The organism is Geobacter argillaceus (assembly GCF_007830735.1).
In the GTDB taxonomy this organism is placed as follows: Bacteria; Desulfobacterota; Desulfuromonadia; order Geobacterales; family DSM-12255; genus Geomobilibacter; species Geomobilibacter argillaceus.
On the sequence record NZ_VLLN01000025.1, the window covers coordinates 1 to 56,382 of the forward strand.

Annotated in this window: 50 protein-coding genes; 32 read left to right on the forward strand and 18 right to left on the reverse strand. The window is 57.9% G+C overall.

Annotated elements, in window-relative coordinates; translation table 11 throughout:
• Positions 1 to 300: transposase (locus JN12_RS16285; RefSeq protein WP_211360566.1), on the forward strand; the 300-nt coding region annotated here is incomplete at its 5' end.
• 177 nt (positions 301 to 477) lie between these two features.
• Here the strand turns inward: JN12_RS16285 and JN12_RS16290 are convergent.
• From JN12_RS16290 to JN12_RS16305, 4 genes are read right to left on the reverse strand one after another with little or no spacing between them, the layout of a single operon-like run.
• Positions 478 to 1,836 (reverse strand): sigma-54-dependent transcriptional regulator, encoded by a 1,359-nt coding sequence (locus tag JN12_RS16290; RefSeq protein WP_145024689.1) that lies wholly within the window; start codon positions 1,834 to 1,836, stop codon positions 478 to 480.
• Entirely contained in the window at positions 1,833 to 3,062 is a 1,230-nt protein-coding gene (locus JN12_RS16295) for a two-component system sensor histidine kinase NtrB (protein WP_145024691.1), read from the reverse strand. Before JN12_RS16295 ends, JN12_RS16290 begins: the two co-directional genes overlap by 4 nt.
• Positions 3,063 to 3,069: 7 nt before the next feature.
• Positions 3,070 to 3,468, reverse strand: a complete 399-nt coding sequence (locus JN12_RS16300; protein ID WP_145024693.1) for a DUF302 domain-containing protein — start codon at positions 3,466 to 3,468, stop codon at positions 3,070 to 3,072.
• A gap of 30 nt (positions 3,469 to 3,498) precedes the next feature.
• Entirely contained in the window at positions 3,499 to 5,244 is a 1,746-nt protein-coding gene (locus JN12_RS16305; protein WP_145024695.1) for a cytochrome c3 family protein, read from the reverse strand.
• Between the two features lie 485 nt (positions 5,245 to 5,729).
• Between JN12_RS16305 and JN12_RS16310 the strand changes: the two genes are divergently transcribed.
• From JN12_RS16310 to JN12_RS16320, 3 genes are all read left to right on the forward strand, one after another.
• Positions 5,730 to 6,059: a hypothetical protein gene (locus JN12_RS16310; protein WP_145024697.1), complete on the forward strand. Its 330-nt coding sequence runs from the start codon at positions 5,730 to 5,732 to the stop codon at positions 6,057 to 6,059.
• A gap of 99 nt (positions 6,060 to 6,158) precedes the next feature.
• Complete coding sequence (gene pal / locus JN12_RS16315; protein ID WP_145024699.1) at positions 6,159 to 6,743, forward strand: peptidoglycan-associated lipoprotein Pal; 585 nt, start codon at positions 6,159 to 6,161, stop codon at positions 6,741 to 6,743.
• 120 nt (positions 6,744 to 6,863) lie between these two features.
• Positions 6,864 to 7,226, forward strand: a complete 363-nt coding sequence (locus JN12_RS16320) for a sulfite exporter TauE/SafE family protein (protein WP_145024700.1) — start codon at positions 6,864 to 6,866, stop codon at positions 7,224 to 7,226.
• Positions 7,227 to 7,256: 30 nt separating this feature from the next.
• On the opposite strand, the gene JN12_RS16325 is transcribed toward JN12_RS16320, so the two are convergent.
• Positions 7,257 to 8,207, reverse strand: a complete 951-nt coding sequence (locus JN12_RS16325; RefSeq protein ID WP_145024702.1) for an aldo/keto reductase — start codon at positions 8,205 to 8,207, stop codon at positions 7,257 to 7,259.
• A gap of 400 nt (positions 8,208 to 8,607) precedes the next feature.
• On the opposite strand from JN12_RS16325, the gene JN12_RS16330 reads away from it, so the two are divergent.
• The gene (locus JN12_RS16330) at positions 8,608 to 9,600 is read left to right on the forward strand and encodes an archaeosortase/exosortase family protein (protein WP_145024703.1); all 993 of its coding nucleotides are present in this window, start codon (positions 8,608 to 8,610) and stop codon (positions 9,598 to 9,600) included.
• A gap of 44 nt (positions 9,601 to 9,644) precedes the next feature.
• On the opposite strand, the gene JN12_RS16335 is transcribed toward JN12_RS16330, so the two are convergent.
• Positions 9,645 to 11,312 (reverse strand): ShlB/FhaC/HecB family hemolysin secretion/activation protein, encoded by a 1,668-nt coding sequence (locus JN12_RS16335; protein ID WP_145024705.1) that lies wholly within the window; start codon positions 11,310 to 11,312, stop codon positions 9,645 to 9,647.
• A gap of 1 nt (position 11,313) precedes the next feature.
• A complete protein-coding gene (locus tag JN12_RS16340) occupies positions 11,314 to 12,621 on the reverse strand; it encodes a thioredoxin family protein (RefSeq protein WP_145024707.1) in 1,308 nt (435 codons plus the stop codon).
• Between the two features lie 345 nt (positions 12,622 to 12,966).
• Between JN12_RS16340 and JN12_RS16345 the strand changes: the two genes are divergently transcribed.
• The 6 genes from JN12_RS16345 (at position 12,967) to JN12_RS16370 (ending at position 27,138) form a co-directional block, all read left to right on the forward strand.
• Positions 12,967 to 13,173, forward strand: a complete 207-nt coding sequence (locus JN12_RS16345; RefSeq protein ID WP_246125895.1) for a hypothetical protein — start codon at positions 12,967 to 12,969, stop codon at positions 13,171 to 13,173.
• 414 nt (positions 13,174 to 13,587) lie between these two features.
• Entirely contained in the window at positions 13,588 to 14,346 is a 759-nt protein-coding gene (locus JN12_RS16350) for a VPLPA-CTERM sorting domain-containing protein (protein ID WP_211360567.1), read from the forward strand.
• A 73-nt stretch (positions 14,347 to 14,419) separates the two neighbouring features.
• Positions 14,420 to 15,736: a type 2 periplasmic-binding domain-containing protein gene (locus JN12_RS16355; protein WP_145024708.1), complete on the forward strand. Its 1,317-nt coding sequence runs from the start codon at positions 14,420 to 14,422 to the stop codon at positions 15,734 to 15,736.
• A gap of 87 nt (positions 15,737 to 15,823) precedes the next feature.
• Positions 15,824 to 16,192, forward strand: coding sequence for a hypothetical protein (locus tag JN12_RS16360; protein ID WP_145024711.1), 369 nt, complete (start codon positions 15,824 to 15,826; stop codon positions 16,190 to 16,192).
• Between the two features lie 101 nt (positions 16,193 to 16,293).
• On the forward strand, positions 16,294 to 17,121 hold the full coding sequence (locus JN12_RS16365; RefSeq protein ID WP_145024713.1) for a hypothetical protein: 828 nt from the start codon (positions 16,294 to 16,296) through the stop codon (positions 17,119 to 17,121).
• 69 nt (positions 17,122 to 17,190) lie between these two features.
• On the forward strand, positions 17,191 to 27,138 hold the full coding sequence (locus tag JN12_RS16370; RefSeq protein WP_145024715.1) for a filamentous haemagglutinin family protein: 9,948 nt from the start codon (positions 17,191 to 17,193) through the stop codon (positions 27,136 to 27,138).
• A 76-nt stretch (positions 27,139 to 27,214) separates the two neighbouring features.
• Here the strand turns inward: JN12_RS16370 and JN12_RS20540 are convergent, their stop codons facing one another.
• From JN12_RS20540 to JN12_RS16380, 3 genes are all read right to left on the reverse strand, one after another.
• Positions 27,215 to 27,355, reverse strand: coding sequence for a hypothetical protein (locus tag JN12_RS20540; protein ID WP_170241986.1), 141 nt, complete (start codon positions 27,353 to 27,355; stop codon positions 27,215 to 27,217).
• Between the two features lie 284 nt (positions 27,356 to 27,639).
• Positions 27,640 to 28,023: a toxin-antitoxin system TumE family protein gene (locus tag JN12_RS16375; RefSeq protein WP_145024717.1), complete on the reverse strand. Its 384-nt coding sequence runs from the start codon at positions 28,021 to 28,023 to the stop codon at positions 27,640 to 27,642.
• Complete coding sequence (locus JN12_RS16380) at positions 28,013 to 28,306, reverse strand: hypothetical protein (RefSeq protein ID WP_145024719.1); 294 nt, start codon at positions 28,304 to 28,306, stop codon at positions 28,013 to 28,015. The genes JN12_RS16375 and JN12_RS16380 overlap by 11 nt, the downstream gene beginning before the upstream one ends.
• A 234-nt stretch (positions 28,307 to 28,540) precedes the next feature.
• On the opposite strand from JN12_RS16380, the gene JN12_RS16385 reads away from it, so the two are divergent.
• The 5 genes from JN12_RS16385 (at position 28,541) to JN12_RS16405 (ending at position 34,611) form a co-directional block, all read left to right on the forward strand.
• The gene (locus JN12_RS16385) at positions 28,541 to 30,325 is read left to right on the forward strand and encodes a DUF2341 domain-containing protein (protein WP_145024721.1); all 1,785 of its coding nucleotides are present in this window, start codon (positions 28,541 to 28,543) and stop codon (positions 30,323 to 30,325) included.
• Positions 30,322 to 30,729, forward strand: coding sequence for an ExbD/TolR family protein (locus JN12_RS16390; protein ID WP_145024723.1), 408 nt, complete (start codon positions 30,322 to 30,324; stop codon positions 30,727 to 30,729). Before JN12_RS16385 ends, JN12_RS16390 begins: the two co-directional genes overlap by 4 nt.
• A 15-nt stretch (positions 30,730 to 30,744) precedes the next feature.
• Positions 30,745 to 31,467 carry a TonB C-terminal domain-containing protein gene (locus JN12_RS16395; RefSeq protein ID WP_246125896.1) on the forward strand — a complete coding sequence of 241 codons (723 nt, stop codon included), beginning with the start codon at positions 30,745 to 30,747 and terminating at the stop codon, positions 31,465 to 31,467.
• A gap of 73 nt (positions 31,468 to 31,540) precedes the next feature.
• On the forward strand, positions 31,541 to 33,418 hold the full coding sequence (locus JN12_RS16400) for a putative porin (RefSeq protein WP_145024727.1): 1,878 nt from the start codon (positions 31,541 to 31,543) through the stop codon (positions 33,416 to 33,418).
• On the forward strand, positions 33,418 to 34,611 hold the full coding sequence (locus JN12_RS16405; RefSeq protein WP_145024729.1) for a peptidylprolyl isomerase: 1,194 nt from the start codon (positions 33,418 to 33,420) through the stop codon (positions 34,609 to 34,611). Before JN12_RS16400 ends, JN12_RS16405 begins: the two co-directional genes overlap by 1 nt.
• A 10-nt stretch (positions 34,612 to 34,621) precedes the next feature.
• On the opposite strand, the gene JN12_RS16410 is transcribed toward JN12_RS16405, so the two are convergent.
• Positions 34,622 to 35,023: a type II toxin-antitoxin system VapC family toxin gene (locus JN12_RS16410; RefSeq protein ID WP_145024731.1), complete on the reverse strand. Its 402-nt coding sequence runs from the start codon at positions 35,021 to 35,023 to the stop codon at positions 34,622 to 34,624.
• Positions 35,023 to 35,280 carry a hypothetical protein gene (locus JN12_RS16415; protein WP_145024733.1) on the reverse strand — a complete coding sequence of 86 codons (258 nt, stop codon included), beginning with the start codon at positions 35,278 to 35,280 and terminating at the stop codon, positions 35,023 to 35,025. Before JN12_RS16415 ends, JN12_RS16410 begins: the two co-directional genes overlap by 1 nt.
• A gap of 433 nt (positions 35,281 to 35,713) precedes the next feature.
• On the opposite strand from JN12_RS16415, the gene JN12_RS20545 reads away from it, so the two are divergent.
• Positions 35,714 to 35,875, forward strand: a complete 162-nt coding sequence (locus JN12_RS20545) for a hypothetical protein (RefSeq protein ID WP_170241988.1) — start codon at positions 35,714 to 35,716, stop codon at positions 35,873 to 35,875.
• 64 nt (positions 35,876 to 35,939) lie between these two features.
• Here JN12_RS20545 and JN12_RS16420 read toward each other — a convergent pair whose 3' ends face one another.
• Positions 35,940 to 36,368 (reverse strand): type II toxin-antitoxin system VapC family toxin, encoded by a 429-nt coding sequence (locus JN12_RS16420; protein ID WP_145024735.1) that lies wholly within the window; start codon positions 36,366 to 36,368, stop codon positions 35,940 to 35,942.
• Between the two features lie 3 nt (positions 36,369 to 36,371).
• The gene (locus JN12_RS16425; protein WP_211360568.1) at positions 36,372 to 36,704 is read right to left on the reverse strand and encodes a FitA-like ribbon-helix-helix domain-containing protein; all 333 of its coding nucleotides are present in this window, start codon (positions 36,702 to 36,704) and stop codon (positions 36,372 to 36,374) included.
• A gap of 262 nt (positions 36,705 to 36,966) precedes the next feature.
• Here JN12_RS16425 and JN12_RS20550 point away from each other — a divergent pair, with 262 nt between their 5' ends.
• From JN12_RS20550 to JN12_RS16450, 6 genes are all read left to right on the forward strand, one after another.
• A complete protein-coding gene (locus JN12_RS20550; RefSeq protein WP_170241990.1) occupies positions 36,967 to 37,104 on the forward strand; it encodes a hypothetical protein in 138 nt (45 codons plus the stop codon).
• Positions 37,105 to 37,124: 20 nt separating this feature from the next.
• Positions 37,125 to 39,038, forward strand: coding sequence for a family 10 glycosylhydrolase (locus JN12_RS16430; RefSeq protein ID WP_145024737.1), 1,914 nt, complete (start codon positions 37,125 to 37,127; stop codon positions 39,036 to 39,038).
• A 76-nt stretch (positions 39,039 to 39,114) separates the two neighbouring features.
• Positions 39,115 to 40,413, forward strand: a complete 1,299-nt coding sequence (locus tag JN12_RS16435) for a hypothetical protein (RefSeq protein WP_145024740.1) — start codon at positions 39,115 to 39,117, stop codon at positions 40,411 to 40,413.
• A gap of 255 nt (positions 40,414 to 40,668) precedes the next feature.
• Positions 40,669 to 43,083 carry a glycosyltransferase gene (locus tag JN12_RS16440; protein WP_145024742.1) on the forward strand — a complete coding sequence of 805 codons (2,415 nt, stop codon included), beginning with the start codon at positions 40,669 to 40,671 and terminating at the stop codon, positions 43,081 to 43,083.
• Positions 43,084 to 44,259 carry a glycosyltransferase family protein gene (locus JN12_RS16445; protein WP_145024744.1) on the forward strand — a complete coding sequence of 392 codons (1,176 nt, stop codon included), beginning with the start codon at positions 43,084 to 43,086 and terminating at the stop codon, positions 44,257 to 44,259.
• Entirely contained in the window at positions 44,256 to 44,933 is a 678-nt protein-coding gene (locus JN12_RS16450) for a glycosyltransferase (RefSeq protein WP_145024746.1), read from the forward strand. The genes JN12_RS16445 and JN12_RS16450 overlap by 4 nt, the downstream gene beginning before the upstream one ends.
• Before the next feature lie 82 nt (positions 44,934 to 45,015).
• On the opposite strand, the gene JN12_RS16455 is transcribed toward JN12_RS16450, so the two are convergent.
• The 3 genes from JN12_RS16455 to JN12_RS20555 all read right to left on the reverse strand — a co-directional run bounded on the left by JN12_RS16455 (position 45,016) and on the right by JN12_RS20555 (position 46,125).
• Positions 45,016 to 45,390: an HVO_A0114 family putative DNA-binding protein gene (locus JN12_RS16455; RefSeq protein WP_145024748.1), complete on the reverse strand. Its 375-nt coding sequence runs from the start codon at positions 45,388 to 45,390 to the stop codon at positions 45,016 to 45,018.
• Entirely contained in the window at positions 45,371 to 45,679 is a 309-nt protein-coding gene (locus tag JN12_RS16460; RefSeq protein WP_145024750.1) for a transcriptional regulator, read from the reverse strand. Before JN12_RS16460 ends, JN12_RS16455 begins: the two co-directional genes overlap by 20 nt.
• A 269-nt stretch (positions 45,680 to 45,948) precedes the next feature.
• Positions 45,949 to 46,125: a hypothetical protein gene (locus JN12_RS20555; protein WP_170241995.1), complete on the reverse strand. Its 177-nt coding sequence runs from the start codon at positions 46,123 to 46,125 to the stop codon at positions 45,949 to 45,951.
• 67 nt (positions 46,126 to 46,192) lie between these two features.
• On the opposite strand from JN12_RS20555, the gene JN12_RS16465 reads away from it, so the two are divergent.
• The 9 genes from JN12_RS16465 (at position 46,193) to JN12_RS16505 (ending at position 56,073) form a co-directional block, all read left to right on the forward strand.
• Entirely contained in the window at positions 46,193 to 47,392 is a 1,200-nt protein-coding gene (locus JN12_RS16465) for a glycosyltransferase family 4 protein (RefSeq protein WP_170241997.1), read from the forward strand.
• Positions 47,393 to 47,534: 142 nt separating this feature from the next.
• A complete protein-coding gene (locus JN12_RS16470) occupies positions 47,535 to 48,350 on the forward strand; it encodes a WecB/TagA/CpsF family glycosyltransferase (protein ID WP_145024754.1) in 816 nt (271 codons plus the stop codon).
• Positions 48,351 to 48,484: 134 nt separating this feature from the next.
• On the forward strand, positions 48,485 to 49,765 hold the full coding sequence (locus JN12_RS16475) for a nucleotide sugar dehydrogenase (protein WP_145024755.1): 1,281 nt from the start codon (positions 48,485 to 48,487) through the stop codon (positions 49,763 to 49,765).
• A gap of 56 nt (positions 49,766 to 49,821) precedes the next feature.
• Entirely contained in the window at positions 49,822 to 51,651 is a 1,830-nt protein-coding gene (gene glmS / locus JN12_RS16480; protein ID WP_145024757.1) for a glutamine--fructose-6-phosphate transaminase (isomerizing), read from the forward strand.
• Between the two features lie 13 nt (positions 51,652 to 51,664).
• Entirely contained in the window at positions 51,665 to 52,267 is a 603-nt protein-coding gene (locus tag JN12_RS16485) for a YdcF family protein (RefSeq protein WP_170241998.1), read from the forward strand.
• A gap of 39 nt (positions 52,268 to 52,306) precedes the next feature.
• Positions 52,307 to 53,356, forward strand: a complete 1,050-nt coding sequence (gmd, locus tag JN12_RS16490) for a GDP-mannose 4,6-dehydratase (RefSeq protein ID WP_145024761.1) — start codon at positions 52,307 to 52,309, stop codon at positions 53,354 to 53,356.
• Positions 53,349 to 54,293, forward strand: a complete 945-nt coding sequence (gene fcl, locus JN12_RS16495; RefSeq protein ID WP_145024763.1) for a GDP-L-fucose synthase — start codon at positions 53,349 to 53,351, stop codon at positions 54,291 to 54,293. The genes gmd and fcl overlap by 8 nt, the downstream gene beginning before the upstream one ends.
• A 185-nt stretch (positions 54,294 to 54,478) precedes the next feature.
• On the forward strand, positions 54,479 to 55,066 hold the full coding sequence (locus JN12_RS16500) for a polysaccharide deacetylase family protein (RefSeq protein WP_170242000.1): 588 nt from the start codon (positions 54,479 to 54,481) through the stop codon (positions 55,064 to 55,066).
• A gap of 11 nt (positions 55,067 to 55,077) precedes the next feature.
• Entirely contained in the window at positions 55,078 to 56,073 is a 996-nt protein-coding gene (locus tag JN12_RS16505) for a hypothetical protein (protein WP_145024767.1), read from the forward strand.
• A 13-nt stretch (positions 56,074 to 56,086) separates the two neighbouring features.
• On the opposite strand, the gene JN12_RS16510 is transcribed toward JN12_RS16505, so the two are convergent.
• Positions 56,087 to 56,382 (reverse strand): transposase (locus JN12_RS16510; protein ID WP_211360537.1); only part of this gene is annotated, 296 nt, incomplete at its 5' end.

The following is a 56,382-nucleotide window of genomic DNA, read 5'->3' on the forward strand; positions in this document are numbered from 1 at the left end:
AATACCCACAGCATTGCCTCTCTCTACGAAACGTTTGAACCTCAAGAAGCCAGAAGACTGGCTGAACGACTTGATATACATTACACGCCCAAGCACGGCAGTTGGCTGAATATGGCCGAGATTGAACTCAGCGTGCTTAAGGGGCAGTGCCTTGATCGCCGGATCCCTGATATGGCAACAATGCAGGCCGAAGTGACTGCATGGGAAAAAGACCGAAATAACTGTACCAATAAGATTGACTGGCAATTTACAACAACTGATGCCCGGATCAAGCTGAAGAGGCTTTATCCGAACTTTTAAATGTTAATAGGTACTAGGAGAGTTGTTGTTTCTGTGGGGAGGTACTCCAAGGTTCATGCCACTATCGATATATTTCGTAATGTGCTGATATTACGGGATCCGTATTCTCCTTGCGACAATCATTTCTGAAAAATAGGTGCAAACCATTGCACGTGGTGGGAAGCGTTTTGCACCTCCTCACCTATCTTCGAGCAGACCGTATTCTTTGAGCTTGTACTGGAGGGTGCGGCGGGAAATCCCCAGTTCTTCGGCAGCCAGCCGGCGGTTGCCTCCATGGCTGGCCAGCGCCTTGGTAATCAAGTCCCGTTCCACCGACTTCAGGGCTTCTCTGCTGTCCATGCCCGCAGGGGCGTCCTTACTCAAGAGCCCATCGGGCAGATGCGCGCACCTGACAGTCCCCTGGGCCAGGATGACCGCCCGTTCCAGGACATTCTGAAGTTCGCGGATATTGCCGGGCCAGGCATAGCGACTCATGGCGGCCTCTGCCCCGGGTTCTATCCCTTTCAGTTTCTTGCCGATCTGCCCGCTGAAGTGCCCCAGGAAGAAATTTGCCAGGAGCGGTATGGCGTCGGCCCGCTCGCGCAACGGAGGCAAATGGATGGGAAAGACGTTCAGACGGTAATACAGGTCTTCCCGGAAGCGGTGTCCGGCCAGTTCCTCCTGGAGGTCCCGGTTGGTTGCGGCGATCACCCGGACATCCGCCCTGATCTCCCTGCTGCCGCCAACCCGCTCGAACACGCGTTCCTGCAAAACGCGCAGCAGCTTGGCCTGCAACGATACCGGCATCTCACCGATCTCGTCGAGGAAAATCGTTCCCCCCCGGGCAAGCTCGAACTTTCCCTGCCTGGCCTGTATCGCTCCGGTAAAGGCCCCTTTTTCATGGCCGAACAGTTCGCTCTCCAGGAGGTTTTCCGGTATGGCGGCGCAGTTGAGCGGAACAAAGGGAGCCTTGCCCCCGGGGCCCCGCAGATGGATGGTTCTGGCGATCAACTCCTTGCCGGTGCCGCTTTCGCCATAGATCAACACCGTCGCCATGGTGCCGGCAACGTCGCGGACCAGGTTGCGCACCAGCTTCATCGCCTGGCCGGCAAAGATCAGTTCTTCCGGAGGCAGGCCCGTCGAGGTCGACTCCTTCATGGCGCGTAACGTCCTGGTAAGCTGCTGGTTTTCCATGACCCGGTTGACCAGGTTGAGCAGCGCCTCCGGGGCGGAAAGCGGTTTGGTGAGAAAGTCGACAGCCCCCTCTTTCATCGCCGCTACCGCTTCATCCACGGTGCCATAGGCGGTCAGAAAGACAAACTGCGGCGCGCCGGGGTCCTGACGGGTTTCCCGAAACAGCTCCAGTCCGCTCTTGTAGGGCATCTTCAGGTCCGAGATGACCAGATCGAAACTCTCTTGGCCAAGCAGCTGACTCCCTTCGCGGCCGTCGCGGGCAATACAGACCTCATACCCCTCATCTTCGAGAATCGTCCGGACGAAACTTCTGAATGTGGCATCGTCTTCTGCCAGGAGAATGCATCCCTTTGTTCCGCTCATTTCCGAATTCCTCCTGGCAGTTCAACAGCAACCGTGGTGCCTTTTCCGGGAGAGCTGGTTACGTCGATGGTGCCGTTGTGCTCCTCGATGATCTTCTTGCAGAGCGCAAGGCCCAGGCCGGTGCCCTTGGCCCTGGTGGTATAGAACGGCTCGAACATCCTCTCCTTGTCCTCGTTGCTGATGCCGTGACCGGTGTCGGCGACGGAAACGGACACGCCTTTGCCCCGCGCACCCGCGGCAATGCTCAAGGTGCCGCCATCCGGCATCGCCTGGATGGCGTTCTGTATCAGGTTGAGAAGGACCTGGCCGAGACGGTCCCGGTCGCCATGGCATTGAAACCGTTCGGGACAGGATACGACAACTGCGATCCCCAGGCGTTCCAGTTCGGGACGCATGAGGGATACGCTGTGGCTGATGAGCTCATCGAGGCTGAACAGGGTCGCTGCGGGCAGGTCGCTCCTGGCATAGGCGAGGAGGCTGGCAACGAGATGCTCCAGGCGCAGGACCTCGCCAACGATCAGGCCGGCAAAGTCGCTGTTGCGCGTGTCCATCGGCTTTTTCCCGATGATCTGGGCAAACCCCTTGATACCGCCAAGTGGATTGCGGATTTCATGGGCAAGCGTCGCCCCCATCTCGCCCAGGCGCGCCAGGCTTTCCTGCTTGGCCATTTCAAGGGTATGCATCTCCTCCCGCATGGCAAAGCGATAGATCATGGCCGCCATGACCCAACCGGCAAGCAGCAGCGCCAGGATGATCGTCATGTTCAGCTCCGACCGGCGGATGACCGCATCGGCGCGATAGGTGTGAAGTATCAGGCGCAGGATCAGTGTCGTGTCGGCGAGATGGAGCGGGGCAAGGAATTCGTAGGCCTTTTCCCCGGTCCCCAGCAGTACCCGACCTTCGACCGCGGTCCCCTTGGTCAGCGTTTCGCGGTAGCGGTCGTCCTCTGCACGGGTGCCGACCAGGTCGGGATTGGAATGGAAGCGGTAGGTGCCCTCTTTGTCGAGCAGTGCCAGAAAGGCCACATCCTTGGGGTGAAGGGTCGTGAGCGAGTGCAGGGAGGGATCGTGGGCCGCAATATTTTCGACAGCGGCAGAGATGGACAGGGCCACCCCCCGGAGACTTTCTTCCGCCAGGGGGGTGGCTGCCCGATAGTTGCTTACGGCAAACCAGAGCAGGGCCAGGGTCAGGCCGATCCCGCTCAGCAGCAGGACTCTTTTCAGCATGGGCTGCTCAAAGCGCTGACAGTACCCGTTCCATCTTCTGTTTCACCAGCAGGGCAAGCTCTTCAACCTCCGGGTTGCCGATCAGCGACAGTGCGGCGACCGGGTCCATGATCATGACGACCGTCTGTGCGTCATCACCTTCATAGACCACCACGTTGCACGGCAGCAGGGTGCCGATATCCAGTTCCCGGCCGAACGCCTCCCAGGCCAGGGCAGGGTTGCAGGCACCGAGGATGAGATATTTGCGGAAATCCTTACCGAGCTTCTCCCTAAACTTGCTGGCCACATCGATCTCGGTGAGGATGCCGAATCCTTCCTTGAGCAGTTCTTCCCGCACCCTGGCTTCCGTCTCCGCAAAGGTGGTCTGCACTGCCTTGCCAAAGGCGTAGTTCTTTTGCAGGTTCATGGTCTCCTCCTTCCGCGGGCGCGTCGTGCGTTACCGATGCACTACCCCGGACTTTCGACTGACGTCGAGACTGCTGTTGAACGTGTCGTACCGCTGCCGGTCCCGTATGACCGGCAACGAGAAATCCCCCGGAATCTGCCAGGCATCCTTCAGATAGACCCACGGGGCGAGTGCCGAGAGGGTATACCCCTGCTCCAGTTCTATTTTCTCCGACTGCATCCCCTTGATGAACAGTCCGATGCGGTTGGCATGAACCTCGTGACTGCCGCTGAACGGCAGTGCGCCAGGGTCGCTGTATTCCCAGGTGACCTTCCGTACCTGTGCGCCGTCAGCGGCGGTGTGACACGAGTCGCACGTGCGGCTTTTCCCCAGTTTGTGCGACATCTTGTCCATCTGTATCCAGAGCAGGGCCTTGTTGTTTTCCGGCAGCCCGCTGGACAGCCCCACATAGCCCCAGGCATCGTCCGTTCTCTTCAGATCCGGGAGATCGAGCGGGTAGCGCCAGTACAGGCCTGGTTTGAAAGGGGACGTCTTCTGGTTCATGACCGCCATGGGGAACGGTTTGACCGGTATCCAGCGTCCTCTTTGGTCTTTGATCAGAATCGGTTCAGACATGTAGCCGTAATAGGCCTTGAACTTGAAATAGGGGGTTGCGGCCCCGGCCAGTCTGCCCGGCCCCCAGTAGGTTCCCTGATAGCCGGCCACCTTCTGAATGTGACACGCTTCACAGGAAAGATTCCTGTGCAGGGAGGTTGCATGGCTTTTCGCCGCCTCGGGATGACAGCGCTGACAGGAGTTCTGTGCCTGGCGCCTGATCATGCCGTGACCGATGGCAGGGTTGCTACTGGTGCTTTCGTGGCAGTCGAGGCAGCCGACCTTGGCCTTGAGGTGGACGTCTGGTTCGTTTCCCTCGGGAAAAGAGAACGATCCGCCGAAATAACCGGCCCCGCGACGCCGGTCTTCCGGTCCTGCATGGCAGATGGAGGCGCGGCCATTGCCGTAGCAGCTTTCGGAAGGGGGCGTTTTTACGAACGTGTGGGGGCCAATGGCGGGATCAGTGGGATGTCTCTTCTGCGGGTTGAAATGACAGTCCAGGCAGCCGACATGGCAGGTGTTGCAGGCCTTCTGGTTGATGCGGTGGCTTTCCGGCGACATGGGGATCATGGTGTTTGCCCGCATCGTCTCGAAGTTCCCCTCGAACCAGGGGCCGCAGTTGTGGGGACCCCGGTCTTTTGTAACCCATCCCCGGTACTGGCTCTGCTTGCCGTTGGTCGCCATGGTGCTCCTGGAGAACTCGTCAAACTCCTTGGCATGGCATGTCCCGCAGGTTTTCCCCATGACCTCGAAATCCTGGCTCAGGGTATCGACCTTTTTGTCGTGCCAGGAAATTGCTGCTACCGAGGCATCCTTGACCGGTTTACCATCCTTGCCAACAACGGTATAGAGCCGGTTCATCGGGTTTGTACCGTAGGCGAGGGGGTAGCGCCGGGCCGATGTCGTAACCGTAAACCCTTTCTTTGCCACGACGAGCAGTCGGGCCATTCCTTTATGGGCCTTATCCTTGTCCTTAGCAGCCGAATTGCCCAGATGGCACTCGCTGCATCCGGCCGGCATATGCGTCTGGGCTTCCGTCTCCTGGCGGGTTACGGTGAACGGACCGTATCCCATGGACTCCATTTTTTGCCGGCTACCATGGCACTCGGTACAGCTGTCCGAAGCATTGGCAGTGACTGCGGTTCCGGCGAAAAGGATGCAGATGAGCACCAGTCGTACCATAACCTTGCTCCTTTCGTCCGGAATGCGGTCGACTTGATGTCACCGGCCACCAGTCCCGTCTTATTCCGGAGATTGTCCGCTTCTGTCTGTTTTGTCTGCGCTGCTTTTTTTGCCCCGGTCCCCGAGGTCACAGGAATTGGACATTCAGGTGGGGATACCGAGCCGTGGCAGGATGAATTTCTGCACCACCACCCAGACAGCCAAAAACGCAATCAATGTCATTAGATCTGTCAAATGATCACCCCCAATCAACTTATATCACGTTTCGCAACAACTCCAACCCGTTGGGTCTCATGTTTATTCGAAATCGCCCCGGCCCTGCAATATTCAGTTTGTTGAATATATATAGTTCATGATGCTCTGTTATGTCAATGCGGAACGACGATGCTTGAGGTTCGCCGAGCGCGCGGGCTTTCTTGATTTCCAATCAAAATCAGGCTATGTTTAGCAAGTCTGTCAGGGTCTTGTAGGAACAATCGCGCTATATGATCAAAAACTATCTACAAAACAAGAGCGTTGCGCTACTCGTTCCGCTCATTGTTGCCATCTGCCTCGTGTGGGCGGGAATGCGCGTACCGGACATTGCGCGTCCTCACCGGCCCAAGCCGAGCCAGCGGGCGGTCATTGCGAGCCAGGTCAACATAGCTGCGCAGGGCGTCCATAAATCCCTCGACATATTTTTCATCATTGCAAAACCCATAGAACTCCACGCTACACTGCCTTACCGGACAGAATTCCTCTTTTCGTTTCATTCCATCGGTATCTCACCGCTTTTTCCCAACTCGTCCCGCGCACCGCCGCTGATTCCTGCCTGACACTCTATTCACATTCCGGAAAGTGACCCTAAAGGCACTGTAACTGCTCATGCCGTAGGGGAGTTGTGCCTTCATTTTATCGAGGACAGGAGAAACGTCATGAAAATATTCAGTATCCGGCTGCTGCCGGTCGTGTGTGCACTGATGTTTATGTATAGCGGTTGCGCCAAACAGGAACTCGTCAAAAAGGACGAACCTCTTGTGGCGCCGATTGCCGCTACGCCCAAGCAGGGGGCTGCGACGGCGGGCAAGCCGATTGCCGCAACGACCGTAACGACATCAACACTTAACAGTGGCGCGCAACAAAAGAGTTCGCAGGACAAAGTGTCTGCGGTAGCCGATGACCTGCGGAAGGCGATCGAGAAAATATACTTCGACTTTGATTCTTCGACCCTGAGCGATACTGCCCGTCAAACGCTGACCAAAAATTCAGCACTGTTGAAGCAAAACCCGCGAACCAGGATTGTCGTCGAGGGGCACTGCGACGAGCGTGGCTCGGATGAATACAATCTTGCCCTCGGAGAACGGCGTGCCCAAGCGGCTGTCCACTATCTGAAAACCTTGGGTGTTCAGGCAGACCGTTTGTCCACCATCAGCTATGGCAAAGAAAAGCCGGCTGACCCTGGCCACAATGACACAGCCTGGGCCAAGAACCGGCGAGACGAGTTCGTGGTTTCCAAATAAATCATTACCCATACCAGGGGCCGCTACGGCGGCCTTTGGTTTTTCAGGAGGGCGATACGTTATGGATTACTGCTCGTGCTGCCTGGAATCGGTAGTAAGAGATATACGAGGTGAAAGAAGATGATCCATATTGCTGCCCTTATGGGGCTTGGGATTGTGGCAGGACTGACGAGCGGATTGATCGGCATTGGCGGCGGGATCATCATTGTTCCGGTCCTTGTGCTCTTTTTCGGCTTTTCACAACAGTTGGCCCAGGGAACCACGTTGGCGCTTATGGTCCCACCACTGGGGGCATTTGCTGCCTGGACCTATTACCGGCAGGGGTATGTTGACATAAAAACAGCCGTGCTTGTTTGTTTTGGCTTCCTGGTCGGCAGCGTTCTTGGTGCCGATTTTGCGTTACGTCTCCCTACGGAAGTCTTGACGCGGATATTTGGGGCGATTTTGGTGGCTGTGGGGCTGAGAATGTTGTTTGTCGGGTGATTTGTGTCGATATGAGCGCTTCATGAGCACTCAGACCACCCGGATGATGAACTCCGGACACGAGGCGCCGCAGTAGCCGCAGAGGATGCAGGCGGCTTCGTCGAGCACTGCCTTGCCGTTCACGATGGACAGGGCGCCGCTGCCACAGGTTTCGACACAGGCGCCGCACCCCTTGCAAAAATTCTCCATGATGCGCAGCTTGCGCCGTCTGCTTTCCAGTTTTCGCCACACCTTGTCCTCCGGGGCGTTGCCGGAGAACAGGGCGACGTTGGCTTCGACCTCAGCCTCGGAGAGCATGCCGATCGCCACGCCATGGACCCCTTCCAGCCCCCGTACGTATGCAAGGCTGGCCCGCGCCTCAGAGATGAGATTCCCCCCGGCCAGGGCCTTCATGGCGTAGACGCCCTTTCCCGCTTTGGCGCAGGCCGCAATGGCATCTGCCATTTCTGCTGAACTGCCGTCCAGAATCCCCATGCCGGTCCGGTTGATGAGCGGGTGGATCACCTCGATCTCCGGGTGATCCGCCGCTTTGCGAATGGCGCTGATGAAGTGGGACGAGAGCCCCACATGGCCGATCTTTCCTTCCTCCTTCATCCGCAGCAGCTCCGCCAGTACCTCCGCCCGGTCGCTAAACGGATCTGCCACCCTTGCTCCGTGGATATGGACGATGTCCAACCGTTCGCACCCCAGTTCCCGCAGCCCCATCTCTACATCTGCCCGGGCAGTCGGCCCGTCGTTGGCGTGGGTCTTGGTGACGATGGTGACGTCGTTCCGCCAGCCGGCGATTCCTTCCCGCACATGGGGATACGTACCGTAGAGAGTAGCGGTGTCGATCATGGTGACCCCGCGTTCCAGTGCATGGCGGATGAGGCGGCCTCCCTCGGTCGGAGAAAGACCGGCCTGAAGCGGGCCAAGGGGAAGGGTGCCGAACACAAGAGGGAAAAAAGAGATATTTGTGGCACCGAGCGCGACGTGGTTCATGGAGAGCTCCTTATCAATAGGTCCGATTGATCGATGTCAAAACTGGTGCCGGCATCTTCAACTCGCTTGGTGTCTGGTATACTCTGCAAATCAAATACCCGGGTGAAGAGGAGGCTAACAAGACTCTGCTCAAGCTGAATAGTGCCATAAGGCAGGCAGAAGGACAATAGCAAGGTGAGGTCGAAACCATCACCACTTGATAGTCATCACCCGGTTCTTCGCGATAGGGTACCGGGGTAATTCTCCGCTCTGGATCAGCTTACTGACCGTGATAGAGCCTTCCTCAGGCCTCTTCCTGCAGAGGCTCCAGCCCGCTTCATCTTTTTCATCGCAGTTGCGAATAGCGATTGTTGCCAACCCGTAACATCACACCGGACCGGATTGCATTACTATAATCGGCATGCAATCGACGGCCGAAGTAACAGGTGTCACGGAATCCCGGGTTTCAGAAGGTCGGGCAACAACTCGTCGTTTCGCCCTGATCTGTATACTGCTTCTGCTCGCCGCCGTTTGGCTGGAACCGTATCTGGGGCCGCTCAATCGCTTGACGGCCAGACAGGTTGGCAGCCTGCTCCAGTTCCTTGACCTGTCCCCGCGAGTAGAGAACGATTTCATAACCATCGGCAGTTTTACGGTTCGGATAATCCCGGAGTGCACGCCGTTATACCCGGTCGTCCTCTTCGGCGCTTTCGTGCTTGCAACACCGGCTCCGTTGCTTAACAGAGTCGCCGGCGTTCTCTGTGGAGGAGCGCTGCTGGCCGCCGTCAATCTTGCACGCATCGCCGCAGTAACTGTCGTGGGGGCGAAATATCCCCGACTGTTCGAGCTGTTGCACCTCTATCTGGGACAACTCGTCATGCTGCTGCTGGTTGTTGCAACAGGTATCGCCTGGTTGCGCTGGGCAGAGGCTTCAGAGGCAGCGGGCCGTATTCGTTTCCTGCTCCGGGCTCTGTTATCGGGCAGTCTGTTTTTCCTCCCGTGGCTCATTCTCAACCGCAGTTATTTGCGGGCAATTGATCGATTCGTAGCTGCCATGTTCAGATTGGCCGATTATGAGTTGATCATCAGCTATCAGCATGTTGCCTACTACCAGACTTTTAACATCGTTCTCTTCGCGGCGCTTTTGATAGCCGAAAACCGCGTGCGCTGGCGGTTGAGAATGTTTTGGGGATGTTGGGGGGGAGTGGTTTTGTTCGGTGGGCATCTACTTTTCAGAATCTGCAATGTACTTCTCGTTGCCTTCGACTGGCAACCGGCCCTGCAACTATCCTTTCTGGTATCGATAGTTGGGCAATATTTCCTACCGGTTCTGCTCTGGATGGCACTCAACCGGTACGAAGCTGTTCGGAATCCCGCGCCTGCTGCTTCGGCAGACAGCATTTCCTGCATTTGAGGCCGCTTCCGCACGGACACCGGTCATTTCGGGATCGAATCTTTTCAGAACTGGTACCGCACCTTGAAATGGCAGGAGGCATCGCCGGCGGCGATACGGGTCGTGTCCCGCAGGGCAAAGGCCAGGTCCACCTGATAATCGACGTCGCGGAAAAGAAGTCCCCGCACGCCGAGGCCGGTCCCCTGCAGGTCGACGACCGACTGCTGGCCGGCAAGAGGCTCCCTGGTCCAGAGGGCGGCGGCGTCATAGAACAGATAGGGGGTGAGCGAGAACCGCTCCTTACCGACTGACTTCAGCAGATCCGGACCTGCCAGCTCGAACAGGCCATGGGCCGCGTTGTCGCCGCTCGCCTCGCTCTCCTTGTAGCCGCGGACGGTGTCGATCCCGCCGGCAATATACTGCTCGTTGGAGATCAGCGGCTGGTCGGACAGCTGGCCGTCCACCTTGGCTGTCAGGGAAAACCCGATGGGGAGCTGCTGGGTCCGCTCCACTCCGGCGGTCGCGACGACGTAGTTCCCCCTGGCCTTGTAGCGCTTGTCCATGAATTTTGACGAGTCGGTCACGGCACCGCGAAAGGCGACCACGGCCCCGGCGTTGATCTGGGTGACGCCGCTAGCGTCCCTCAGAAAGCCGCTGTACGAGACCGAGAACGGCAGGTAGCTGACCGGGGTTTTCACCGGTTCGCTGCCGGCCAGCCCTACGGTCTCCTCGAACTCCTTGTAATCGAAGCCGAGCACGGCCGTGTGGCCGTACTCCCCTGCCGCCGGAAGCGGGAAAATGGCCCGGCTGCCGATGATCATCCCTTTGCCCAGGTTGCTGAACCCGGCGCCATATGCGGTTTTCGTGTTGGACCAGACCCCGTAGACCACCAGCTTGTCGTTGAACTCCCAGGGGGAGGGGAGGGTATAGGAACCGGAGGCGATCTCCACCTCCGACGGATTCTGGGGAGAAAACTGGTATTGGGCCGAGATGGAGTGCTCCCGCTGCCAGAGATTGTCGTAGCGGAGCGCCGCGTTCAGGCGCAGGGCCGTGGTGTCGTGATTCGACCGGTTGTTCAGCTCCAGGCTGCCGTGCAGGGGAAGCTTATCCTCCACCTTGAGGGTGAAATCCACCGATTCGGCGGTCTTGCCCGGCTGCATGTCCGGGATCGCCTTGAAGTCCGGGTGGCGGTTGATCCGGCCCACTTCCTCCTGCACCCTGGGCAGGTACAGAACCTCCCCCGGCGCCAGTGACGGGAGGTCGCGTCTGATCTTCTCCGTGGAGAACCAGCGGTTGCCGGTGATGGTCAGGTTGCCGATCCGGTTCTCGATCACCTCCAGCCTAATCACCCGGCTTTCCACCTTCTGCTCCGGGATGTTCACCAGCACCGTCGGATAGCCCCGGTCGTGGAAGAACCGCTCCAGGGCTTCCCTGGCCCCTTCCACGTCGGCCGCAGTCTTTTTCCGGCCGGTGAACTCCTTCAGCCGCTGCTCCAGAACCGCCAGCGGGAAAAGGGTGGTCCCTTCGATAATGAATTTCTTGATGGTAAAGGTCGGTTCGCCGGCACGGGCGGGAGGAGCGGCCGCTGCTTTTTCAGCCGGCGTCGCCTCCGTCGGCGTTTCGTCTGCCGGCACGTCTTCCACGGCAAAGGTCGGCACGGCGATGGCCAGCAGCAGCCCCGCTGTGAGGGCTGCCACGGCTGGTACGGTCTTCACGGCTCTTGTCAGACGCATATCAGAGCACACCCTGCAGTGCTGCCCTGAGTGCCGCAGGCTCCTGGAACCCATCGAGCTTCCGGGCAATCGAGCCGTCGGCCCGGAACAGGACGATCATCGGAAAGCCATCCTGCCCGTACCGCTGTTTGTATTCTGCCTGTTTGTCCGAATTGACCTTCACCCAGGCGAACCGGTCGCGCAGCGAGGTGATGCGCGGGTCGGGCATGGTTTCGCCGAGCAGCTTCTTGCAGAATGAGCACCAGTCGGCATAGAGGACCAGCACGGCCGGTTTGCCGGCGGATTTTGCCTGCGCCAATGCTTCGTCGTGCTTGTCCTGCCACGGATAGTCGCCGGCCGGCAGCGTCGCAGCCCTGGTGAGGCCGGTCAACTCCAGGTCGATGACAATTTTCTTGCCGGCCAGCGGGTTGTTCATGTCGACGGTGAAGCTGCTGTCATCGCTGGCCGTGATGATGCCGACCCCGTTCCGGAGCGGAAGGGCCGCGCCGATCCGCGGCGCAAGGGCAAGGGTGATCCGGTCGCCGGCAACCGAGACCGTGGTCGTGCCGTACGGCTCGGGATAGCTCTTGCCGTTTTCGGCCAGTAACTCCAGGGTGACCTCTTTTTCGCCCACCGCCGTAACGCGGGCCGGGAAATACGGGGTCACCGGCACCTCCCGGCCAACGGCCGGAAAACCGCCAAACTGCTTGACATACTCTTCAGCGCCCAGGCTCACTGTTTTGGAGAGCGTGCGGCTGAGCGGCAGTTTGGTCACCTTTTTCGGGTCCGGCTGGCCGAAGGCCTGCTCCGGGGAAAGCACCAGATGTTTCTTTTCGCCGACCCGCATGCCGGTCACCGCCTCGCCGATTCCGGGCAGGAATGCCGCCTTGCCGGCTGTCACCGCTTCAGACGAAAAGCGGGGGGGATCGTTGTACCAGGAGATCTTCCGCGTCGCCGGGTCCCTGGCAACCTTCTCCCTTGTTGTGAAGAAGAGAGCGCCATCCTCCAGCGAGGCGGAATACTCGACATCGACGAGATCGCCGGCCGCCACGCTGCCTGCCGCCTCCGTTGCCGGCGCTTTTTCCCGGGCCGCGGCGAGCAGCGCATCTGCGTCGATGTCAGCGGACTTGCCGCTGGCAGTGGCAGTGTCAAGGGCCTTTTGCAGCATCTCCAGCGCCGCCTTCTGTTCGGTGGGGGAAAGAGTCTGTTGGTCGGAAGGGGGGGTCGCTGTTGTCGGCAGCTCCGCGGCCACTGCCGCGGCATACCCGCCGACCACCACAAGGGAAGTCGTCATGAATGTTATAACTATTCTGCTGCTGAACGGTGCCATTGGTCCCGCTCCTTTCTCATGTAAGCATATGAGTTGCGCACGGTAGCACAGTATTGTTACAGACTGACGACAATCAGTTTACTGTTTCATGAAATCTGCCGGGGTGATGACAGCAGTGAATAGTTCAGCATCCCAATGCTCAATTTTGTTTTTCAACTTTTGCCAACCTGCGACACGGTTGCCACAATCACCTGCTATGCTCACCTCGAACTTGAAGCGTTAATGTTTTTACCTGAAAAAATACCAATCAAATGTTTGCGTAAAAGTTCGAAACCTGTCGTTTGACTGTAACAAACGTCTGCTAGAGTCGCTTCCGTTGAGACAGACGAGGAGCATCGGACCGGGATGAATAACCGCAAGAACATATCATCAATGGGCTCGCGCCCCGTGCAGAGGGTGCGGGACGACAAGTATTCCCGTCTGGTGGAGGTCATTTCCGACCTGATCGACAAGGAGTTCACCGGCCACCTGAAGATCAACTTCAGCCAGGGTGGCATCGGCCGGATCGAGAAGTTCGAGGAGATCCTGCGGGGCACGGTCCCGGGCGAGTAAAGAAGCGGTTCGCGAACCGCCGGCAGTAAACCTTGACAACCGAATAGAGAAGGGTCCTTGACCGACCTGGTGAGCACACCCAGGCCCCGGAAAGCCCACTACGAAAACAGCTCCGCCGGCGCGCGTACCGCGCCGTTACTGACTCGTTTCGCAGTGGGCTTTTTTTGTGCCCGCAACCTCAAGAACCGGTTGTTTTATGAATTGACATGCAGTGGAGCAGTTTGCAGTACGACAATTGAATAGCAGACGCGCAGGACACGGAAATGAAGGCCGACAGCCTTCACCCTGCTCCTCCCCGCCGGGTCGGGGTTCGGAGCGTAACAGGGACACCGGCAGCACAACGGCAGCAGAAGCACGACGCAGCACCATCAAACCAAGCAGTACCAAACAAAGGAAGAAAAGGAGAAACACCAGATGAAAAAGAAGATGATCGCCCTCCTCGCCGGCGCCCTGATGACCCTGGCCGCCAGCAACGCCATGGCCGCCTTCGGCAACGCCGAACTGGTCCGCGTGGTCTACAACCACCTCGGCACCGTGGAAGTTGCCACCGACCTCGGCAACATAGATGCCATCATCGCCGGCGGGGCCGTAGCTGCCGACACCTTCAAGCTCAGCAGCATCACCGGCGCCACCAGCACAGCCGACCTCTACGTCTCTTATTTCGCCTCCAACTACACCGGTTCAGCTACAACCAACAAGGCGTATATGAACGCAGACGCTGCCCCGGCTATGGGTTCATACACCAACTTCAATACCGGCGTCTCCAATGCCGTCAACAACTACTACAACTACCTGAGCACCACGAACGCCGGAGCTACAACCGTTACCGGTCAGACGAGTTACGCCAACTCGTTTACTACTCAGCTCGCTAAAGGCGGCGTCGCCTACGGCTCGATGAACTCATCCCTTTATAATAGTACTGGCGGTGAGCAGAACCTGGCCACCCTCCTGTCCACTGGCGGCAAGTCCACCATTTACTCCTTCACTAACTTCGGCAGGAATCCTGTAACTGGCACTTCCGCCCTGGCGCTGACCACCAACTTCGACACCGTTACCGGCATCGGCAGTACCTCAATCGCCCCGGCCGCGACCCCCACCCCGATCCCGGCTGCCGCCTACCTGCTCGGCTCCGGCCTCCTCGGTCTGGTGGGTATCCGCCGCAAGCAGAAGTAATAGGTAACGCCTTTATTTCAAACCACTCCCCGGCCGGGCCGGGGAGACCTAACCTACAAGGAGAATTGAACGCATGAAAAAGCAGATCAAGACCACCGCCCTTGCAGGCGCTGCCGTGCTGGCCCTGTCCGGCGTTGCCGGTGCCGCCGTCATCGACCTCAACGTCTATGGCGCTTCGGCCCAGTACCTCTTCTGGAATTCCGCTGCCCCTACTTTCCTGACCTCCGTCCGCGGCTGCACCGCCACTTCGCAGGCCGCCACCGCTGACGGCAAGAACGGCATCACCAAGGGGACCGGCTGCGACGGTACCGCCAACAACACCATCAACATCCGCTACTCCGCCAAGGCCTCCTATGACGGGATCCGCGCCGTCAGCAACGTCGACCCGGCCAACACCTGCGCCGGCCAGCCCGGCCAGCGACCGATGATCACCGACGTCGGCAACACCGCGCTGCTCTGCCAGGACGTTCACCTCGGCGCGTCCGATGTGGCCGGCGAAAGCTTCACCCAGCAGTCCCATGGCCTGCTGTGGGGGCCTATGGGTGGCGTTCAGACCGACCGGGTTTTCACCGGGGTCCCCACCACCGGCCTGACCGCCTACCAGCCGGTCGTGGTGCCGTTCGGCTTCTTTGCCAACAAGAACATCCAGGTTAGCACCTGCGCCAGCGGCGTCCATGCCGGCAACCTCTGCACCACGAATACCTCGGCTGCTGACTGCGGCGCTGTTGGCCTCTGCAGCACCGGCACCATCAGCAACATCACCCGTGAGCAGGCGATCCAGATCTTCTCCGGCAATACCTATGCCTGGACCGACTTCGGCGCCTCCTACTCGGTCACCGGCGATGCCACCAACACCGTGGTCGCCTGCTTCCGTCACGCCGGCTCCGGCACCCACTCCACTCTTGACAACGCCGTCATGAACACCAAATGGGGTGGCAGTCTCGCCATCAACGCGTCGACGGTTGCGCCGATCGTCTACTTCAACGACGGTGCGTCCGACGAGATGAAGTGCATCAACAACAACGCCAACCTCACCACCCCGGGCGCCATCGGCTATGCCGACGGCGACCAGGACCTGACCTCGTTCACGAACGTCGCGGCCCTGAAGTACAATGGCCTCCTGCCGCGCCGCAACATGATCCGCAACGGCGCCTACGACTTCTTCTCCAACCAGTGGCTCTACGAGAACCCGGCCAAGACCCCGGCTACCGGCGCTGACACCACCAAGCACACCCTGATCACCCAGCTGAACACCTTTGCCGGCAATCCGGCCAATATCCCGACCTCCAAGGCTCCCTACTGGGCCGCAAAGTCGGAGATGGTCTGGAACAAGGCCACTGACCAAACTTATCCTGTATACGCGTTCCCCACTGCTCCGCAGACTCCCTAAGGGAAACCTTTCCATCCGTGTTATCGGGGCCTCGTTCGAGGCCCCTTTTTTTGAGACACCCAATCTATATCGTTGGAGGTTTGGACCATGCGCGTGGCAGTGATAACCGTCCTCTTTCTGACCGCCCTGGCAGCGACGGCCTTGGCCGAAACAAAGGTGAGGGAGTACGACGACCGGGTGGTGGTGGAGGTGACCGGCAGTCCGGCAACGCCGGAAGAAACGGCTCGACAGAAGCTTCAGGAGCAACTGGGTGCCCTGGAATACGAACGGCAGCGGCTGACCGCGGAGCAGGAGCGGCTGCAGCGGGGCGAAGACGGAACAGGGAACATGGATATGCGGGAGCGCCGGACCGCCATGATGGAAAAACATCGGCAGCTCCAGCAGGTGGAGGAGCAACTGCGCGATCTGGCCCAGCAATCGCCGGCAGAGGGTTCTTCGGCGGCCGCTGCCCGGTGAAACGGCTGCCGGCAGGATCGTTCGGTAATTGTTACCGGCCTGACCTCCGTTTGTAACAGCTCTTTGCTAAGGTTGCGTCATCCCGGAGTAAGGAGCTTTCCATGCGCATGAACAACAGTTTTCGACTGGGCACCCTGTTGCTGGCAGCGGCCTGTGCCGGCGGCTGTGCCACAGCGGGCACGGGGGCTCCCATTGCGGCGGGCGACCCGGTGATGCTGCAGTACACTTGCCGGCTTGTTGACGGCACCCTGGCGGCAACCACCCGGTCCGAAGAAGAGGTGGACAACACCTCCAAGGCGTCCCTCTATCTCCGGCCAGCCGCGCCAGGGCCGGTCAGCGTCATTGCCGGCCAGGGGCTTAAGGCTGACAAGCCGGTCACGACGCGGAGCTTCGAGGACGAGATCGCCGTTCAACTGGCAAAGCGGCTTGTCGGTCTTCCGGCCGGCGTGGGCAGCCAACTGGAAATCAGCGGCGATGGCTCGCTGCTGGCCGACGGCCAGTCCCACAAGCTGCCGATGGCGACCGTACGGCAGCGCCTCAAGGAGCACCGGCTCGACCGGGCCGGGTACAAGGCCCGGACCGGCAAGGAGCCGGAGATCGGCCAGGAGTTCGCGGTTGACCCGATGGTGCCGGGAAAGGTGGCCGAGATCAACGGGGACGAGGTGTTGATCAGGTTCACCGCCAACGTGGGAAGCACGGTGGAGACCCCGTTCGGCAAAGGGGTGATCCGCGAGACCCCGGAACATTTCGAAATCGTCCTCTCTCCCGTAGTGGGGAGCTTGGTCCGCACCGGCCCCATTGTCGGACGGATCGCCGAAGCGAACGAACGGCAGTTCGTCGTCGATTACAGCGACTTTTTCGGCGGCGAGACGCTCACCTGCACGGCGACCCCGGAGCGGAGCCCGTCAGCTTCTCAGGCCGCACGGTAGCTTTACCCTATCTCTGTTTCACTCAATTTTCATCGTTTTGCCATGTCACCGTAACATTCCGGTGTTACAGTGCGCTATTGCCGGCTCGATGACGATGCCACGGCCGGACTCGGCCGTGGCCACCGAAACGGCAATCATGACATCCCGTTTCTCCCCAACAGGTACCCCGCAATGAAACGTATTGTTGCCTCGAATATCGTACTGGTCCTGACTGCCAGCTCTGTTGCGACGCATGCCGCCCCGCAGATTCCCGGCTTCTATGGTAACGTGGCCCCGGCCGGACCGGCGATCACCACCCTGCCGTCGTTGCGCTCCGGCTCCCCGGACGGCGTTGCCTCCATCACCACCGATCTGTCGAAGAACCAGATGGTGATCAACCAGAACAAGCCGCAGGCAACAATCGACTGGAACTCGTTCGATATCGGCGCCGCAGCAACGGTGGCCTTCAGCCAGAAGAACGACAAGGGGGCGCCGCAACAGAGCTGGACCGCGCTGAACCGGATCTACGACCAGAACCCGTCCCGGATCTACGGCAGACTCTCCGCAGATGGCAACATCTACCTGATCAATACGAACGGCATCATCTTCGGTCCCGGCTCCCAGATTACCGCGCACTCCGTGCTGGCGTCGTCACTTGCCATGACCGCTGACGACTTCACGAAAGGTCTCCTTCGTTTTACCGCCGATCCGGGCACCTCGCTCGGGGCCGTTTCCAACTACGGCACCATCAGCACCGACAACGGCGGGTCGGTTTTTCTGATCGGGCCGAACGTGGAAAACTACGGCAGTATCGATGTTCCCTACGGCCAGATCGGCCTGCTGGCCGGCAACAATGTAGGACTGGCTCCCGACCCGAACCTACAAAGCAGAACATCCTCCAGGTGGGCACTGGTGCCGACAATCGACAGTGACACTTCAGGTACGGCTGTCAACCGGAGCAGCGGTCGGCTGACCGCTGCTGCCGGTATGGTGGGGATGTACGGCGCCGCCGTACAGCAGGACGGCATCATCCGGTCGGTTACCGCCATCAAGCGGAATGGCGAGATCGAGCTCCTGGCACGCGACAGGATCGTGACCGGCCCCGGCAGCAGTACCGCTTCCCCGATCATCGACTCGACGGAGACGGTGGCGGTGAACACAGCCGACCAGACGGCCCGGTTTACTGCGGGCCGCATCCGGCTCGCCGGCTTGACCCCCGCTGTGCCGGTCAAACGGATCGAGCACAATGGCGTCATTGCCGCCCCTGCCGGCGAGGTCGACCTGGTGGCCGGAGAGCGTGTTTACCTCGCGGCGGGAAGCAGCATTGAGGCGGACGGCGTCTGGAATGATAAACCGGCACAAGACGCTGCCGTCGTTGCCCAACTGACCAGCGTCGTGCTGCGCGATGCCCAGGACCAGCAAAACGGGACAATCAAGGGGGCTACGGTTACGGTAGATCCCCATACCGGTTCAAATATCGGCGACATTTCCGGTGCCCTTGCCACCCGTGAAATGACCGCGCTGGACCGGAGTACCACCGGCGGCACCATCAATATCACAGTAGCCAACGGTGACCTGATCGCACGCAACGGCAGCCTGCTCAGCATCGCTGGCGGCGGCACCCGTTATGGCACAGGCACCATGGAGAGCACCAGGCTGCTTTCGGGAAACTCGGTGTACAGCCTCAGCACGGCTCCCGGCACCATTGCCTATGACAGGGTATTGGGGGATTATACCCATAACTCAGCCAAATTCGGTATTGTTGACCGGTATAAAGGGGTCTTTTACGGAGGTGCTTCAGGGTTAAAGGACTATGCCACCAACTTCACCGAAGGGAGCAACGCCGGTCTCCTGACACTGAGCGCCGGCAGCCAGGTGCTGGACGGCGCCATCAGGGGCGGGGTGGAGCGGGGCGTCTACCAGACCCTGACCGCCGAACTTGCCGACGCCTATGGCCAGACGAAGAGCAGCGGCCTCCTGGAGCCTACCGCCGGTACACTGACTATCGGTACTGTCTTTGATCCGACCTTTGGCCTGAATAACTCTACCAGCAATATGATAACCCGGCAGATCGTGCTGACCGCCGACACCACGCCGCTCAGCAGCGGTTTCGACCCGGTTGCCACACCGGTTGATGCAACGCGGCCCACCATCCTCTCCACCCGGCTTATCAATTCAGCCGGGCTGGCAGCCATCAACCTGTCTGCCAATACCTCCATAACCACGGACAGGAGCGCCGGCATCGAGCTACGTCCGGGAGGGGTTTTCAGCGCCGTTGCCAGGCGGGTCGAGCACAACGGCCGGATATCGGCGCCATCGGGGACGGTCAAGCTGTTCGCGGCGGACAACGCGACCACCTATGCGGACACGCCGGACAAGGAGTTCGATGCCGCCTACGGCTCCAAGATCTACCTGGCGAGCGGCAGCAGCATCTCGGTGGCCGGCGAACGGGTTGACAACCTCGTTAACGGCAGCTCGCAGGCGCCGGCCCGTCTGAACGGCGGGAAAATTACCGTGGAGGACATGACGGACAATGTGTCCTTTATTGCCGGCCGTGGGCTTGCCGTGAACAAGGGTGCCGTGCTGGACGTGAGCGGCGGGTACGTTATCGATGCCGGCGGGAAAATCAAGGGAGGGGACGCAGGTTCGATACTTCTCCAGGGGGCGGCGCTCGTCGCCAACGGCGATTTCCGCGGGTTCTCCCTGCCCGGCCGCAAAGGGGGTGGGATCACGCTCCAGGCCGACAACGTGGAGGTGTCTGTTGCCACCCCGTTTCAACTGACCCGGGATTTCACGGCAACCACTCCGATACCGGCGCTGTCGGTGAATGGCGGCGGAGAGTCGACCGCCTATCTGCTGGTGGCCGGGGACCGATTCGCCGGCACCGGCATGACGAACATCACCCTGAAGAGCCGCAACGACCTGACAATCGACAGCGGCGTTGCCATGGCGCCATCGCAGCGGAAGCTCCAGGTGCCGACCGCAGGGGGCACCAGTGACCAGGGCGGCCCGGCAGGCAATCTGTACGTCACGGCCGGCGGCCAGTCCGGAACCGACGGCACGGTCCCGCTCAGCGAGGTCGGTGCTTCGGGGATGACGCTTCAGGCCGGCCAGAAACTGGATGGGGATAATACAAACATAGTAGCCAATGCTGCCGCCAGGATCTCCGTCGGCGCCAACTCCCTGATCCGGACCGCCCCCGGCGGGACGATCAGCATCGAAGGGCCGGGAGTCGATGTCGCCGGTACGCTGGAGGCCCTGGCAGGCAAGGTTTCGGTAAAGGCGACCAATCTCGATCTGAACGTTCTGAGCGGGGCACGGATAAGCGCTGCCGGCTATAACAGGCCGGACAGCACGACCGTGGCCAAAGGGGTGACGACGGGGTACGCGCCCCTTGCCGCCGGTACCGTTTCTCTTGCCGCGAACTCCGGCAGCCTGGTGCTGGAAGAGAGATCGATCATCGACGTGTCCGGGTCTGCCCCCGTGACCGTGGCCTCGAGCAGCGGCACGGCCCAGCCGGTCACGACCGTGGCAGCCGGTGACCCTGGCACCGTGAACATCGGCTACATGAACAGCTTTACCACCGCCGGCCTGCTCAAGGCTGGTCGTTCACAGCAGAATCTGCGCGGCGGAACCCTGGCCATCACTGATCTCGGCGCAACAAAAGGTCTGGCAATAACAGAGAAACTGGTAACCGGATACCTGAACTCCGGTTTCGACAATCTGACATTCCAGAGCGCTGCGTCAATACACCTGAACGGTTCCATGAATCTGTCGGTGAGACGGGGGCTCACCCTGGACGCCCCGCAGATCACCGGGAATGGCGTCGATACCGTCAGGATAAGCGCCCCGGCCATCAAGCTGGCCAACAGCGCTGCGGACCGTCCGTTCGCAACCGCCTCGGCCGGTCAGGCCACCTTGCAACTCGACAGCCAGTGGCTCGATCTGGAAGGAGATGTGGCCCTGGCCGGCTTTTCCACTGCGGATTTATCCGCCGGCCGGGACATCCGTTTGGCGGACAGGCTGAATTCCTACCAGGGTAACAACCGCTGGAGCGGCAGACTGGCCACTGCCGGGGATCTGACGCTGACCGCAGACCGGATTTACCCGAAGATGACCTTCAGCCAGGAGGTCGACAACATGGGAACGCTACAGACCAAATCCATTCCGGCTGACTTTCTCATCTCGGTTGGCGGCAAGCTGACCACCTTCCCCAGTGCCAGACCGACCAGCGGCCTGCCGGTCTATTCGGCAGGGGGCAGTCTGACGATCAATGCCGCAGGAGGGTTCGAGCACAACGGCGTCATGCTGGCCCCGCTGGGGACGATAACCATCAATGCCGACCCGGCCAGTGCCGCCTCAAGCCGCGTACTGCTCGGCCAGGGAAGCCTGCTCTCCACGGCCGGCTCAACCAACGTGGTCTACGGATTTCTGGACGATAACTCCTCCATGAGGCTTAGCGACAAACAGAACAGTTTGAACACGGCCGGCGTGGCAATAAACGGCGCACCAACGAAGAACATTACGATCAACGGCAAGGAACTGATCGTAAAAGAGGGGGCGGCCATTGATGTATCCGCCGGAGGCTCCCTAACCGCCTACTCTTTCCAGGCCGGCGTGGAAGGTTCCGAAAATCCGCTGACCACACCGCTGACGAAGCAGGGGCGGATGGTTATCCTCCCCGGCAACCGCTACGATATGCCGGGCGAGGCGATCTATCTCAATGGCGGCAACGGCCTGCCGGCCGGCATCTATACCGTTCTCCCTTCTTCTTACGCCTTCCTCCCCGGTGCCTATGTGATCACCGATATCGGCGTCGGGAAGCCTGGCGGCGGTTATCAGACAACCAACGGCGCCACGGTCGTCTCAGGTTATGCGACAATAATGGGAACCGATATCAGGCCGGCCCAGCTTCATTACTATTCGGTGCGGTCCGCCACCGACGTACTGAAGGAGGGGAACTTCACCAAGGCCTCCCTGGCGGCTGTCGATGCCGGCCGGATCACCATCAACCCGGATACCGCCATTCTCAACGGTTCGCTGGTTGCATTCCCGCAGAGCGCATCAGGCGGCGGCACCCTGGTCTTCGGCGGCAAGTCGCTTACGCTGCAGACCGATAGAGCCCCCTTCCCCCCGAATTTTTCCTTTACGGACCCTCTCGACCAGGGGCTTGTCGGAACGCTGCAGGTCAGTGGCGATGCTCTTGCCGGGAGGGGGTTCAGGGAGATTGATCTCGGCACGGCCTCCACCGAACGGATCACGCTGGCGCCGGGAAGCACCCTCACGGCCCCGGTGATCGCCATGACCGCGTCAAGCGCCATCACCATCGGCGATGGCTCCCGGGTGAGGGCCGATCGGTCCCAAGTGATGGGGCCTGACGGTTCGTTCAGCCCCACCGGCGGGACCATTGCCGTCACCTCCGGCGGTTCGGTCAGCATTGGTCCTTCAGCCGAGCTATTTGCCGGGAGCGATCTGAGCCTGACAGCCGCCACTCTGCAACTGTCCGGCAGCCTGAAAGGGAATCAGAGCAGCCTTCACGTTGTCGGCACGAACCTCATCCTGGGTACGGACAGTGCTACGGACGCTCTTGCCTTGGGCTCAGGCTTCTTCTCGTCGATTTCCGGGTTTTCGAGCATCGGTCTGAAGAGCGCCTCGGACATCAGGGTCAAAAACGACTTCAATCTGGCGGTCAGCGATACCCTTACCCTCGACGCGCCGCGGATCGTGGCCGACGGCACCAAGGCGGTCACCGCAACCTTCAGCGGGAAAAGGTTCGAACTGCTCAACAGTGGCGCCGTACCGGCCAGCGGCGCCGCAGCCGGAGGGGGCACCCTGCGGTTCAGCGCCGACAGCGGGACAATAGGTAACGGTACTGTCAGTTTAGCCGGATTCAGCGACTATTCCTTTGCAGTACGGAACGACCTTGTCTTCCAGGGGAAAGGCTCTCTCAATACCGATAACAGCCTCAGTATCTCGGCGGCGCGTATCATGGCCGGGCCTTATCTGTTGCCGACGCAGCCGCCATCAAGCCAGATCGCCTACCAGGCTGCCAACTTCCGGGTCGATAGCGGCAGCGGCACGCTGACCCTGAGCAATAACGGCCTTGCGCCTGCCGCCGGACTACCCGACAGAATCGGCGGGTCGCTCTCGTTCCAGGGGCGCACCGTAACATCATCGGCGGACATCGAGCTGACTGCCGGCCGCATATCACTCACCGCCACCGGCAGCGGCCTGGGCGAAGGGGTGACCCTGCAGAACGGGGCAAAGGTGATGGCCACCGGATACGATTACCCGGCAGCAACGGACGGGAAGGTGGAGCATGAACCGGGCGGGGTCGTGACGCTCAGGGCCGACAACGGCGTTGTTGCCGTTGCCGCAGGTGCTACCGTCGATGTGTCGGCTCCGGGGAGCGGTGACGCGGGAAATATCTCCCTGCTCGCTCCGGTTCAGGGTGTGAACCTGGTTGGTAAAATCAAAGGCAATTCCTCTGTACAAGGCCGTGGCGGGGCTCTGACCATCGACAGTAACCAGATCGACTTCACCGGGCTTGCCGGAAAAATTCAATCCGGCGGTTTCACCAACAGCGTGCAGCTCCGCGCCCGTTCAGGCGACGTTTCGATCGGAAACGGTCTTACGTTGCAGGCGGCCGACGTCAAGCTGACCGCGGACAGAGGAAGCGTTACGCTCAACGGCGCCATCGATGCTTCGGGGGCCAGAGGCGGACGGGTGGAGCTGAACGCCGGGAGCAACCTCACCCTGAACGGTACCGTCAATGCTTCCGGTACGACCGGAAAGGGAGGGGCGGTGCTGCTGAATGTGGCTGCCAAGGACAGGAGCGCCCTCCCCGCAGAGGTGAACGGTTCCCTTACCTTTGCCGCCGGGAGCGGCATCGACGTCTCCGGCCCGGCCGGCGGCGGCTCGGTCGCCTTCCGGGCACCGCAGAACGATCTTTCCACCGACGTCAACATGAACCTGAACGGGACGATCAGGGGGGCGTCGCTGGTGACCGCCGAGGCGGTAAAGGCCCATCTTTACCAGAGTGACCTGACCATTAACAGTATCCTGCAGAATTCCCTCACAGCGAGCGATGTCACACCGTTTTCCATCACAAGCGATCGGCTTCTGAACGGGCTCGGACAGATCGGCTGGAATGCCGGCAGCTTCTATCTGCTCCCGGGGATCGAGTTGCAGAGCATCGGCAACATCGTCTTTGCCAACGACTGGGACCTGACCGGCGTCAGGACCGGCAGCGGCGTTCCGGGGGCACTGACCCTGCGGGCGGCGGGCAATCTCACCATCGCCAGGAAATTGGTGGACTTTCCGACCCCTTTCGCCAGTCTGCCGGGGTTGACAGGACGCACCAGTTGGGGAGTGAACCTGATCGCGGGGAGCGACCTGGGAAGTAGCGACCTGACGGCAGTCAACAGGGGTACCGGCACCCTGACCATCGGCAATGCAACCGGAACCGCCCTGGTTTACACCGAAAGCGCTCCCGTCCGGTTTGCTTCCGGCAGTGATTCCTCTTTCCTGAAAGGGAATGCCAGCTACTACATGATCAATGGCGATCTCTCCTACACCCTCGGCTCTTACAGCGGCGCCATAACCGGAACCACCGGCGGCAGCCTGAGCGTCAACGGAGGGGCCGTTGAAACCGCTACCGGTGATATTTCCCTGCGGGTCGGTGGGGACCTGAACCTTGCCGTAACCGCTGCGGCCGGCTCGATCCGTACGACCGGCTATCACGCCGCCGTTAACGGGCAGAGCTACACCAGTTACTACAGCAGATACTGGGAATATGCCGGCGGTGGCGACCTGCGGCTCGACGTGGCAGGAAAGGTAACAGGGCAGGTGAATGCCTCTGCCTGGGACCTGATTACCTCGCTGCGAACCGCAACGAGCGGTAATTACTGGTCTGCCAGTTATGCCGGCCGGGGTGTTAGCAAGCCGACAACCGGCCTGGCAGCAATGGGTGGTGGCAGCCTGTACGTCAGGTCCGGCGACGATTTCATGAGTCAGGCCGGAACCTTCGGCAACGTTGACCCCGGCAACCTGACGATCTACGCCGGTGGCGACCTGAAGGGACGCTTTGTAGTAAGGGGAGGGGAAGGGGTGCTTCACGCCGGCGGCACTATTGCCGACCCCACCACCGGTGCAGGAGTGGTAATCGAGTCATTCGGCTCCAAGCTCTCGGTCATCGCCCAGGGAAACGTCACCCTCGGCACTGTCTACAATCCGACCATTGCGGGGAAAGCGGCGTTCTGGAGTCCGCAATATGCCCCGGATGCGCGGCTCTTTGCCCAGGCGGTAAACGGAGACCTTGTTATAACCGCGACCAATAAATATTCAACTCTTGGAACGAGTAGCCAAACCTGGCGCGAACAGATACTTCCCCCCTCCCTGTTTCTGACCGCCGGTCGGGACATTCTCGTCAACAACCAGATTTCCCTTGCTCCGTCAAACTCCGGAAACCTGCAGATCACCGCTGGAAGGGACATTGACGGCAATTACTCCTTTAACGGCAACAACGCTAAGGCGATTGTGGCCATGTCTGACGCCGACCCGGAGAAATTCTACGGCGGCGATAAGACCTTGTCAGATTCAAGTTTTTTCTTTGTCAATACCCATTACAATACGAATGCCCAGCGTAACCAGTCCGTCTCCATCAACGCGGGCAGAGACCTGAGGAACCTGCAGATATTTCTGCCGGTCAAAGCGGACGTTTCTGCCGGCAGAGACATCCGCGACATCCATTATGTGGGCCAGAACCTGGGGAACACCGATATTTCCAGGGTCTGGGCAGGTCGTGACATCTATTTCAGTTCAGCCACCGGAAGCAACCAGACCCAAACCGGCCTGGAACAGGGTGGTGCAGGTGCCTTTATGGTGCAGGCAGGACGAAATATCGACCTGGGGGGGAGTAATGGGATTCAAACCTACGGTAACGCCTTCAACCTTGCTACGCTCAATCCCGACAAGGGGAGCGATCTCTATGTGGTGGCCGGCAGCGCCGACAGGAAGGATCCGGCGAGCATGACGTCGCTGTTCGATGGGGATGGTACCAACGGTCAGAAAGGGTTGCGCGAATACGGGACAGAGTACAGCGAGCTGAAAGCAGCCGGTAATGCCGTCGCCGCACAGCAGCGGATCGACGAGGCACGCTCTCAACTCATTGTCCCTTTTTACGGCACTCGGTCGGATTCCGGTGTTGGCATCATCAACATGACCTCATCTCAGATCAGCACCAACTCGGGTAAGGACGCTATCTATCTCCTGGCAAAAGGTGACATCAACGTCGGTAAGTCAGCACTGATTCTCGACAAACAGCTGGCAGCCAAACTGCAGAAGAATACCGGTATCTATACGGCTAAAGGGGGAATGATCGACATTTTCAGCGGCGGCGATGTGAATGTCAACGAATCACGGGTCATGACCTTCATGGGAGGCGATATTACCGTCTGGAGCGATCGGGGGAACGTGAATGCCGGTCGGGGGTCAAGAACGGCTGTCAGCACCGATCCTCCGTCCTTACAACTGCTTCCCGGGACCGGTGGTGATACGGGTATGCCGCCACAGTATCAGGTGGTCTTTACCCCTCCGGCGGTCGGCAGCGGCCTTCGCGCCTTGACCTACGCCGCCAAGCTCGGCGATACGGCTCCTCAGGCAGGTGACATCTATCTTTTCGCACCGGAAGGAAACATTGACGCCGGCGAAGCCGGCATTGCCGGCGGCAAGATTACACTTGGCGCCACCCAGGTTCTGAACTCCCAGAATATCTCCTTCTCGGCCGGTTCAGTCGGGGTGCCGACATCCAGCGGCAGTTCGGTCAGCATCGGCGCCCTCTCCGGAGCCGGCGGGGTGACCGACAGCAGCCGGATGATCGAGCAGACCTCGGCCGGCACGGCCAAGGACAAGGCGCTCCGGACCGGCACCCAGGTGGTGGACGACTTCATGTCCAAGTTCCTCGACATCAAGGTGCTCAACTTCGATACCGACACGACCGACAGCAAGGATGACCGGGACAAGGAGAAGAAGGAGTAAGACAACTGTCATAAGCCCCCTCAGCAGCTGTTGAGGGGGCCTATGACACGGCCCTTGCCGCACCGCAGTCCGCACTCTACCCGCTGCTGAGCGGCTTTGCCAAGAACCCGCTGAACATCCCGGGCACCAAGGGCACTCTGGCCAACCCCACCGCCACGGTCGGCTCCAAGGCAATCTGGTGAGCCACTGTTGGCGAGATGAAGCATCTCCGCAGCACCGACCTCTCCTACCCGGCTTTGGTTACTCCGCAGTATACAACGTGCTGCCGTAATCTTCGCCATCTTCAACTGCAATTCGGAAATATCAGGAACCGAAAAGCCCGCACTCTGAGTCGTTACGCCTACAGGTGCGGGCTTTTACGTGGGGGAATAAGGGGAAAGCGGGGGCTTAGAGGGACATTTTTATCTATTTATCTAATTGTGGTTAGAGAGAGGGACGTTCTTGGCGGCGTGATAACTAGAATATAGGCTATAGATTAGGATGTCCCCTAAGCCGGGAGTTTCAGGGGGAGAAACGCTCCATTATTTCATCGAGAACATCGGAAAGTTCAGGTGGGTCAGCGGCGTTCACCTCGCCTTTGGCTGTATGTTTGTGGCAGGTGAAGGGTAGAGCCGGCTTGTGTGCGGCGTTGTCGTAGCGGAATATGAGGTGCGAATCGATATCCTGGCAATGGTAGACGTAATTCAGGCGTTCGGGCCGAAAGCGAAGGTCGATGTACTCGTTGAACTCAAGCCGTGCGCCGTCTACGAATTCGAGAGCGCCGCTTACGATTCCCATTTTGGGGGTTCGAGCATCAATAGAGAGCTGGGAGGAAACGATAAGGTCGGTGTGGGCGAAATGGTCGATTACCGTGGCGAGCTGCGCCTGATACTCGCTAAGCAGCATACTGGATGGCCTTCAAGGTCTCCAACTGGACGGAAATGCGTTGGCGCAGGTTTAACTCTCCAGCCCAGGCAACGTACTCTGCATCCCCTCCCTCCAGGTCCTCGGCGGCCATATTCCCCAGAAAAGCAGCAGAGGTTGTGTGGTAGCGCTCCTCGAAGGCCCGGATATGACGTTCAGTTGTCTTCAGCCCCAGCTCAAGCCTGGCCGCTTCCGCACTGATGGCGGAGCGAATAAGATCCAGGGCGTTTTCCTGGGTATCTGACTGTATCTGCAGACGAATCATTTATACACCTCCAAGCTCGTCAATTGATTCAGACAGTAGCACAGATATGAAGAGTCGACAAGTCACTGTTCTCTTTCTGAAATTTCCCGCCTTCCTGTTACCGTCAACTCTCCTTCGAGAACCGTATCCGTTGATTAGCGAGTTTATCCAACTTTAACGTGACCGTCGTCTGGCTGTAACAAAAATGGTCTACAGTGCCTTGGTTCAAAATGCGAAAACTGCTGTGGAGGGTTTATGGGTAAGGGGATGTGGAAGAGGGTGGCTGGCTTTACCGGGGCACTGCTGCTCCTGACGCTGGTGATCGGACAGAGCCGGGCCGATGCCTGGTGGGATGCCAAGTGGCAGTTCCGGAAGAAGATATCGTTCGACACCACCGACAAGGGGGCCGCTATCAAGGAGAACGTGACCGATGTGCCGGTGCTGGTCCGGCTGCACACGGGGAACTTCGCCTTTGACAACGCCAAGCCCGACGGCTCCGATATTCGTTTCGTCGCCAGCGACGACAAGATGCCCCTCAAGTTCCATATCGAGTCATTCGACCCGAAGAAGCAGATTGCCCTTGTCTGGGTACGGGTGCCGCAGCTGGCTGGCGGGGCCGCCTCGGACAGCGTCTGGCTTTACTACGGCAACAGCTCCACCCAGGCCGGCGCCGACAGCGGCGGCAGTTACGATGCCGGCCAGGCCCTGGTGCTGCACCTGGCAGAGGCGGACGGGACGCCGAAGGATGCCACCGCATACGCCAACCATGCGGCCGAGTCGACGGCCAAGCTCGGAGCGCCCTCGGTCATCGGCAGCGGCGCCGCGTTTGCCGGCTCCGGCAGCAAGGTGGTGGTAAAGCGGGCACCGTCGTTCAACTTCGGCAAGGGGTTCACCTTCTCCGCCTGGGTGAAACCGGCCCAGCCCCAGGCCGACGCCCGGCTCTTCTCCTGGGATGACGGCAAGCAGGCGATTGCGGTCGGGATCAACGGCGGCCGGGCCTATGCCCGGGTCGGTACAGCCCAGGCCTCGGCCTCGGCCGACATTCCGGCCCAGGCCTGGCACCATGTGGCGGTCACGGCCGAGCCGGGGAAAAAGCTGACCATCTACCTTGATGGGAAGGAGTCGGGGAGTGCGGCCATGGGGGCGGCGATTCCTTCGCCGGCGGCCGAGCTCGCCTTCGGCGCCAACCTGGCCGGTCAGAACCCGTTCGTCGGCGAACTGGACGAACTGCAGCTGGCCAGTGTCGTCCGGCCGGCGAACTGGCTGGCCGCAACGGTCAACAGCCAGGGGCAGGACGGAAAGCTGATGACCTACGGCCAGGAAGAGGCGGGCAAGGGGGGTGGCGAAGACCTGACCATCCACCTGATCAAGGTCATTGCCAAGAGCGTCACCCTGGACGGCTGGGTCGTCATCGGCATCTGCGTCTTCATGCTGACGCTCGCCACCTACGTATTCATCCGCAAGTTCGTGGCCCTGCAGAAGATCAACCGGGCAAACCGGGAGTTCACGGACAGCTTCGAGAACCTTGCCGACCCGCTGGGACTGGATGCCGAGTCAGAGGATTACGAACATTCGTCCCTCTTCAGGATCTACCGCGCCGGCTATAACGAAATTGCCCGCTGGACCGAGCGACAGCATCCCGAGACCGAGACCAAGGGGATGTCACGGGCTGCCATCAGCATCTTTGAAACGGTTCTGGACCGGGCCAGCGTTCGGGAAAGCCAGGAACTGAACTCGTGGCTGATCGTCATGACGCTGGGGATCTCCGGCGGGCCCTTTCTGGGTCTCCTCGGAACGGTCTGGGGGGTCATGAACACCTTTGGCGGTCTTGCGGAGTCGGGCGAGGCCAACCTGTCGGCCATTGCACCGGGCGTCGCCTCGGCCCTCGCCTGCACCCTGTTCGGTCTGCTGGTGGCCATACCGGCGCTGTTTGCCTATACCTACCTGATGAACCGGATGAAGAAGGTGTACGCCGATACCAGGCTCTTCATCGACGAGTTCACCGGAAAGATCGAGGAAGCTTACGGAGAGGGCGAATGAAGGCTCCATCCGAAGATCACGACGAGATGGTCGAGATAAACGTCGTGCCGATGCTCGACCTGGCCTGGAACCTACTGATCGTCTTCATGATCGTGGTGACCGCGTCGGTGCAGGGGATACAGATCAACCTTCCCAAGGCGAGCGCGGCGGCCAGCAAGATCAAGCCGACCACCAAGGCGATTACGATCACCGCCGAGGGTACCATCTATCTGGACAGCTTCCCGGTCAGCATGGCCGAGCTGGAGGCGAGGCTGCGCCAGTTCAAGGCCGCCGACCCGAACCTGCCGGTGGTGGTGCGGGGGGACGAGAAGATCACCTACAAGAGCATGATCGAAGTGCTCGACCTCTTGCAGAAGCTGGAGATAACCCAGCTGGGTCTGGTCACCCAGAAACTGGTGAAGTAGACCGGGAGCGTGGTGATGGCGAAGAAAAAGAAGAAAGGCAATTATCTGAACTGGCTGGTGCCGGGTACCGTCATCCTGGTGTTGCTGGCCGGTGCGGGATTTTTCGTCAAGATATTGTTGGCTCCGGCCGGGAGCGTCAAGAAGACCCAGATTTCGACGGTCAACCTGATGAAGCCTCCGCCTCCGCCGGAACAGAAAGAAAAGCCTCCGGAGCCGCAGGTTCCCAAGGAAGCCCCCAAAGAGAGCATTGCCACCCCGACCGAGGCCCAGCAGCCACAGAACGACTCTCCGGACAACTCCCCGCCGCCGGGCGCCGACCTGGGGGTCGATGCGGACGGCGGGGCCGGCGGTGACGGTTTCGGTCTGGTCGGCAAGAAGGGCGGCAAAGCCCTTACGCTTGGCGGAGGCGGCGGTGGAGGCGGCGGTGGCGGGGCAAGCCGGCTGTCGCTGATGACCAAGTATGGCTGGTACACCGCCAAGATCCAGGAAGAGCTGAAGCGCCAGATGCGCAAAAGGCTCGACGAAGACGGCGGCATCCCGAAAGGAAAGCTCCAGGCCACGGTGAAGCTGGTGCTCGATTCCCGCGGTACCGTCGTGAAGTACCAGATCATCGCTTCGTCCGGAAACGAGAAGATGGACGAGGCCCTCAAGGCTTCGCTGCCGGGGTTCAGGATCAGCCAACCGCCGCCGGAAGGGATGCCGGCCGGTATGACGCTGCGGATTACCTCCCAGGGGTGAGGGCCGTTTGTGCCGATCGTTTCCAGGCAGTCCCAAGAATATAGGCATTTTCGTGAAATGGAGAAACTACTGCATGTTGCATAAAGGTTCAATAGTCTGCACCGCCGTTATGTTGATGGTAAGCGTCGTTGGAACGGCTGGCGCTGCCGCCCGGCAATCCGTCGGGATCGAAGCGCTGCTGGAGCTTTTGCAGAATAAAGGAGTGATTTCCGGCGAAGAGAGCAAGGCCTTTGCCGACAAGAGCGGTTCGGCGTCGCGCACCGACCTGAAGGCGGTGATCGATCTCCTGCGGGCCAAGGGGACCATCAGCAGCGACGAGGCCGCTGCCTTTCTGCAGCGCCTGGCTGCCCAGCCTCAAAAGGAAGCGGAGAAGGCTGTGGACATAGTGTCGTCAGTGCCTGATACCGATGCCAAGGGGGCTGTGCCGATCCCGAACGACGAGCTCAGGCCGACCCTGGAGGTGCTGCGCGAGCAAGGAGTTCTGGGAGTGGACGAGGTTGCCCAGATCGGTGAGCGGATCGGTAAAAAATGGACGCCGGCCGACGAGGACGAGCCGTTGGCCCTGACGGACCGGGAGATCGAGTACAGCCGCACCACTCTGCCGAAGGAGGGGCTTCTGAACGATATTGCCCAGCTTCGGCGCCAGGGGCTTATTGACAGGGACGAGGCGGAACGGATCAAAAAACGCTTCATACAGAAGCTTTCGCTTGAGCGGGTGACTGCGGACATCGGCGAGGAAGCGCGGCGGGAGATCAAAAAACAGGTGGAGTCCCGGGTGCCGGAACTTCCCGAATGGACCCGGCGGATCAAGTTCAACGGCGATCTGCGGCTGCGCTATGAAGCGGATTTTTTTGACGGGCTGAACGCCCTTTTCGTCAAGCCGGACAACACCACGGTGCTGCTCAATTCTTCCGAGGACCGTCACCGTATCCGCCTCCGTGCCCGCTTGGGCATGATCGCCAAGGTGAACGACGAGATGGAAGCGGGAATCGGCCTGGCCACCGGTAACACCACCGATCCGGTATCGACCAATCAGACGCTTGGCGATTCGCTCAATAAGAAAAACTTTCTTCTGGACCTGGCCTATCTGAAGTGGAGCCCCACTCCGACCGTGACCCTGTGGGGAGGGCGGTTTTCCAATCCCTGGTTCTGCACCGACCTGGTCTGGAGCCCGAACATCAACTTCGATGGAGTGGCGGTCACCTACCGGCCACGGTTGACTTTACGGACCAGCCTGTTCATGACCGCCGGCGCCTTCCCTATCCAGGAAGTCGAGCTGTCCAGCAAGGACAAGTGGCTCTTTGGCGGACAGGTCGGGGTCCGGTACCGCAACGAGGAAAAACTGTCAGCCAGGCTGGCAGCGGCATTCTACGATTTCGAGCATACCACCGGTGTGGTCAACGATCCTGCCCGGCCGGGCGCGAATGACTGGACCGCGCCACAGTTCCAGCAGAAAGGGAACACGCTGATGGACATCGATCCTGGCACGGCGATCAAGACTGCCTATGCTTCCGACTTTCGCGAGCTGAATATTAACGGTTCTCTGGATCTTGGTTTCTGGAACCCGGTCCGGGTGGTGCTCAATGCCGATTATGTCAATAACCTCGGTTTCAACAAGACCGATGTGTACGCCAGAACAGGCAATAATGTGAAAAAGGAGACCGAGGGATACCAGTTCGGCATTACCGTTGGTCATTCGGATACCGGTGCGTTCGGCAAATGGAAGGCCCTGCTCCTGTACAAGTACCTGGAGGCAGATGCGGTGATGGATGCCTTTACCGACTCGGATTTCCACCTGGGCGGGACCAACGCCAAGGGGTGGATCACCGGTGCTGACTTCGGGGTTGCCAAAAACACCTGGCTGTCGACTCGCTGGCTGACTGCCAACGAGATTTCCGGCCCGCCGCTGGGGATCGATGTCTTTCAGTTCAACGTAAACGCGAGATTCTGATGGCCTCGTTCTTCAACGACTGGCACTGCGAGGAGAATCGCTGCGGCATGTTCGGATTCTGCGCGGCGAGCGGTATTCAGCCGTCGGCGGCGAATGAGCCTCCTGTGCCGGAACGTTGTCTGTTGCCGGTCAATCAACGACATACCCGTCTGGAAGACGGCTGTCCGGATATCGAGGATATGGAAATGAATGCCAGATCGTGGCGCTGGTTATGTTCGTTAGTGCTGCTGTTGGGGATGATTGTGGGAGCGGTTTCGCCCGGGGGCGGTGTGGCATGGGCGAAAGATGTCCGATCGACCGGCGGTGTCGCCGCACTGGTAAACGGCGTGGAAATCGACCGGGATGAGTTCAGGAGCGAACTGGAGCGGGTGCAGCGGCAGCAGGGGACCAAGGGGAAGCTCGCCGACGAATCGAAGCTGGCGGAACTGCAGCGGGAGGCCCTGGAGAATCTGATCACGCGGGAACTCCTGTATCAGGAGAGCCGCCGGCAGAAGGTCACGGTCGATACAGGTGCCGTGGACCGGCAGATGGAGCAGCTGGCCGGACAGTTTAGCGACGAGGGCCAGTTTACAAAGACGCTGGAGAAGATCGGGACGAGCAAGGTCAAGGTCCGCGAGCAGATCGCCCGCGGGTTGGCGATCCGTGCCCTGATAGACGCGACCATCGGCACGAAGATAACGGTCTCGGACGATGAGCTGCTGACGTACTACGACCAGCACCGGGAGACATTCACGCATCCCCCGCAGGTTCATCTGAGCCATATTCTGATAGCGGTTGAACCCACGTGGCCCAAGGAAAAAAAGCAGGCGGCCAAAGACCGGATAGCGGGACTGAGAAAACGGCTGATAGCCGGCGAAGCGTTTGCCAGCCTGGCAACCGAACATTCCGACTGTCAGAGTAAGAGCAAGGGGGGGGACCTGGGTTGGTTTACTCCGGGACAGTTGACCCCCCAGCTGGAAAAACAGGTCAATGCGCTGCCGGTCGGCAGGCTGTCGCCGATCGTCGAAGACCGTTTCGGGTTCCACGTGTTGAAGGTACTGGAGCGCAAGGCAGCGGTCGTTCAGCCGTTGGAAGAGGTCAAGGGGCGGGTGAAGGGGCTTGTGAAGCAGGAGAAGGGGCTGAAGGAGCTGCAGCCGCTGGTGAAGAAGCTGCGGGAAGGGGCGCGGGTGGAGTTACGGCTGGTTGGGGAGTGAAGATCGCTGTTCAGGGGGAAGCAAGCCAGTCCTCGACATGAAGACCGGCAATCCGCGCGAAATGATTGGTATTGTGTGTTACCAGGCGGCATTTGTTGGCAAGGGCAATGGATGCAACCAGGATATCGAAATCTTCGATGCGTTTTCCCTGGCGTTTGAGGTCAGCCTTGATCTTGCCGAACTGTCGGGCAGATTCTACCGAGTCGGCAAATATGGTCAGATGTTTTCTGAAAGATTCGATGGTGGCGATGTTTGCTTTGACCTTGGTCGAGTTGTAAGCGCCGAAGTAAAGTTCCGCGAGAACGGCATTGGAGACCGCGAGGTTCTGGACACCTGTCTTTCGGACCTTCTGTTTCAGGTGTTCATTGCCGTTCAGCAGGTATACGCAGATATTGGTGTCGAGCAGCCACATCAAAACGCCTTCCCCGTCCGCTCGGTTGAACAGCGTGATGAGTACAGGTCGTGGAGTTGCTCATCCACCGACCTGTCGTCCTTCCATTTCCCGCAGGTGGCCAGAAATTCCTCCGTTGCGGAAACGTCGACCGCGGGTGTAGAGATGAATTCATTCCTGATCAGATGAACGAGGTGGGCGATCTTTTTCTGCATAGCCGGTGGAAGGCCGCGGATATCGCGAAAAATCTCCTTTTCAAAAGTCGTCATCGTTTGCATGGCACACCTCCTTCTCTGGCAATCTCGACTGATTTGAAATGTACGACATACCAATCAGAGGGTCAAGAGAAAGGGCGACTATCTCTCTGCCTATCCTCAGGGCGTCTCTCTGAAATCTTTTTCCAATCTTCATAAATCCGTTCCAAGGCTGTAACGTTTGTCTGTTATTGTAACGTGGATTCGTGACGGATACCGCCCCACTTTGCTTCGCGTGCCGCTCGCACCGCCGCTGTATGGCTCATTTCGCTACCGGCCTGAAACTCACCCTGACGGGTTCAAACAATCAGGCCGGTGGCCACTCCATTTCGCCTACAGCGGCTTGGCGCTCGGGCACAGTCGCTCCGTCGGAGCGGCATCCGTCACGGATTCAGGTTGTAGCGAAGCTGGCATTCTATTCGTAGAACAGGGCTGATGAATTGGGTGTTTTTCTAGTTTGCTGGAGCGCAAGGCAGCGGTAGTTCAGCCGTTGGAAGAGGTCAAGGTGAAGGCGAAGGGGCTCGTGAAGCAGGAGAAGGGGCTGAAGGAGCTGCAGCCGCTGGTGAAGAAGCTGCGGGACGGGGCGAGGGTGGAGATACGGCTGGTTGGGGATGAGTGAACTGATGCAGTGCAATGGGAACCAGGTACTCGACTCTGTGCCACTGTTCTGTCGGCGTTGTGGATCATGTTTGCCAGGGATCGTACAGAGTGAGACCGTTGATATGCAAAAAGTCCCTGGTATTGCGAGTGGCAAGAGGATAACCGTGCGCCAGGGCAATGGCGGCGATTTGGGCATCTTCAGTGGAGATGGCCTGGCCGACTCTGCGTCTCCCGGAAACAACGGCAGCATAGTTGACCGCACCTGCTGCGTCAAATGGGAGACATCTCCCGGCAAAATCCTGAGAGAACATCGCATCAGCCGCCACAGCCAGGGCATCCCGACGTTTCCCGGCAGGCAACAGCGAGATGCCGAGCATAATCTCCGCCTGGGTGATCGCGCTGACGTAGAAAACGTTGCCGGTTCGTCCCGCAAACCAGTCCATCACCGCCTGTTCCGGTTGGGAACGCATCAGTTCGGAGAGCACATTGGTGTCAAGGAGGATGGAGTCCATTGTCTATTCACCAAAATCAGGCGGATTACGGACCGGCTGTCGCGGGGGGATCGGCAGGGATTCAATGTCTAGTGACTCAAAACGTCGGTGTATAGCTGCAGCAAGGTTTTGCTCGCTCACCGGCGCATTCAGGGTTTGCGCCAGGATAGTTCTTGCTTCGGCCTCCATGGAACGGCCATGCCGGGCGGCCCGCTGACGGAGTTGTGCTTTCAGGTTGTTGTCAAGGTTTCGGATGGTCAGAGATGCCATGTGTTCCTCCTGCAATGCAATCATTGATTGCAATGTAATCAATGATTGCAGGCAGTGCAAGAAAATAGTGCGGATGCTACCGGTCATGCTGAAGCCTGCTTTAGGTCGTGGAGTTGCTCGTCCACCGGTCTGTCGTCCTTCCATTTTCCGCAGTAGAGGGTCATGTGAGGGGGGGGCCATCTCTTTGTCCTATCATCCGGCCGTTTTTTAAATCTTTTTCCAATCTTCATAAATCCGTTTCAAGGCTGTAACGTTTGTCTGTTATTGTAACGAAGCTGGCAACTTATCCTTAGAACAGGACTGACAAAATTGGGTGAGCAATCAGTTTTTTACTTTTGGGGAGCGCAAGGTGGCGGTCGTCCAACCGCTGAAAGAGGTCAAGGGGAAGGGGCTCGTGAAGCAGGAGAAGGGGCTGAAGGAGCTGCAGCCGCTGGTGAAGAAGCTGCGGGACGGGGCGCGGGTGGAGTTGCGGTTGGTTGGGGAGTGACGATCACTGCCGGAGTGAGGATGTCTAACCGTCACATTATGAACAAAGCCTTAAAGGCTTCATTACTGAGTCTGTTGTTCATTATGTTATTACCTCCGTTGCAGTCCGCTATGGCTGTTGACGGCATCCTTTTACAAAAAGATTTCAAAGAATTTCTTAACAGCCCGGAAAGTCTTGAAATCATAAATTCCCATGGTTCGTCCTATGAACGGTATGGCAATGGGGAAACCGCTCTGAAACTGACAGGCAGTTCTTACGCTGAACTGCAAGCTCCTAAAGGCTTAACTACCGAATCCGGGACGATATCTTTCAGGTTCAAGCCTCTCTGGGACATAACAGACCCCTCTTCACACTCTTTTCTCACTCTTCGCTGGGATGACAATCGACAGAGTTATATGGCTGTGTCATATGGATGGTGGGAGCCGGAGGGGGCCCGTCGTCTCTATTTCGTCCTGTCTAACCAAGACTTCTTTGCTTTTTCAATTCCTCTGGAAATTGCGCGCGATTATTGGACTGAAATAACTGTTACCTGGAAAAGCGGCACTGAAGGGTATTGCAGAATATTTGTGGATGGAGAGTTCCGTTCCGAGTATGCAGTCAAGATCAACACAAAACTTGTCCCAAAGAGCAATCTCTTTATCGGCAGTGACCGGGGAGCCACAGACCAGAGAGGGCGGAGAAGCGATTTTCTTATTGACAAGCTGTTGATACTAAACAGACCTATGACAAAGCTTGAGGTCCTCCATAGCTTTGAAAACCAGAGCGACCTTGTCGTTTCAATGGAGAAAAAGGAGCGTTCGTGGATTTACCAATCGATTAAGGGCAGTAAGGTCTCGCGTCCGATTATAGACAAGTCCGGGGTACCGGTGGAGCGCCGGGTCATCTTTGACGAGGATATGGAGTGGGCAACTTCGCGAAGTGCCGCAGACAAAGTCATACGTCGGGTCAAGAGTGCGGGTTTCAATGTTTACGTTCCCTGCGTGTGGCACGGGCAGGGGGCCTATTTCCCAAGCAAACGTGCCATGGTGCACCCCGGTTTACGATGGATAATCGATACCGGCTATGATCCTTTGGCATACCTCATCACGAAAGCGCACGCTGAAGGGATCGAAGTGCATCCGTGGTTTACCGTCATGCGGCGTGAGGGAACCGGAATAACGAACTTCTACGACACCGGATCTCCTGAAAATGCGTACGATGTCCACAATGAAGGATTCAGGCGATTCATCGTCGATCTCATGTTGGAAGTTGTCGAGAGATATCCTGTCGATGGAATCAATCTTGATTACATTCGAAGCAACGGCATATGTATGAGCCCGAGCTGTGTGGATGGGTACTTTCGCGCAACGGGGAGATCACTGATTCACGACGCGCCAGAAGCGGATGCATATAAGGATACGAAGGGGACTTCCAGTGTGATCGCATGGAACCGTGAAGCCGTAATGGAAATTGTGCGGAACTTTTCAAAGCGTGCGAAAGAGTTGCGTAAGGGACTGATTGTCAGTGTCGACGCTGTGCCGAGCCAATTTTATCTGCTCATCCAAGGCCAGGACAGTATTCGATGGGCAAACGAAGGGTTGATCGATGTCCTTTATTACATGGAATATTCAAAGCGTCCTGATGTCAAGGCGGTGGAGGAAGCGCGGGTAAAACTCACCAATCCTGCCAGCCTGACGGTGCTTCTTGCCACATATGATTTGATGGACAAGACACTTGTCCCGCAGCGATCTCGCTCTCGTGTGAAGACCACCGAAGGAAATGCAGCCGTCGTTTTTAGAAGCGGCCCGCTCCTTGCCGATTACGTCCTCCTGGGCCGAGCGATATGGCCCAAAAGCGGCATCGCTTTCTATAACGCTAAACAGCTAAGCGACGAGCAGATAAGGGAGTTAGTCCAAACGGTTTTCGATTCGCAGGCACGCCCACTCTGGCCTTGAGTGAGTGGTCTTGTCATGTAGCTAATTATGCTGAAATTGCGGTTGTTCGTATTACCATATGGATAAAGGTTATAGAATGTTTGAAATGACCACTATTGTATTAACAATCATTGCCCTATCTGCACTTTTCATCTATCCATTCTATGGGATTATGCTGCTTTTTATTGTGCGCCCATTGGTGGATACGATGTACAGTTACGAGCTGATATACGGCTTACATCTGACTGAAATAGTGAGCGTATTGGTGCCATGCATCATAGCCATGAGGATTGTCCTTGATTCTGACAAAATACTTGCTTTGAAAGATATGCCTCTGAAATATATATGGTTTATTTACGCAATCTATATTTGTTTTAGTTCGCTGATAATTTTGTATTGTCAGGATTTATCATCTGCCGCAAATATTTTCTTTAGACATATTAACGGTTTTATTGGATTTTACATGGTCCAAGCTTATTTCACCGACAAGAAGATTCGATACTTCTTTCTCTCTCTGGTACTGGCAGGCGTGTTCCCCATGACTATCGGGATCTATGAGTTTGCAACGAATCAACATTGGAAAAACACTTACTCTGAAGGGTTACTTAGAAACATAGGACTATACCATGATGCCATAACCGTGCGTTATTATGCTCTTCAGACAATTTTGGGAATTATTTTATATTTCAGTATTTATATCAGATCTTATTTTGTTCATGTAATTGCATTTATGTATGCTTGTGCCTCAAGCATAGTTATGTACAAAACATACAGTAAAGCAGGTATTATCGTTTTAAGCACATGGTTGTTGGTATGGGCTGTATTTAAGAGAAATATTTTATTGTTGACGTTGCTTATCTGTCTGGGAATTACAGCAGTTTGTGTTGAAAACGGTGTTCTTACCAATATCACTAGAATTTTTCAGAAAGAAATAGGAGCAGTGACCGGAACCGGCAAAAGTGAAAGGATTTTCGAAGGGAGAGTCTATATCTGGAGAGATATGGTTAACGAGTGGACAGAGAAATCGACACTGCAGAAAACCTTCGGCAGCGGAAAGAAGGCAGTCGAATCTCATAACGATTATCTCATGATGCTTTTTCATGGCGGGATTGTTGGGCTAGTGGTCTACTTGGTCCTGTTGATTTTCATAGGCATTCGAATCCTCTCCAACTTGCGTGAAAGGGTCGGGCCGCTGAACATCGGTGTATTAATGGCATACCTCATGTGGATGACCGATTCCATCGGGCTGGTTCCCAGCGCATACTCCGGTTATCAGTGGTTTGTATGGGGAATCATTGGATTGGGGTTGCGCGTGCACCAGAACGAGAAGTTGGGAAAAGTTGAGAAATTCAACGACGTACATTTTTCAGCTGCGTTAGATTCGCCAGTTGGATAAAAGCGACTTGAAGAATTTTCCAAGAAAAGAATAACTACAACTACACATAATAAAAGCAACATCAAGGCCGCATTATGCCTCCTATGTCGCGAGATGTCTGAATTGTCGCTGAGTGAACTTGCGCAATGGGGATAATTCGTTGGTGCCTGTCCGGAATTACGACATCAACTTTACCGTGGAGAAAATTCGTGCCGTGCTCGTCAGTGTAGCAGCTGGAAAGCATGACCTGCTACGCTGGATGCCAGGAGCATAGAATTGAAAATCAGTATCGCCCTTTGCAGTTATAATGGCGAGGAGTTCTTGGGTGAACAGCTTGCCAGCATTGCCCGACAAAGCCGCCTACCGGACGAGTTGATCGTCGTCGATGACGGCTCAACGGATTCTACCGTCACGATCATCAGGGAATTTGCGCAGACCGCCGGCTTCCCAGTAAAAATATTTACGAATGAAGTGACGCTCGGGGTTACGAAAAACTTTGAAAAGGCGGTCCTACAGTGTTCCAGCGATATCATCGTATTTGCAGACCAGGATGACGTCTGGCTCCCCCAAAAGCTGATGTGCATGGAGCTGGAGTTTGCGCGGGATACACGGGTAGGCATGGTCTTCAGTGATGCAGTTGTGGTGGATGAGAGGAAGCGTCCCCTCGGATACCGGCTTTGGGAGCAGGTGAGATTTACCGGCGGTCTGCAGCGGAGGGTCAGGAGGGGGGACGGCTTCAGGGTCCTGATAAAATACAATGTCGTAACAGGCGCGACAATGGCATTTAGAAGTAAACATCTTGATATGGTGCTGCCGTTTCCGGAAAACTGGCTTCATGATGGCTGGGTCGCGCTGATTGTCGCCGCCGTAGCAAGGGTAAACTTGATCGGTGAGCCTCTTATCCTCTATCGACAGCATTCCCGCAATCAAGTGGGGGCAGCGCGAAAAACACTGGCAAGAGTAGCACGGAGCGCGAAATTGCACGGCTTCCAGGGGTTCTACACCTTGGCAGAAGAGTACTCCGTTGTCTACCGGCACCTGCTGACCAGGGCCGGTACGGCAGCGGAGCAACTGCAGCTTATACGGGGGAAAGTCCGGCACCTGACGTTCAGGGCTAATCTACCACGGAAGCGGGTAAATAGGGTCTTGCCGGTATTCGCCGAATTGTTGACGCTTCGCTACAGCCGATTTGCTACCGGCTATAAGAGTGCTTTACGCGATTTGTGGACGCAACCGACAAAAGTTTCCTGCTGCCCCGAACCGACATGGCCTTCTATAGAGGGAAACTATTCGTTGGTCCGGCGAATTTCCGCTACGCGGTTGCGGCCTCTGCTGGAGCGAATAAAGGCATCCCCCACAGGGAGTCGGCTAGCGCGCGGGATGCTGTGGAGCCTGGCCGGAACGGTTGTTTCACGTGCGCTCTCGGTACTTTCTTCCATAATTGCGGCCCGCCTGCTGGGGACGGAAGGGTTTGGTGAGTTCGGAATGCTCCAGAGCACGGTCGGTATGCTCGGCATGTTTGCCGGATTTGGGCTTGCAACTACCGCAACCAAGCATGTAGCCGAATTCCGCAATACAGACCCCGACAGAGCAGGGCGGATACTTGCCCTCTCCGGAGCGACGGCGGTCATTTCCGGTGGGGGCATGGCTCTGGCTCTGTATCTGTTTTCCCCTTGGCTGGCCGGCCATCTATTGGCAGCGCCCAACCTGGCGGGGCTCTTGAGGTTATGCTCCGTCTATCTGTTCTTGAGTGCCGTTACCGGTGCGCAATACGGCGCTCTTGCCGGATTTGAGGCATTCAGGGAGATTGCAGGGAATAATTTTGTGACTGGTCTGGTTTCCTTTGCCTTTGTCTTTGCGGGTATCGTTATTGATGGCATCCGCGGTGGGGTTTGGGGCATGGTAGCATCTGCAGGGTTCAGTTGGGTTGCTGCTGGCCTGACGTTGTGGGCTGTGGCAGGTCGGGCTCGTATCCATTTCATTTGGACAGGGATATGGCAGGAACGCCGGGTGCTCGGGACTTATAGCCTTCCCTCTGTCTTGGCGGGTTCGTTGTCGGGCGCTCCCATCGGCTGGTTGTGTTGCGCGATGCTGGTGAATCAGCCCGGCGGGTACGCCCAGATGGGTGTATATAACTCAACTAACCAGTGGTTTAATTTGGTCCTGTTTCTGCCGGGACTGCTGAGCCAGGTGGTGCTGCCGGTCCTTGCCGAATCCATCGGCGACGATGGCGTGAAGTCCGGCAAAGTTATCAAGGCGGCGTTCATGGCCAATGCAGCCACGACGGTTCCGTTGGTTGTTCTGGCCAGCCTGGCCAGCCCGTGGATAATGGCTGCCTATGGAGCCGGGTTCCAGAGCGCATGGCTGACTCTCGTCCTCGTTCTGGTGACCGCTGGCGTCATGGCGGTGCAGACCCCTGCCGTTGACCTGCTGGCTACAAACGACAGGGTCTGGCGGATACTGTTATTTAATTGTGTCTGGGCAGTGATGTTTATCGTTTTGTCGGCTCTGTTGGTCCGCTGGGGTGCACTGGGGCTGGCTACAGCCAGACTGGTGGCCTGTTTGGTGCAGACCTGCTGGACGGTTGGCTATGTCTACTGCGTTTTCTGGCGCCCTCGTATGAGGTTCGCTGATGGGCGCCGGCCGCTACCCTGTCACTGTGAAAAGCGTTCAGGTGAGGAATCTGGATAGATGAAGCGTGCCGATAACCGATTACTCATCATAGCCGCTTTATTCCCCGATGAAAAAGCGGGGGATGGCCCCTGGAGCGAGCGCTTCAACGGTCTGTACGGTCGGCTCTTCCGTCAGTCGGCCGGTTATGGGACCACCGGCTGGTATGCCCTTGATGTCAACCGTCACTATGAGCACACTCCGTCAGGAGAAGTGGGGCGCAGGAAATCCCTGGCTGCTTTTTTTGGGCTTGACTTGATTTGGGGACAATTCAGGCATCGGCACACCACTCTGCTCATTGCCTACCCGCTATTTAAGTCCCGACAGAGCGCTTACAGCATTTTTTTTCTGCTGGTGTTGGCGGTTCTGCGCATGAGCCGTAGGGTGAAGATCTGTCTCGACTTTGTCGATCCTCCTTTGATGATAACCAAACTATATGTCAGGCTGCTCACCTTGCAGAAGGCGATAATTTTTTTCAGACGGCCCCAGGAAAAGGCCTATCTGAGGCTCGCGCACTCTATTGTAGTTAATTCCGTGGAGATGGGAGAGCATCTCAGGGCCGATTACAATCTTTCTTCGCAGGAAATTATGGCGGTAGCAATGGGAACCAACGTCACTGATTTCGTTCCAGATCCCATGGTGGGTCGGCGACGTGAGTTTACGGTCGTTTATGGTGGAAGGTTGCGGGGCGATAGGGGAGCACTTGAGCTCATCAATTGCCTGACACAGGTGAACCTGACCCATCCTGTCAGGCTGCTCTGTTGCGGACCTGTGGAGTCGTCGCTACGCCTTCCCGATTACCCATGGCTCGAAATCTATCCTGATCTTGGCTATTCCGATTACGTCAGCCTCTTGGTGAAGCGGGGAGATGTGGGGATAATCCCCTATCCGGCCAATGAGTGGTGGGAGAAGGTCTCAATCAGCAAGCTTGCTACCTATGCTGCCGCCGGAATTCCAGTTCTCTCCACGGATCTCCATCATACCACCCGATTCCTGGCCCGTTGGAACTGTGGGCTTACGGCGGCTTCCTGGAAAGAAATGGCGGAACTGATAGTTCGATTGTATGAAGACCGGGACTTGTGCATGGAACTGGGAAGGAACGCCCGGAACGCGGCGGAGTCGGAGTTGGCGTGGGATATCCTGGCCCGGCGGCTTGCTGATCTCTTGTCACAGCGCTTTGGACGTTCATTGGCATGAGGGTGAGAACTCAAAAACCGAGTGTACCTGATTCAACGATTTATGAAGGTGCTCAGCCCGTGGACAATGAGTTCTGGATTTCCCAGTCTGGTAGCATCGACAGGCTGAAAATCAGAGAGAGTATCGGGGGAGGCGGGAAGATTTTTCTTGCTGTGGGGCAACTGATAGCGAGAAAGGGCTTCGACCTTTTCTCGAATGCATGGGGCAGGTTACCGGAGCAATTGAAAAAAGATAACCGTGTCGTGATCGTCGGGAGCGGAGAAGCTGAGCGGGTTCTCAGGGGTATCGCCGTTGAGGCCGGCATCCCGAACATCCTCTTTGTCGGACAACAAGAGCCGTGCGACTTGGCATCATTCTACGCGGCAGCGGATGTCCTGGTCTTCCCTTCATTGGTCGACGTCTGGGGGATGGTGGTCAATGAGGCCATGGCCTGCGGCGTTCCCGTGCTGGCTTCGCGGTATGCCGGTGCGAGTCAGGAGCTGATCGACGGCACCGGCGCCGGCGAGGTAATCGATCCTCTTGACGAAGAAGCCTTCAGCAAGGCTTTGGAGCGATGGTGCTCCGCCGACCTGAGCACGATGCGAACCCGTGCCCGTGAGGTGATCGAAGGATGCAATTTCAACGTTACGGTCAATGCGATCAGGCGACTCATTCAGGATCTGACGGATAAGTAAGCAAGGGAATATATCTGCTGCAGGCACATATTCTTGCGTTGCCGGCTCCGTGAACATGCTCATTCCCTACGCAACAAAAGCATCACGCTACCACAGCCTGCAACTGAATCATGTCCGCTGCTGCCCTGACAAATTTCTGCCGGCCATGACCGGGAAGGGGTACTTCCTCGATATCGAGCAGACCGGCAGCAACCAGAACATCTACGTCCTTCTTGACCGTGCTTCTGTCGCGATGCAGACGATGTGCAATAGCGGTGATGGAGGCTGGATCAGCCTTTGCTGCTCGAAACAGTTCGAGTCTTGCCGGAGTCATGACGGCAAACATATCCGCAGGATCTTCGAAGGTTAGAGTAAACTCCGGCTTTGGAACCTCGCCGCGATCAATCTGTTTGGCAATCTCGCGTACATGTGCGAAGTATTCTTCGGTTGTTCCTGTTTTAACGATTACGTTGCGCATTGTATTCCTCCAGCATCACTGTCCATTCCTGCCTGAAACGCTCTTCGATTTCTTCGAAGCTCGTTGTAGCCACCGGCTCGATTATCCCTTTGAAATGCCGATGGTGTCCGTGTTTGTTGTCATATCCGATAACCCGGCCATTATCACCACTGAAAATCAGGTGGTTGATGTACGCCAGGTTGTAGTGGGTGACAATACCATTATCTTCCCAGACTTCGTATCTGACAGTGCCATTCCCCCACTTGCGCGAAACCATGATTGATTGATCGATAATCTTTGCCTCAGCCATGATCTCCTATACCATGCCTGGTGGGTTGCGGCAACCATGTTTTCGAACCACGTAGTTGCTTGCTTTGGACAGCATCGAAACCGGCCTCGGCAACCGGATTCCACTATGGCTGTTCGGGATGGGAAGATCATTGCGCTGTCGGCGGAATATGTTCTCTCTTGGCCTTGCGAAGGGGAAATCGCCACAATCGTCCTGATAGCCAATCAACCGAAATGTAACCGAATCTTAACTTGAGACATTGACCTAATGCAGCCATAATCTTTCCGCAGTCACTCGTTGACCTTGTGGAGGAACGCATGAACGGACCTGCCGTCAATCCCCGCGCCCCCGGACGGGTTGCAGATGTCATCGTGAAGGTTATCGTCCTTACCCGTGTCGCCTTCGACAGGCTGGGAAAGGCCTCGCAGCGCCGAGTTCGAGGCGTTGATCTCGGAAATAGGGAGCATGCTTCTGCGCAGAACAGAATTACCTGGCCACACCTTCCGCGATCATGATGACAAACCCGCAGGTTTGATGAAGATCCTCCTTGCCCACAACTTCTACCGTTCCTCGGCCCCCAGCGGCGAGGATATGGTCTACCGCAATGAACGGGCGCTTCTGGAGCGAAACGGCGTCGAGGTCATCCCCTACGAGCGCTTCAACGACGACATCGACGAGTCAACCCTGACGAAGCGGGTGCGCCTGGCCCTCTCCGCTGCCTGGTCAAGGCCATCCCATCGGGAGATCACCGAGATCATCCGCCGGGAACGGCCCGATGTTGCCCATTTCCACAATACCTTTCCCCTGATTTCGCCCAGTGCCTACGCGGCCTGCCGGGAGAACGGCGTGCCGGTGGTGCAGACCCTGCACAACTTCCGCTTCGTCTGTCCCCAGGCCATGCTGATGCGAAACGGCCACCCCTGCGGCGAGTGCCTTGGCACATCACTGTTGCCCGCACTCCGCCACAGATGCTACCGGGGCTCGTTCCCTGCCACGCTGGCCCAGGTCTTGACCATCTTTCTGAACCGAAGGCTGGGGACCTACCGCTCCAAGGTTAACCGATACCTGGCCCTGACCCGGTTCTCTGCCGGCAGGCTCGCCGATGGCGGGCTGCCGGCAGAGAACCTGACCGTCAAACCCAATTTTCTTCCCGATCCGCCAGTACCAGGTGAAGGTGACGGCGGTTATGCCCTGTTTGCCGGCCGGTTGAGCCCCGAGAAGGGGCTGGTGACCCTCCTCGCCGCCTGGCGTCGTAACCCCGGACTTCCCCTGAAGGTGTTCGGCGCCGGTCCCCTGGAGGCGGAACTGAAACGGGTGGTGGACGTGGAAGGGCTGCCGGTGGAGTTTCACGGCTTTTGCGACCGACAACAAATCTACGATGCAATGAGCAGGGCCGAGTTTGTCGTGGTCCCCTCCGAGTGCTACGAAGGCTTTCCCATGGTCGTGCTGGAGGCAATGGCCTGCGGGACGCCGGTGGTGGCCTCGCGGCTCGGCAGTCTGGCCGAAGTGGTGGTGAACGGGATTAACGGCGTCACCTTTTCTCCGGGAGACCCGACGGACCTGGCGTCGGTGATCGTCGAGCTCAGGAAAGACCGCCAGCGGCTGGCCGCGATGCGCTACCGTTGCCGGCTCCATTTTGATCAGCACTACTCGGAAGAACATGCCCTGACAGCCCTGTTGGACATCTACGCCTCGGTCTGCCGGGACGTCAGGCTGGGCAATCCCCCGCGCTGAGCAACTCCGGCACATCCCTTGATAAATGCAAAGTTCTGACAATCGTCAGCCAATTGCCAACCAACCGTAACAATAGTCCGTTATTATTCACCCCATTTGTCCGCGTCTACGCCGACAGTTATGCTGCGGAATGGGTACAATAATGGAAACGATAAGCCTTTTCGGCTACAAGATCAGCCGGAGCGGTCTTACGGCAGATGTGCTGACCGCCCTTGGCTGGCTCGGCTCCAGGGACACAGCGCGCTATGTTGCCTGCGCCAATCCGCATTCCCTGGTGGTGGCATCACGTGATTCCCATTTTCGGACAGCTTTGCAGTCTGCCGATCTCCTGCTTCCGGACGGTATCGGTATTGTTCATTCCACCAAATTGCTGGGAGTTCCTCCCATGACACGGGTGGCGGGGTACGACTTTTTTCTTCGGTTCACCGCCGAGGCTGCCCGTCTCAAGGGGGTACGCTACTATTTCCTCGGTGCTACTCCCGCTGCGCTGAGGTTGATTCGACAGCGCCTCGCCCGCGAGTTCCCCTCAATCATCGTCTGCGGCTCGTATGCACCACCGTTCACGGACACCTTTTCCGCCGAGGAGAACGGGAAGATCGTGGCGGGCATCAACCGGGCAGAGCCTGATGTGCTCTGGGTCGGGATGACGGCACCGAAGCAGGAGAAGTGGATCATCGATCATCGCGGCAGTCTGCAGGTGTCGTGCATCGGGGCGATAGGAGCGGTGTTCGATTTTTACTCCGGCATAGCCCGACGTTCCCCGGTCTTCTGGCAGCGGCTGGGGCTCGAATGGCTTCACCGTCTCTGCCGCGAGCCGACACGCCTCTGGCAAAGGAGCTTCATCTCGGCCCCCCTGTTCGTCCTGATGGTGGTGCGGGAGTTTGTCCGGAGCCGACTGCACCCGGAAGGGACCGGCCATAAACGCAAGCCTCTGCGTATCTCCAAGACGCGGTTGTAGCCGGCGCGCAACATCTCATACACCTTCTCTCCCCAAAAGTTTTGCCAACTTTCATACACCTGCCGAACAGCTGTAACATTCGTCTGCTACTGTGCCCTCTGTCGTAACATTCCACTGAATGACAAGGTTTCGTCATGAGTATTGTCGCAGTCGTTGGCCTCGGGTATGTCGGTCTGCCTCTGGCTGTAGCGTTTGGCAAGAAGCATCAGACCATCGGCTTCGACCTCTCCGCTACCAAGGTCGAAAGCTACCGGAAAGGGATCGATCCGACCGGAGAGGTTTCAGCAGCAGAGTTCAACGAGGCATCGTTTCTCACCTTTACCACCGATCCGTCGCTGCTCAGCGGCGCAGAATATATCGTCGTTGCTGTCCCGACGCCGGTCGATACGGCCCACCAGCCGAACCTGCAGCCGCTCATCGAATCATCCCGCCTGATCGGCAAGCATATGGACGAGGGGACGGTGGTCATCTACGAGTCCACGGTCTATCCCGGTGCCACCGAAGAGGTCTGTGTGCCGGTCCTGGAGACGTACTCCGGGCTCACGTGGCCAAAAGATTTTCACGTGGGGTATTCGCCGGAGCGGATCAATCCCGGGGACCGTGAACATACGGTCACCTCGATCGTCAAGGTGGTGTCCGGAGACGATAGTGAAACCCTGGTCAAGATCGCCATGCTCTATTCCTCCATCATTACTGCCGGTATCCACTGTGCGCCGAGCATCAAGGTGGCGGAAGCTGCCAAGGTGATCGAAAACACCCAGCGTGACCTGAACATCGCCCTGATGAACGAACTCTCCATCATCTTCGGTCATCTCGGCATCGACACCCTCGACGTGCTGGAGGCGGCCGGCACCAAGTGGAACTTCCTGCCGTTCAGGCCCGGCCTGGTGGGTGGGCACTGTATCGGCGTCGATCCCTACTATCTGACCCACAAGGCCGAGAGTATCGGCTATCACCCCCAGGTAATCCTGGCGGGCCGGCGGATCAACGACGGCATGGGCAAGCACGTGGCCGAACAGACGGTGAAGCTGATGATCCGGGCCGGCCGGCCGGTCAAGGGTGGGAAGGTCAACCTCCTCGGGCTGACCTTCAAGGAGAACTGTCCCGACCTGCGTAACTCCCGGGTCATCGACATAATTGATGAACTGCGCAGCTATGGTGTGGAAGTATTCGTGCATGATCCGGTGGCCGAACCGGCCGAGGCAGTCCGGGAGTATGGCCTCACCCTGTGCGACTGGGATGAGCTTCCCATCGCTGACGCAATGGTTGTGGCCGTTGCGCACCAGCACTACATGAGGCTTCCCCTGGAGTCATACCTGGGGAAATTCGTCAAGGGGGGGTGCCTCATCGATGTGAAGAGCCTCTTTTCCCGTGACGAACTGCAAAACGCCGGGGTCAACGTCTGGCGGTTGTAGTGGGATGCTGAGGGGGCGCTCCGTGCCCAACCCGTGGGAAAGGACAGATTAAGTTCATGTGTGGCATTGTCGGTTACATAGGCAAAAGGGATGCCCAGCCGTTCATTATTGAGGGGTTGCAGAAGCTTGAATACCGGGGGTACGACTCGGCCGGGATCTGCACCATTGAGGGTGGCCGGGCCGTGATCCGGCGGAGCGAGGGGAAGCTGGCCAATCTGATCAGGCTGGTGGAGGAACTGCCGCTCCCCGGACGGGTCGGTATCGGCCACACCCGCTGGGCCACCCATGGGTGCCCTTCCGAGACCAACGCCCATCCCCACCAGGCCGGACCGGTGGTGCTGGTGCACAACGGGATCATCGAGAACCATGTGGCACTCAAGGGGATGCTGCGGGAGATCGGCCACACCTTCAGGAGCGAAACCGATACCGAGGTGATCGCCCACCTCATCGAACAGCGGATGAAGGACGGGGCATCCTTTGAAACGTCGGTGCGGCGGACGCTGCAGCAGCTGAAAGGAGCGTTTGCGCTCTGCGTTGTCTGTACCGACGAGCCGGACCTGCTGATCGCGGCAAAGAAGGGCTCGCCACTGGTGGTCGGCATCGGGGCGGACGAGTTCTTCATCGCTTCCGACATCCCGGCCATCCTTGGCCACACCCGGGAGATGATCTTTCTCGATGATGGGGAGATGGTCAAGTTCGGCCACGGTGAAATGCAATTTTCCACGCTGGCCGCAGAGGTCGTGGTCAAGCGGCCGCGTCGTATCGACTGGTCCCCGGTCATGGCGGAAAAGGGGGGCTTTCGCCACTTCATGCTCAAGGAGATCTTCGAGCAGCCGCGGGCAGTACAGGATACGCTGGCCGGCCGGCTGCTGGAGGAGGATGGCGACGTTTACCTGGAAGACCTGGGGCTTACCGACGCCGAGCTGCGCGGGATAACGCGGGTCTGTATCGTCGCCTGCGGCACCTCCTGGCATTCCGGGCTGGTCGGAAAATTCTACCTGGAAGAATACTGCCGCATTCCGGTGGAGGTGGACATCGCCTCTGAGTTCCGGTACCGGAACCCGGTGATCGGTCCGGACACCCTGCTCATCGCCATCTCCCAATCCGGTGAAACCGCCGACACCCTTGCCGCGCTCCGGGAAGCGCGCAGCCGGGGAGGGCGGGTCATTGCCATCTGCAATGCGCTCGATTCCTCCATCGCCCGCGAGTCGGACGGGGTCATCTACACCCACGCCGGTCCCGAGATCGGGGTCGCGTCCACCAAGGCCTTTGTCACCCAGCTGGTTGCCCTCTATCTCCTTACCATCCGTCTGGGCCGGGCCACCGGCTCCATTTCGCCGGAGGGGGGAAAAGGGATGCTGGCCGCCCTCCTGCACCTGCCGGCAATGATGGAGCAGACCCTGCAACTGGACGCCAACGTAGAGGCGATTGCCCGTCAGTATCTCCATGCCCGGGATTTCCTCTACCTGGGGCGGGGGATGAGCTACCCCATTGCCCTGGAGGGTGCCCTGAAGCTGAAGGAGATTTCCTACATCCACGCCGAGGGGTACCCGGCCGGCGAGATGAAGCACGGTCCCATCGCCCTGATCGACGAGGAGATGCCGGTGGTGGTGCTGGCGCCGCGGGACCGTCATTTCGAGAAGGTGGTCTCCAACCTGGAAGAGGTCAAGGCACGGGGCGGACGGGTGATCATGATCCGTTCGCAAGAGGCCGAAGAGGCGTCAGCAAAGCCTGAGTCGATGCTGGAGATTCCGGCCGATGCCGGCGATATGACGCCGATACTGCTTTCCATCCCGCTCCAGCTCTTGGCCTACCATGTTTCCGTGCTCAAGGGGAACGACGTGGACCAGCCGCGGAACCTGGCGAAGAGCGTCACGGTGGAATAGCCGGCGTACACTGGTGAAAAAGACGATTCTCTTTTTTCTGGCCTTGGTCTGCGTAGTGACCGCTTTTGTCTGGCTGGCCCCGGGATTCCTCTTCACGGACGATCTGCCGCGGAAGGCCGATGCCGTGGTGCTCTTTGTCGGTCCCGGCAACGAATCGCGGCTGGATGAAGCGAAGCAGCTTATCAGGGAAGGGTATGCGCGGTACCTGCTCATTCCGTCGTACGGCGAGATATATGCGCTGAACGGCCAGGGGGCGCTTGAGTTGATATCGGGCACTGTCCCCCGAAAGGATCTGATATTAAAGGTCCGCCTGGCTGCAACGTATAAAAAGTATTACGAGAACACCCATATCGAGGCCCTGGAAGCCAAGCGGATGTTGGATGACCTGGGGCTCAGGTCGGCCTTGTTGGTCAGCTCGGCCTATCACATGCGGCGGATCGGGCTGATCGCCGGCAAGGTGTTCGACTGGCGGAAATACTCCATCTCCTGCAACCCGGCCCGCTGGCAGGCGTCATTTACCGCAGGAGACTGGCTGAACAGGGACCGCCGGAAGATCATAGCAAGCGAGTATGTGAAGATTGCATGGTTTCTGGCGTATGGTGTGTTTGGTTTTTAATCCGCTGTAAGTGATAAAAGACTCAGGAGATATTTTTTGATGAAGAAAGCGCTCATCACCGGCATTACCGGACAGGACGGTTCCTATCTGGCCGAATTGCTGCTGGCGAAAGGATACGAGGTGCACGGCATGATCCGTCGTTCCTCCTCCTTCAACACCGGCCGGATCAACCACCTTTACCGCGATCTCCACGAGCAGGATGTCCGACTGTTTCTCCACTATGGCGATCTCAACGACGCCAGTTCCATCAACCTCTTGCTGCGTGATATACAACCGGACGAGATCTACAATCTCGGCGCCCAGAGCCATGTGCGGGTCTCCTTCGATGTCCCCGAGTACACCGGCGAAGTGGATGCCCTGGGTACGGTCCGTATTCTGGAAGGAATTCGCGAAACCGGGCTGAAGACCCGCTTTTATCAGGCATCTTCGTCGGAGCTGTACGGGAAGGTGGTGGAAACGCCGCAGAAGGAAACCACCCCGTTCTATCCCCGCTCACCCTACGCCTGCGCCAAGGCCTACGCCTTCTACATCACCATGAATTACCGCGAGAGTTACGGCATGCATGCCAGCAACGGCATCCTGTTCAATCACGAGTCTCCCCGGCGGGGGGAAACCTTCGTCACCAGGAAGATCACCCGGGCCGCAGCCAGGATCAGACTCGGGCTCCAGGAGTGCCTCTATCTCGGCAACCTGGACGCCAAGCGGGACTGGGGGTTCGCCGGCGACTACGTCGAGGCGATGTGGCTGATGCTGCAGCAGGAAACGGCCGACGATTTTGTTATTGCCACCGGCGAAACGTACATGGTGCGGACCTTTGCCGAACTTGTCTTTGCCCGGCTCGGCATGCCCCTGGAGTGGAGAGGTCGTGGTGAACAGGAAGAGGGGATCGACACCGCTACCGGCAAAACGGTGATCAGGATCGACCCGAGATATTTCCGTCCCGCCGAAGTGGACCTGCTGTTGGGTGATCCCTCCAAGGCACGTCGGGAATTGGACTGGACACTCAGGACCACATTCGGGCAGTTGGTCAACATGATGACCGATGCCGACCTGGAACTTGCCGAACGGGAAAAGCGGGCCAATGGATAAACAGGCACGGATCTACGTCGCCGGCCACCGTGGACTGGCCGGCTCCGCTCTGGTCAGGAAACTGCAGTCCGCGGGTTTCAACAATCTGCTCGTCCGCTCCAGTAACGAGCTCGATCTGAGGAGGCAGGCCGATGTTGAGGCCTTCTTCAGAGAGAACATGCCGGACTACGTATTTCTCGCGGCCGCAAAGGTCGGTGGCATACACGCGAACAATACCTACCCGGCTGACTTTATCCATGACAATGTGACGATCCAGACAAACATAATTCATGCCGCGTATATATCCGGCGTAAAAAAATTATTGTTTCTCGGCAGCTCATGCATATACCCGAAGCATTGTCCTCAGCCGATGAAAGAGGAATATCTCCTCTCAGGCTGTCTGGAGCCGACGAACGAGCCGTATGCCGTTGCCAAGATAGCGGGCATCAAAATGTGTGAGGCCTATAACAGGCAATACGGAACGAACTTTATCTCCGTAATGCCGACCAATCTCTACGGGCCGGGCGATAATTACGACCTTCACAATTCCCATGTCCTCCCCGCACTGATACGAAAATTTCATGAAGCCAAGGTAGAGGGGAGTCCCTCTGTCGAAGTATGGGGGACAGGAACTCCCCGACGTGAATTCCTCTACGTTGACGATCTTGCAGATGCCTGTTTTTTTCTCATGCAGCAGTATGACGATGGGAAAATAGTCAATATCGGGGTCGGAGAGGACCTTTCAATACTGGAACTGGCCTTATTGATCAAAGAGATTGTCGGGTATGAAGGTGAGCTGAGGTTTGACAGCTCCAAGCCGGACGGAACACCGAAAAAGCTTCTCGATGTGACAAAATTGCTCAATATGGGATGGAAAGCTCAGGTAGGTTTGGCAGACGGCATAAAAAGAGCCTACGACGCGTATTTGGTCTCAATAGATATGGGCGAAGTTCAATGATACCTGGTTTCAAGGTTGGTCCATTCATACTGATGTATCATGCAATCGATGACCATCCGGATGATCCGTACTCGGTGACTGTGCACGCTTTCCGGCAACAGGTGGCATGGCTCTCCGGAAACGGGTTAGAGGTCGTTTCCCTGTCATTCTTGCTTCGATCGATTCAGGCAGGGAACTATAGGGCCTTGCGAAAAAAGGTCGTGATCACCTTCGATGACGGATGCAAAGACTTTGTTGCCAATGCACTGCCGATACTGCAGGAGTACGGGGCACCGGCCACGGTTTTTCTTGTTACGGATATGCTCGGGGGGAGATCGTCGTGGAACAGGTATGCACCGGACGTACCGCTCATGACCGAGGATGAAGTGCGCTACATCAAGACTCAGGGTATCAGCCTCGGCAGTCACACGGCAACGCACGCTAAACTGACACTCCTGGACCATGCGGACCTACAACGACAGCTCAGGGATTCCCACGACGCTCTTACCCGCCTGGGAGAATCGTTCTACGCGTTTTCCTACCCATGGGGCCAATGGTCGGATCAGGTTGTGGACGCCGTGAAGGCCGCCGGTTTTGCATGTGCCCTGGCGGTGGGGGAGTTGACGCGATTGACAGCCGCCGATACCTATCGTCTCCCGCGAATAACCATGACACGCGACATGGAGCTGACGCGTTTCCAATCACTCATGACGCGAACCCGCGTTGAGATGGAACTGCGCAGGAGATACCGGATTCTGCGCGAGACACGGCTTGGCGCCTCGATAACTTCCTGACAGAGATGACTATGCATTTAAATGGTTCAAACGGCTGCATCCCGAATGAAGAGATCCCTGTGTTTCTCGCCATCTTCAATAGACCGGATAAGACGCGGGCGGTCATTGAAAATTTGCGGCAGATCAAACCGAAACGGCTCTTTGTGGCAGCTGACGGTCCCCGTCGCAATGTCCCGCAAGACATCGAGAAGTGCCGGCTGGCCCGGCAGGAAGCAATGGCCGTTGACTGGCCTTGTGATATCCAGACGAGATTCCTTGACGAGAACATGGGGTGTGACCCGGCTGTATCCTCGGCCATCAACTGGTTTTTCGAAAATGTTGAGTACGGCATCATCCTTGAGGACGATTGTCTTGTGCATCCTCACTTCTTCGCGTTCTGCGGCGAGCTCTTCGTACGGTATGCCGATGATGAGCGTATCATGCAGATCTCGTCTCTTTCCCCGTACGTGGCACGGGAACACCCTTACGATTACCACTTCAGCCGGACCTTCCGATGCAGCGGGGGGTGGGGCACATGGCGTCGAGCCTGGAAACACTATACGGACGACATGACCCGTTATGGCAATGACGAGGCGCTTGGAATACTGAAGGCATCTCATCTGGATTATTCAAAATGTTTATGGCAATACCGGAGACTGTTGGAATTCAAGGAGGGATCCTTTATTCATCCATATTGGTCATATTGGGATTTCCAATGGAATCTTGCTTGCGCTGCACAGAATGGGTTGAGCCTCGTCCCGGAGAAGAATTTGATGAACAATATTGGTCTCGATGAAGAGAGCACCCATACAAAAAACAAGGATCATCCAATTTACGGGAATCTTCAGGTTCAGCCACTCCGGTTTCCGTTACGGCACCCTCGGTTTGTGTACGCGGATAGCCTGCCGGAGAGGAGTCTGGACAAGAGGATTTACCGCAGCCTTTCATTAAAGAGCCGTTGCATGTATTTATTGCGCCGAGCAGTAGGAGCCATCCATTATCTTCGTGAAGTAATGCCGTATGACTAGTACCTATTAACATTTAAAAGTTCGGATAAAGCCTCTTCAGCTTGATCCGGGCATCAGTTGTTGTAAATTGCCAGTCAATCTTATTGGTACAGTTATTTCGGTCTTTTTCCCATGCAGTCACTTCGGCCTGCATTGTTGCCATATCAGGGATCCGGCGATCAAGGCACTGCCCCTTAAGCACGCTGAGTTCAATCTCGGCCATATTCAGCCAACTGCCGTGCTTGGGCGTGTAATGTATATCAAGTCGTTCAGCCAGTCTTCTGGCTTCTTGAGGTTCAAACGTTTCGTAGAGAGAGGCAATGCTGTGGG

Bases quoted from the DNA above. Each gene is read 5' to 3' on its own strand.
- JN12_RS16290 (WP_145024689.1), bottom strand. From the start codon at position 1,836: ATGAGCGGAACAAAGGGATGCATTCTCCTGGCAGAAGACGATGCCACA.
- JN12_RS16295 (WP_145024691.1), bottom strand. From the start codon at position 3,062: ATGCTGAAAAGAGTCCTGCTGCTGAGCGGGATCGGCCTGACCCTGGCC.
- JN12_RS16300 (WP_145024693.1), bottom strand. From the start codon at position 3,468: ATGAACCTGCAAAAGAACTACGCCTTTGGCAAGGCAGTGCAGACCACC.
- JN12_RS16305 (WP_145024695.1), bottom strand. From the start codon at position 5,244: ATGGTACGACTGGTGCTCATCTGCATCCTTTTCGCCGGAACCGCAGTC.
- JN12_RS16310 (WP_145024697.1), top strand. From the start codon at position 5,730: ATGATCAAAAACTATCTACAAAACAAGAGCGTTGCGCTACTCGTTCCG.
- pal (WP_145024699.1), top strand. From the start codon at position 6,159: ATGAAAATATTCAGTATCCGGCTGCTGCCGGTCGTGTGTGCACTGATG.
- JN12_RS16320 (WP_145024700.1), top strand. From the start codon at position 6,864: ATGATCCATATTGCTGCCCTTATGGGGCTTGGGATTGTGGCAGGACTG.
- JN12_RS16325 (WP_145024702.1), bottom strand. From the start codon at position 8,207: ATGAACCACGTCGCGCTCGGTGCCACAAATATCTCTTTTTTCCCTCTT.
- JN12_RS16330 (WP_145024703.1), top strand. From the start codon at position 8,608: ATGCAATCGACGGCCGAAGTAACAGGTGTCACGGAATCCCGGGTTTCA.
- JN12_RS16335 (WP_145024705.1), bottom strand. From the start codon at position 11,312: ATGCGTCTGACAAGAGCCGTGAAGACCGTACCAGCCGTGGCAGCCCTC.
- JN12_RS16340 (WP_145024707.1), bottom strand. From the start codon at position 12,621: ATGGCACCGTTCAGCAGCAGAATAGTTATAACATTCATGACGACTTCC.
- JN12_RS16345 (WP_246125895.1), top strand. From the start codon at position 12,967: ATGAATAACCGCAAGAACATATCATCAATGGGCTCGCGCCCCGTGCAG.
- JN12_RS16350 (WP_211360567.1), top strand. From the start codon at position 13,588: ATGAAAAAGAAGATGATCGCCCTCCTCGCCGGCGCCCTGATGACCCTG.
- JN12_RS16355 (WP_145024708.1), top strand. From the start codon at position 14,420: ATGAAAAAGCAGATCAAGACCACCGCCCTTGCAGGCGCTGCCGTGCTG.
- JN12_RS16360 (WP_145024711.1), top strand. From the start codon at position 15,824: ATGCGCGTGGCAGTGATAACCGTCCTCTTTCTGACCGCCCTGGCAGCG.
- JN12_RS16365 (WP_145024713.1), top strand. From the start codon at position 16,294: ATGCGCATGAACAACAGTTTTCGACTGGGCACCCTGTTGCTGGCAGCG.
- JN12_RS16375 (WP_145024717.1), bottom strand. From the start codon at position 28,023: ATGCTGCTTAGCGAGTATCAGGCGCAGCTCGCCACGGTAATCGACCAT.
- JN12_RS16380 (WP_145024719.1), bottom strand. From the start codon at position 28,306: ATGATTCGTCTGCAGATACAGTCAGATACCCAGGAAAACGCCCTGGAT.
- JN12_RS16385 (WP_145024721.1), top strand. From the start codon at position 28,541: ATGGGTAAGGGGATGTGGAAGAGGGTGGCTGGCTTTACCGGGGCACTG.
- JN12_RS16390 (WP_145024723.1), top strand. From the start codon at position 30,322: ATGAAGGCTCCATCCGAAGATCACGACGAGATGGTCGAGATAAACGTC.
- JN12_RS16395 (WP_246125896.1), top strand. From the start codon at position 30,745: ATGGCGAAGAAAAAGAAGAAAGGCAATTATCTGAACTGGCTGGTGCCG.
- JN12_RS16400 (WP_145024727.1), top strand. From the start codon at position 31,541: ATGTTGCATAAAGGTTCAATAGTCTGCACCGCCGTTATGTTGATGGTA.
- JN12_RS16405 (WP_145024729.1), top strand. From the start codon at position 33,418: ATGGCCTCGTTCTTCAACGACTGGCACTGCGAGGAGAATCGCTGCGGC.
- JN12_RS16410 (WP_145024731.1), bottom strand. From the start codon at position 35,023: ATGTGGCTGCTCGACACCAATATCTGCGTATACCTGCTGAACGGCAAT.
- JN12_RS16415 (WP_145024733.1), bottom strand. From the start codon at position 35,280: ATGCAAACGATGACGACTTTTGAAAAGGAGATTTTTCGCGATATCCGC.
- JN12_RS16420 (WP_145024735.1), bottom strand. From the start codon at position 36,368: ATGGACTCCATCCTCCTTGACACCAATGTGCTCTCCGAACTGATGCGT.
- JN12_RS16425 (WP_211360568.1), bottom strand. From the start codon at position 36,704: ATGACCGGTAGCATCCGCACTATTTTCTTGCACTGCCTGCAATCATTG.
- JN12_RS16430 (WP_145024737.1), top strand. From the start codon at position 37,125: ATGTCTAACCGTCACATTATGAACAAAGCCTTAAAGGCTTCATTACTG.
- JN12_RS16435 (WP_145024740.1), top strand. From the start codon at position 39,115: ATGTTTGAAATGACCACTATTGTATTAACAATCATTGCCCTATCTGCA.
- JN12_RS16445 (WP_145024744.1), top strand. From the start codon at position 43,084: ATGAAGCGTGCCGATAACCGATTACTCATCATAGCCGCTTTATTCCCC.
- JN12_RS16450 (WP_145024746.1), top strand. From the start codon at position 44,256: ATGAGGGTGAGAACTCAAAAACCGAGTGTACCTGATTCAACGATTTAT.
- JN12_RS16455 (WP_145024748.1), bottom strand. From the start codon at position 45,390: ATGCGCAACGTAATCGTTAAAACAGGAACAACCGAAGAATACTTCGCA.
- JN12_RS16460 (WP_145024750.1), bottom strand. From the start codon at position 45,679: ATGGCTGAGGCAAAGATTATCGATCAATCAATCATGGTTTCGCGCAAG.
- JN12_RS20555 (WP_170241995.1), bottom strand. From the start codon at position 46,125: ATGCTCCCTATTTCCGAGATCAACGCCTCGAACTCGGCGCTGCGAGGC.
- JN12_RS16465 (WP_170241997.1), top strand. From the start codon at position 46,193: ATGAAGATCCTCCTTGCCCACAACTTCTACCGTTCCTCGGCCCCCAGC.
- JN12_RS16470 (WP_145024754.1), top strand. From the start codon at position 47,535: ATGGAAACGATAAGCCTTTTCGGCTACAAGATCAGCCGGAGCGGTCTT.
- JN12_RS16475 (WP_145024755.1), top strand. From the start codon at position 48,485: ATGAGTATTGTCGCAGTCGTTGGCCTCGGGTATGTCGGTCTGCCTCTG.
- glmS (WP_145024757.1), top strand. From the start codon at position 49,822: ATGTGTGGCATTGTCGGTTACATAGGCAAAAGGGATGCCCAGCCGTTC.
- gmd (WP_145024761.1), top strand. From the start codon at position 52,307: ATGAAGAAAGCGCTCATCACCGGCATTACCGGACAGGACGGTTCCTAT.
- fcl (WP_145024763.1), top strand. From the start codon at position 53,349: ATGGATAAACAGGCACGGATCTACGTCGCCGGCCACCGTGGACTGGCC.
- JN12_RS16505 (WP_145024767.1), top strand. From the start codon at position 55,078: ATGCATTTAAATGGTTCAAACGGCTGCATCCCGAATGAAGAGATCCCT.